Annotated in this window: 57 protein-coding genes, 1 tRNA gene and 1 pseudogene; 13 read left to right on the forward strand and 46 right to left on the reverse strand. The window is 38.0% G+C overall.

The genetic code is table 11. The annotated features are described in order from the left end of the window. The 10 genes from HOD97_08345 to HOD97_08390 all read right to left on the reverse strand — a co-directional run. Positions 1-92, reverse strand: a 92-nt coding sequence (locus tag HOD97_08345) for an IS1595 family transposase (GenBank protein ID MBT4281606.1), incomplete at its 3' end; no start/stop codon positions are given. Positions 93-252: 160 nt separating this feature from the next. Continuing rightward, positions 253-897: an endonuclease III gene (gene nth / locus HOD97_08350; protein MBT4281607.1), complete on the reverse strand. Its 645-nt coding sequence runs from the start codon at positions 895-897 to the stop codon at positions 253-255. After that, a complete protein-coding gene (locus HOD97_08355) occupies positions 890-1,207 on the reverse strand; it encodes a hypothetical protein (GenBank protein ID MBT4281608.1) in 318 nt (105 codons plus the stop codon). Before HOD97_08355 ends, nth begins: the two co-directional genes overlap by 8 nt. Positions 1,208-1,335: 128 nt before the next feature. Then, entirely contained in the window at positions 1,336-2,265 is a 930-nt protein-coding gene (locus HOD97_08360) for a hypothetical protein (protein ID MBT4281609.1), read from the reverse strand. Between the two features lie 58 nt (positions 2,266-2,323). Then, complete coding sequence (locus HOD97_08365; GenBank protein MBT4281610.1) at positions 2,324-2,980, reverse strand: hypothetical protein; 657 nt, start codon at positions 2,978-2,980, stop codon at positions 2,324-2,326. 6 nt (positions 2,981-2,986) lie between these two features. Further along, positions 2,987-3,520, reverse strand: coding sequence for a CBS domain-containing protein (locus HOD97_08370; GenBank protein ID MBT4281611.1), 534 nt, complete (start codon positions 3,518-3,520; stop codon positions 2,987-2,989). Between the two features lie 12 nt (positions 3,521-3,532). Then, a complete protein-coding gene (locus HOD97_08375) occupies positions 3,533-5,320 on the reverse strand; it encodes a hypothetical protein (GenBank protein MBT4281612.1) in 1,788 nt (595 codons plus the stop codon). A gap of 73 nt (positions 5,321-5,393) precedes the next feature. Beyond that, entirely contained in the window at positions 5,394-6,965 is a 1,572-nt protein-coding gene (locus tag HOD97_08380) for a S8 family serine peptidase (protein ID MBT4281613.1), read from the reverse strand. Positions 6,966-7,065: 100 nt separating this feature from the next. Continuing rightward, positions 7,066-8,337: a citrate (Si)-synthase gene (locus HOD97_08385; protein ID MBT4281614.1), complete on the reverse strand. Its 1,272-nt coding sequence runs from the start codon at positions 8,335-8,337 to the stop codon at positions 7,066-7,068. A gap of 45 nt (positions 8,338-8,382) precedes the next feature. After that, the gene (locus HOD97_08390) at positions 8,383-9,057 is read right to left on the reverse strand and encodes an HAD-IB family phosphatase (GenBank protein MBT4281615.1); all 675 of its coding nucleotides are present in this window, start codon (positions 9,055-9,057) and stop codon (positions 8,383-8,385) included. 110 nt (positions 9,058-9,167) lie between these two features. Here HOD97_08390 and HOD97_08395 point away from each other — a divergent pair, with 110 nt between their 5' ends. After that, positions 9,168-11,099: a sulfatase-like hydrolase/transferase gene (locus HOD97_08395; protein MBT4281616.1), complete on the forward strand. Its 1,932-nt coding sequence runs from the start codon at positions 9,168-9,170 to the stop codon at positions 11,097-11,099. Between the two features lie 8 nt (positions 11,100-11,107). Here HOD97_08395 and HOD97_08400 read toward each other — a convergent pair whose 3' ends face one another. The 8 genes from HOD97_08400 to xth form a co-directional block, all read right to left on the reverse strand. Further along, positions 11,108-12,103: a glycosyltransferase family 9 protein gene (locus HOD97_08400; protein ID MBT4281617.1), complete on the reverse strand. Its 996-nt coding sequence runs from the start codon at positions 12,101-12,103 to the stop codon at positions 11,108-11,110. After that, positions 12,100-13,200, reverse strand: coding sequence for a hypothetical protein (locus HOD97_08405; protein MBT4281618.1), 1,101 nt, complete (start codon positions 13,198-13,200; stop codon positions 12,100-12,102). Before HOD97_08405 ends, HOD97_08400 begins: the two co-directional genes overlap by 4 nt. Continuing rightward, positions 13,201-14,403 (reverse strand): glycosyltransferase family 4 protein, encoded by a 1,203-nt coding sequence (locus tag HOD97_08410; protein ID MBT4281619.1) that lies wholly within the window; start codon positions 14,401-14,403, stop codon positions 13,201-13,203. Positions 14,404-14,433: 30 nt separating this feature from the next. After that, the gene (locus HOD97_08415) at positions 14,434-16,278 is read right to left on the reverse strand and encodes an ABC transporter ATP-binding protein (protein ID MBT4281620.1); all 1,845 of its coding nucleotides are present in this window, start codon (positions 16,276-16,278) and stop codon (positions 14,434-14,436) included. Positions 16,279-16,375: 97 nt separating this feature from the next. After that, complete coding sequence (locus HOD97_08420; GenBank protein ID MBT4281621.1) at positions 16,376-16,792, reverse strand: GNAT family N-acetyltransferase; 417 nt, start codon at positions 16,790-16,792, stop codon at positions 16,376-16,378. Between the two features lie 7 nt (positions 16,793-16,799). Further along, on the reverse strand, positions 16,800-18,044 hold the full coding sequence (locus HOD97_08425) for an alginate export family protein (protein MBT4281622.1): 1,245 nt from the start codon (positions 18,042-18,044) through the stop codon (positions 16,800-16,802). After that, positions 18,016-18,789 (reverse strand): AMP nucleosidase, encoded by a 774-nt coding sequence (locus HOD97_08430; GenBank protein MBT4281623.1) that lies wholly within the window; start codon positions 18,787-18,789, stop codon positions 18,016-18,018. The genes HOD97_08425 and HOD97_08430 overlap by 29 nt, the downstream gene beginning before the upstream one ends. After that, on the reverse strand, positions 18,786-19,550 hold the full coding sequence (xth, locus tag HOD97_08435) for an exodeoxyribonuclease III (protein ID MBT4281624.1): 765 nt from the start codon (positions 19,548-19,550) through the stop codon (positions 18,786-18,788). The genes HOD97_08430 and xth overlap by 4 nt, the downstream gene beginning before the upstream one ends. A 141-nt stretch (positions 19,551-19,691) precedes the next feature. Here xth and grxD point away from each other — a divergent pair, with 141 nt between their 5' ends. Both grxD and HOD97_08445 read left to right on the forward strand, forming a co-directional pair. Beyond that, positions 19,692-20,003, forward strand: a complete 312-nt coding sequence (gene grxD / locus HOD97_08440; GenBank protein MBT4281625.1) for a Grx4 family monothiol glutaredoxin — start codon at positions 19,692-19,694, stop codon at positions 20,001-20,003. 57 nt (positions 20,004-20,060) lie between these two features. Then, a tRNA-Glu gene (locus HOD97_08445) sits at positions 20,061-20,132 on the forward strand. A gap of 147 nt (positions 20,133-20,279) precedes the next feature. Here the strand turns inward: HOD97_08445 and HOD97_08450 are convergent. From HOD97_08450 to HOD97_08475, 6 genes are all read right to left on the reverse strand, one after another. After that, positions 20,280-21,428 carry a hypothetical protein gene (locus HOD97_08450; protein ID MBT4281626.1) on the reverse strand — a complete coding sequence of 383 codons (1,149 nt, stop codon included), beginning with the start codon at positions 21,426-21,428 and terminating at the stop codon, positions 20,280-20,282. 168 nt (positions 21,429-21,596) lie between these two features. Then, positions 21,597-23,927 (reverse strand): TonB-dependent receptor, encoded by a 2,331-nt coding sequence (locus HOD97_08455; protein ID MBT4281627.1) that lies wholly within the window; start codon positions 23,925-23,927, stop codon positions 21,597-21,599. Further along, positions 23,914-24,183 (reverse strand): peroxiredoxin, encoded by a 270-nt coding sequence (locus HOD97_08460; protein MBT4281628.1) that lies wholly within the window; start codon positions 24,181-24,183, stop codon positions 23,914-23,916. Before HOD97_08460 ends, HOD97_08455 begins: the two co-directional genes overlap by 14 nt. A 42-nt stretch (positions 24,184-24,225) precedes the next feature. Continuing rightward, the gene (locus HOD97_08465) at positions 24,226-24,387 is read right to left on the reverse strand and encodes a redoxin domain-containing protein (GenBank protein MBT4281629.1); all 162 of its coding nucleotides are present in this window, start codon (positions 24,385-24,387) and stop codon (positions 24,226-24,228) included. A 56-nt stretch (positions 24,388-24,443) separates the two neighbouring features. After that, the gene (thiI, locus tag HOD97_08470) at positions 24,444-25,649 is read right to left on the reverse strand and encodes a tRNA 4-thiouridine(8) synthase ThiI (GenBank protein MBT4281630.1); all 1,206 of its coding nucleotides are present in this window, start codon (positions 25,647-25,649) and stop codon (positions 24,444-24,446) included. 9 nt (positions 25,650-25,658) lie between these two features. Further along, positions 25,659-27,872, reverse strand: a complete 2,214-nt coding sequence (locus HOD97_08475) for a carbohydrate binding family 9 domain-containing protein (GenBank protein MBT4281631.1) — start codon at positions 27,870-27,872, stop codon at positions 25,659-25,661. A 185-nt stretch (positions 27,873-28,057) separates the two neighbouring features. On the opposite strand from HOD97_08475, the gene HOD97_08480 reads away from it, so the two are divergent. The 7 genes and pseudogenes from HOD97_08480 (at position 28,058) to HOD97_08510 (ending at position 33,318) form a co-directional block, all read left to right on the forward strand. Beyond that, entirely contained in the window at positions 28,058-29,521 is a 1,464-nt protein-coding gene (locus HOD97_08480) for a hypothetical protein (GenBank protein MBT4281632.1), read from the forward strand. A gap of 27 nt (positions 29,522-29,548) precedes the next feature. Further along, positions 29,549-29,767 (forward strand): annotated as a pseudogene (locus HOD97_08485) (TlpA family protein disulfide reductase). Further along, positions 29,768-30,142 (forward strand): T9SS type A sorting domain-containing protein, encoded by a 375-nt coding sequence (locus HOD97_08490; protein MBT4281633.1) that lies wholly within the window; start codon positions 29,768-29,770, stop codon positions 30,140-30,142. A gap of 38 nt (positions 30,143-30,180) precedes the next feature. Then, positions 30,181-30,966 carry a redoxin domain-containing protein gene (locus HOD97_08495; GenBank protein MBT4281634.1) on the forward strand — a complete coding sequence of 262 codons (786 nt, stop codon included), beginning with the start codon at positions 30,181-30,183 and terminating at the stop codon, positions 30,964-30,966. Between the two features lie 11 nt (positions 30,967-30,977). Then, positions 30,978-32,003: a DUF3179 domain-containing protein gene (locus HOD97_08500; protein ID MBT4281635.1), complete on the forward strand. Its 1,026-nt coding sequence runs from the start codon at positions 30,978-30,980 to the stop codon at positions 32,001-32,003. After that, positions 32,000-32,932: a hypothetical protein gene (locus tag HOD97_08505; protein MBT4281636.1), complete on the forward strand. Its 933-nt coding sequence runs from the start codon at positions 32,000-32,002 to the stop codon at positions 32,930-32,932. The genes HOD97_08500 and HOD97_08505 overlap by 4 nt, the downstream gene beginning before the upstream one ends. A gap of 14 nt (positions 32,933-32,946) precedes the next feature. Continuing rightward, a complete protein-coding gene (locus HOD97_08510; GenBank protein MBT4281637.1) occupies positions 32,947-33,318 on the forward strand; it encodes a hypothetical protein in 372 nt (123 codons plus the stop codon). Positions 33,319-33,324: 6 nt separating this feature from the next. Here the strand turns inward: HOD97_08510 and HOD97_08515 are convergent, their stop codons facing one another. From HOD97_08515 to HOD97_08610, 20 genes are all read right to left on the reverse strand, one after another. Next, positions 33,325-34,047, reverse strand: coding sequence for an NAD(P)H-hydrate epimerase (locus HOD97_08515; GenBank protein ID MBT4281638.1), 723 nt, complete (start codon positions 34,045-34,047; stop codon positions 33,325-33,327). A gap of 1 nt (position 34,048) precedes the next feature. Further along, a complete protein-coding gene (locus HOD97_08520; protein ID MBT4281639.1) occupies positions 34,049-34,450 on the reverse strand; it encodes a thioredoxin fold domain-containing protein in 402 nt (133 codons plus the stop codon). A 73-nt stretch (positions 34,451-34,523) separates the two neighbouring features. Beyond that, positions 34,524-35,624, reverse strand: a complete 1,101-nt coding sequence (locus HOD97_08525) for an NAD(P)/FAD-dependent oxidoreductase (protein MBT4281640.1) — start codon at positions 35,622-35,624, stop codon at positions 34,524-34,526. Positions 35,625-35,948: 324 nt separating this feature from the next. Further along, on the reverse strand, positions 35,949-37,571 hold the full coding sequence (locus HOD97_08530; GenBank protein ID MBT4281641.1) for an NAD-dependent malic enzyme: 1,623 nt from the start codon (positions 37,569-37,571) through the stop codon (positions 35,949-35,951). 23 nt (positions 37,572-37,594) lie between these two features. Beyond that, a complete protein-coding gene (locus HOD97_08535; GenBank protein ID MBT4281642.1) occupies positions 37,595-38,122 on the reverse strand; it encodes a redoxin domain-containing protein in 528 nt (175 codons plus the stop codon). 28 nt (positions 38,123-38,150) lie between these two features. Continuing rightward, the gene (locus tag HOD97_08540) at positions 38,151-38,942 is read right to left on the reverse strand and encodes a sterol desaturase family protein (protein MBT4281643.1); all 792 of its coding nucleotides are present in this window, start codon (positions 38,940-38,942) and stop codon (positions 38,151-38,153) included. A gap of 3 nt (positions 38,943-38,945) precedes the next feature. Beyond that, the gene (locus tag HOD97_08545; protein MBT4281644.1) at positions 38,946-40,475 is read right to left on the reverse strand and encodes an FMN-binding glutamate synthase family protein; all 1,530 of its coding nucleotides are present in this window, start codon (positions 40,473-40,475) and stop codon (positions 38,946-38,948) included. Positions 40,476-40,568: 93 nt separating this feature from the next. Beyond that, entirely contained in the window at positions 40,569-42,698 is a 2,130-nt protein-coding gene (lpdA, locus tag HOD97_08550) for a dihydrolipoyl dehydrogenase (protein MBT4281645.1), read from the reverse strand. An 83-nt stretch (positions 42,699-42,781) separates the two neighbouring features. Continuing rightward, the gene (locus HOD97_08555) at positions 42,782-43,480 is read right to left on the reverse strand and encodes a DUF3047 domain-containing protein (GenBank protein ID MBT4281646.1); all 699 of its coding nucleotides are present in this window, start codon (positions 43,478-43,480) and stop codon (positions 42,782-42,784) included. 75 nt (positions 43,481-43,555) lie between these two features. Continuing rightward, positions 43,556-43,972, reverse strand: a complete 417-nt coding sequence (locus tag HOD97_08560) for a DoxX family protein (GenBank protein MBT4281647.1) — start codon at positions 43,970-43,972, stop codon at positions 43,556-43,558. Between the two features lie 15 nt (positions 43,973-43,987). Then, complete coding sequence (locus tag HOD97_08565) at positions 43,988-44,584, reverse strand: TetR/AcrR family transcriptional regulator (GenBank protein MBT4281648.1); 597 nt, start codon at positions 44,582-44,584, stop codon at positions 43,988-43,990. A gap of 92 nt (positions 44,585-44,676) precedes the next feature. Beyond that, positions 44,677-44,976 (reverse strand): hypothetical protein, encoded by a 300-nt coding sequence (locus HOD97_08570; GenBank protein MBT4281649.1) that lies wholly within the window; start codon positions 44,974-44,976, stop codon positions 44,677-44,679. A 54-nt stretch (positions 44,977-45,030) separates the two neighbouring features. Beyond that, a complete protein-coding gene (locus HOD97_08575) occupies positions 45,031-45,708 on the reverse strand; it encodes a Crp/Fnr family transcriptional regulator (protein MBT4281650.1) in 678 nt (225 codons plus the stop codon). Next, on the reverse strand, positions 45,701-46,558 hold the full coding sequence (locus HOD97_08580; GenBank protein MBT4281651.1) for a pirin family protein: 858 nt from the start codon (positions 46,556-46,558) through the stop codon (positions 45,701-45,703). Before HOD97_08580 ends, HOD97_08575 begins: the two co-directional genes overlap by 8 nt. 2 nt (positions 46,559-46,560) lie before the next feature. Then, entirely contained in the window at positions 46,561-47,034 is a 474-nt protein-coding gene (msrB, locus tag HOD97_08585) for a peptide-methionine (R)-S-oxide reductase MsrB (protein MBT4281652.1), read from the reverse strand. After that, the gene (locus HOD97_08590) at positions 47,034-50,603 is read right to left on the reverse strand and encodes a T9SS type A sorting domain-containing protein (GenBank protein ID MBT4281653.1); all 3,570 of its coding nucleotides are present in this window, start codon (positions 50,601-50,603) and stop codon (positions 47,034-47,036) included. The genes msrB and HOD97_08590 overlap by 1 nt, the downstream gene beginning before the upstream one ends. After that, positions 50,590-51,177: a hypothetical protein gene (locus HOD97_08595; protein MBT4281654.1), complete on the reverse strand. Its 588-nt coding sequence runs from the start codon at positions 51,175-51,177 to the stop codon at positions 50,590-50,592. The genes HOD97_08590 and HOD97_08595 overlap by 14 nt, the downstream gene beginning before the upstream one ends. A gap of 11 nt (positions 51,178-51,188) precedes the next feature. After that, the gene (locus HOD97_08600; GenBank protein MBT4281655.1) at positions 51,189-52,313 is read right to left on the reverse strand and encodes a hypothetical protein; all 1,125 of its coding nucleotides are present in this window, start codon (positions 52,311-52,313) and stop codon (positions 51,189-51,191) included. Between the two features lie 65 nt (positions 52,314-52,378). Further along, positions 52,379-52,891: a hypothetical protein gene (locus HOD97_08605; GenBank protein MBT4281656.1), complete on the reverse strand. Its 513-nt coding sequence runs from the start codon at positions 52,889-52,891 to the stop codon at positions 52,379-52,381. Further along, entirely contained in the window at positions 52,892-53,773 is an 882-nt protein-coding gene (locus HOD97_08610) for a nucleotidyltransferase (GenBank protein ID MBT4281657.1), read from the reverse strand. A gap of 107 nt (positions 53,774-53,880) precedes the next feature. On the opposite strand from HOD97_08610, the gene HOD97_08615 reads away from it, so the two are divergent. Next, a complete protein-coding gene (locus HOD97_08615) occupies positions 53,881-54,270 on the forward strand; it encodes a hypothetical protein (protein MBT4281658.1) in 390 nt (129 codons plus the stop codon). A gap of 15 nt (positions 54,271-54,285) precedes the next feature. Beyond that, the gene (locus HOD97_08620; protein ID MBT4281659.1) at positions 54,286-55,581 is read left to right on the forward strand and encodes a hypothetical protein; all 1,296 of its coding nucleotides are present in this window, start codon (positions 54,286-54,288) and stop codon (positions 55,579-55,581) included. 55 nt (positions 55,582-55,636) lie between these two features. Here the strand turns inward: HOD97_08620 and arsM are convergent, their stop codons facing one another. Both arsM and HOD97_08630 read right to left on the reverse strand, forming a co-directional pair. Beyond that, complete coding sequence (gene arsM / locus HOD97_08625) at positions 55,637-56,422, reverse strand: arsenite methyltransferase (protein ID MBT4281660.1); 786 nt, start codon at positions 56,420-56,422, stop codon at positions 55,637-55,639. 30 nt (positions 56,423-56,452) lie between these two features. Next, complete coding sequence (locus tag HOD97_08630) at positions 56,453-56,770, reverse strand: winged helix-turn-helix transcriptional regulator (GenBank protein MBT4281661.1); 318 nt, start codon at positions 56,768-56,770, stop codon at positions 56,453-56,455. A 295-nt stretch (positions 56,771-57,065) separates the two neighbouring features. On the opposite strand from HOD97_08630, the gene HOD97_08635 reads away from it, so the two are divergent. Beyond that, a partial coding sequence (locus HOD97_08635; protein MBT4281662.1) for a transposase occupies positions 57,066-57,206 on the forward strand: 141 nt, incomplete at its 3' end.

Genomic DNA, 57,206 nt, shown 5'->3' on the forward strand with positions numbered 1-57,206 from the left:
GCGTCAAGATCCAAAGAAAACAGCTTAACCAATTGTCTAAATTTCTTCTCGGAAATATGGGAACGCCTAACATACTTGTTTCTCATTGTCATATAAGAACTTACAGCCTTTTATCTTATGCATTCTAGTCATGACCCATAAAATTAAATTAAATCTTGGGGTTCTCACTTCTTTAACCTCTAATTTGCTACCTAGAAGTTAAGAATAAATAAAATAATGTGTTTATTTGAAATTGAGAATAATTCTAGGTAATTATGCAGAAGAAGGACACAGATCATTCAAAACACACCCTCCACATTGTGGCCTTCGTGCAATACAAACCGCCCGACCGTGATCAATTACCATGTGAGTTAGTTTTATCCAGTCATGCTGATCAAATAAACCCATCAGTTCAAATTCAATCTTTTTGGCATCTTTGGTATTGGCCAATCCTAGCAGATTCATAATTCGCACCATATGCGTATCTATGACCATTGATGGAATCTTATAAATTACACCTAGAACACAATTTGCAGTCTTTCTTCCTACGCCGGGGAGTTTTACCAACTCTTCCATCGTTTCGGGGATTTCTCCGTTGTACTCTTCTACAATTTTCAGATTCGCCCCTTGAATGCTCTTAGCTTTCTGATTATGGTATCCGCAGGAATGAATATCTTTAGCGAGCTCGGTGATATCTGAATAGGCAAAATCGTTAGGGCTTTTATATTTACGAAATAATTCTGGTGTTACTTGATTTACGCGATGATCAGTACACTGAGCGGATAATATAGTTGCAACCAGCAATTCATGTGGGCTCGAATAATTGAGCGAGCACTTGGAATCCGGATAAGAATTATATAGCCGTTCGACAACTACCTGTGCCCTTTGTTTCCGCGCTTTTTTATTTTCCTTAGGCAAGGATCTGATCCAAAATTGTTGGAAGGTTTTTGATCAGGGTAGAACGCAAAATAACTCGATTGAATCCACGCGACTTCCAATTTTCCATTTCTTCTTTGGTGTGAGAGTCAGCATATCCAATAACATAAACGTCATCACAAAGTTTAAGTAAATCTTGGCTTATTGTGGTGCTGATGACCAATACTTTGGTATCTTGATTTAATTGATCCGGTTTTTCCAGGAATTCTACCTCGTGGCCAGCCGCAATTAGTTTATCGGATACCTTTACGCCGAGTTCAAATTCTTTTATGGTTAATGCAATATGTGCCATTTAGGTTCAGACTTTTTTAACGCAAAGACGCTAAGTCGCAAAGATTAAAAATGTATATAATATTTTCTTCTTTCATCTTTTCCCCTATTGATCTTTACATTTTACTCATCGGACATTGCGGTTAATACCTAGGATGCAATTAAGTGTTCAATTCGTTTTTGAACTAAAGGTAAATGTTTTTTTTGAATCCGTTTCGCTAAAACTCTTAATGCTTCCAAAAACGGGATTTTTTCTAATCTTTTTTCGTTTTCTATCAATTTTTCCGCAATAGGAATAAAATATGTATTTCCATCATCAAAAAATTCTACCAAATCAGGTGAAGCCTTATTGTCTAATACAGCCAATGGTTTAACGCCACAAGCATTATCAAGCCAATAGGATATTTCTCGATGGTAATTTTTAGTTCTAACATATTCCGATGTCCAAATTCTGAACACACTTGTAAAGTCCAACCAACGTGCCGGGTTGAATTCTGAAATCACATAATTAATACTATCCCTTGGATGCAAATCGATTCCTTCGTGCATTTCCAATGAGGGTACTTTTTTCATTTCATTTAACAAGCACCTAACAAATGGCCATGATCCTTTTGGATCATTCTGGAATGCAAATGCTCGCAAAATATGATACGTAATGGAACCAAATTCCGGAATATTGGTTAATGCATATTCCGCTAAACTTTCCAATACTGCGGGGCTTTTATCCGAAGCTAAATGAATTTTTGCTGCCTCCAAATCAATGGCTTCAATATCACCAATTTCAAAAAGATTCCAAAGGTCGGATATAAATGCAGTTTCTCCAAACCCTTCCGAACTGGCTTGATTTAAGATCCGCTCATCATCATCTCTTTTTGCCATCCCTGTTATTGTCGTGACCGCAGAATTCAATAATATCTCCGATGGATGGTCAACATCGTCACCTATGATATTTTTTAAGACATTTGTTGTAATAACCGGATGGTGTTTAGCGGAACCATCGTGCACGATTTGAACAGATATTTTAAGGAAATAAGCAAGAAAATCTCTTAAAGATTTCCCACCCATTAATGCATCGTTCACCGAAATTTTAGACAAAGATTGAATTTATTGATTTAGTTGAAAAAGGATGATGGGATATTTATTCAGAATTCCCCAGTTGGAAATACACCAACATTGATAAGCCGGTCATTCTTGAAAATTCAGATGGGATTCCCGCATCTGACACGTGCGGAGTATCTCCGTAGCGGCCGATGTTTTCATCGCTGTCCCACGCCCAACCAGGATTAAGGACACTCGATATAGGCATTGAATTAAAATCATGATAGTAACCAATTTCAAAACCCATTTTATCTTTTATCTGGGATCCGAATAAAACGCCTATTCGCGTGGAAGTATTGCCCGTAATACCTTCCGGAATGTACATACCGCGAAAGCCCCACCATCTATATCTATTTTCTCCAGCCTTTATAAATTTATAATAAGTAAAATCCATATTATAATTGGGGTTTAAGCTCCAAGAAAGATTAATTACATCCCATTTATTATCTTTCAAATACAAGAGCCTGCTGTAATCTATCCCGGTTCCATAAACCGGAAGTCCAACTCGGATTCCAACATCGCTCACTTCTGAAATTCCTTTACGATACCACATGTATGGAAAAACATTTTCAAGAGAAAGTGTATAACCATATCTCGACTCACCCTTTTTAAGACGTTTGGGGCTAATGGTCGGATGTGTTGCGCATCCGGCGAATAATGCAAAGGCAATCAAAAGAATGACGCCGTTTATTTTCATAAGATGCTAGCCGCCTTCAGGTCTATCAAATGAACCTTGTGGATTTGGCGGCAGGTTTAGTACTTCCTGACTAAAAAAGGTTGAAATATAACTAACGATGTCCACCAATGATATCACGCCAACTGCGGTATCTGAATCATCTGTAATAGGAACATGCCTAAACCCTCCCACATACATTTTATTTAAAGCAAATGCGATTGGGTCTTCTAAGCGTAAACTTTCCGGATTTTCTGTCATATAATTTCTCAAAGTTTCATTATTTAGATCGATTCCTTTGCCTGTTATTTTTAATAAAATATCGCGCTCTGTTATAATCCCCGCCAAACGACTATCACGGTTAATCAAAACACATCCCATGGACTTTAGTTGCAACTCTTGGATCATAGATTCTAGAGAGTCATCCACATTAAGTAAAATAGGTTTGGATAAATTTAAAGAAGAAATTGGATCATTAATTGAAACGGCTTCTGAAAGATCACGTTCCTCTTCGGCTTCCAATTCATCCATTCTGTCTAATTCGTCATCAAATTCTCTTTGCATAGCTACATCCTTTTACTTTAGGTAAATCATTTTTCGACTTTGCACCACAGGATGAAAGTCTTTCATTTTTGCTATAATAGTCAAGAAATATACACCGCTAGAATGATCATGTGCATCCCAAACGAAAGAATATTGCCCGGGGCTTAATGCCTCTGATTGAACAAATTCTTGTATCTTCCTTCCACCTGCATCCGTAACAAACAAATCTATAACTGCATGCTCAATCAAATCAATAGACACGGATGTATTTGCATTAAATGGGTTCGGATAATTCTGGAACATTGCAAATACTTCTGGAATGATCTGCTGTCCTAAAGATGGTTTGCGAAAATCATTCGGTTCTCCAAAAGTAGAAAAGTTTACATCCTGCCAATTCCCTCCATCCGGAATGCGACATTCCATTAATGGTTTATTGAAGAAGATAGGGCGAGATTCTCCATAAGTTTGCCAATTCCCATATTCATCCTGCAGTTTGAGATGTAACCACCCGCCACTTCCATAATTGGATTCGATGGTAAAAATAGAATCCAAATAAGTTTGCTCTAAGTGAAGATCTTCTCTCAGAGTCCAAAGGAGTTCATCATCAATAAAGACACCATAAATTCTTAATTGATCGCTTTTTCCCGCAATTTCGACTTTTAAAGAATTGCTATTAGGGTCGTACAATATCTCGTTCAACCAGTAGTCATTACTATGAATAACAGTCTGGGGGTAAATAAGCTGATTTACATAATCCGTTTGACCATAATGACCGTTCAAATAATGGGTTATAGTTCCCTCGTTTTTTATAATCGGGAAATGCGCAATAGATTGTTGATCTAATATTACTTCAATTTGATTCCAATTTTCAGGAAGGCTAAAATTTAAAGAAGAATCTTCAGCAACATTTTGTAATTCTATTTTAATGTCTTCTAATTCATTTTTAAACACCAATGTTGATGTCGGTATATCAACTAAAGTATAAAGTTCAATATCTGCATGGATATCTTGACGGCCGTGTTTCACGACAATAATTCGAGAAGATGATTCAATGAGTTCAAGGTCCCTATCCAAGAGAAGCATAGCATTAGGGATAACTAATTCAACCATATCCTGCAATTCCTTTTCTCCTGTTTTTTTGTATTCCACCGGAGTCATAAGTAGAGCATTACGAAATATCGGTTCATACTCTTCCCATCTTTTATTCCATAGATTATTGAGTGCATTTATTTTTTCTTCTGAACCCAATGTTTCCATATTTGGTAATAATTTCGTCCTGACCAATCCAAACCATTGGTTTAATTTTTCTGTACCACTCAGTTTTGAAGAAATAACTGAAAATTCTGAAGTGTTTTCAGTTGGAAATTCATTTTTAAAAAATTCGATCATAATTTGATTAGATATCAATGAAACATCATTCAATTCACCAGAAACTGGTTTGGAAAGGTTCTCGTAATTACCAACTTTTTGAAATGATAAAGACTGGGCAAAAGGTTCCATTCCCAAATCACTTTTAATGGATTTCCCGGTATCAAGAACAAACTCTATATGATAAAATGCTGTTTGACCTTCGATCAAGTTTACATCCAAATATCTAGTTCTTCCTGGATCAATTTCAGATAAACGTTGATAAGATTTTCGACGATCAATAGATCTGTAGATATGTATTCCTTTGGCAGAAATATCATCAGTTTTAGACCAAACTAATAATACTGATCCGACTCCACTATAGGCATCCAGCCGCACGGATTGCTCTCCATTTGCGACTCCAATAGAGACATTGATAGTGAATAATAAGCTGATTAGTTTAGTTCGAAACATAGGATTTTCCCAGGCAAGGAACAATTTGGAGTAATTCTAAAGGTAAGGCAAGCCTTTTCCTCGTGAAATTTGTTTATTTTAAATACGTAATTTTCCGCGTTGTTGAATTAATCCTATCTGAAACAGTCACAAAATAAACTCCCGCCGGCTGGGATTTAGGTGCCCAGGTAAATGAATTATCCCCTTTAAATAAGTCTCCGTCAAACAATACTTCCACTACTTTTCCCTCAATATCAAAAATAGTTACTGACAGATTCCCGGGCGTAAGTAATGAAATGGAAAAACTGATTCCGCTGTTAAATGGGTTCGGAAACCCTTCGGAAAGACTATACGCTACAGGGAATATTTCAGCATCAACAGATTCAAAACTAGAATAGTTAATGGCATCCCAAACATTGATGATTCCATACCCATAATTATTATCTGGTGAACTGTGCTGAGATGCCGTCTGGATCAATGCTTCTCTCACCATCATGGGATTCCAGGTTGGATGAGCACTCAAAATCAAAGCCGCTGATCCTCCAACCAATGGTGCGGCAAGAGACGTTCCGCTAGCAGCTGTGTATCCCTTCCCAGCAGGACTTGCGCAAGCAGTAGCCACACCGCGAGCACATACCTCAGGTTTAATCCGTCCATCATAGGTTGGACCATGAGAACTAAAACTGGCAATTGTACCATTTGATGAAACCGCCCCGACACTGATAACCGAATCTGCATCAGCAGGTGCAATTATATAATTCCAAGTGTTATTCCCTTCATTCCCAGCAGCAGTAACACAAACCATCCCAAGTGCTACTGCAATATCTACAGCAATTGTCGTAACAGCAGAATCCCCATTCATATCTTCGTAGGTGTACCAGTCAAGATAACCAAGCGAAGTGGAAACAATATCCGCCCCGTTTGTTTCTCCCCACTCTAGACCGGCAACATAATTATCCTCTTCAATTTGGATTTCCTCATCTACCTTCTCTGTTTTTGCTAACAGAAATTCCGAATCGAATGCGGGGCCAATTAAATAACCCGGGGCGTACCCGGCCATCGCAGATAAAACCATTGTCCCATGATTATGTTGATAGATTGTGTCTTCGTGAACCGTTTCGTTTGCTGTGATTTCATCATCGTTTACGAAATCCCATTCATCTATCAAATTCAGTGAATCAAATACTGCGTGGTCAAGGCTAAATCCCGTATCCATAACAAGAATGCGTACGCCTTCTCCAGTAAATCCAGCGTCATGTGCTAAGTCGCACCCAATCTGTTCCATTTGTGCCTGAGCATTTCCATAATCCAATGTTTGTATACTCCGATTACCGGCTATGTTTTGATTAGGTTGAGGATTTACTTTCTGTCGTCGAAAAGAAGGAACCGATTTTATTTTTTTAACAAAGGGAAATTTCAGAATTGTATCTATCTGTGCATCTGTTCCCAAGATTGAGACTGCATTCAACCAGCGACTTACCTTTTCAATCTGCGCACCAGTAGTTTTTATATTTTGCAGATAACCTTTGCTCACCGGAATGTCGTATTCTGTCACCACATTCTCGCCCAATACCTTTTTCCGTCGGACAATTGTTTTTTGATCAAGACTTTCTGCAATTCTTTGAAGATCTAACTGAGATTGGATTTGCTTATCCTTAAAAAACACCCAAATCTTCTTAGCTTCAGAATGTGAGCTTTCACCCAGCAACAAAGATATTGTACAGATAAGTAACAGATAGAATCGCACAATTACGTTTAAAATGTAATCAGGTATTTTCTTGAATCCAGTCTGTTGTGACAGACTTTGGACGTGTAATGGGGACGCCCAGCGCACGATTAATAACCATTTGTGCAATCATTCCCATCGCACGAGAGATGCTGAATAATACAGTATAAAATTTGAACTCGGTGAGTCCATAGTAATATAACAACGACCCTGATGCAGCATCCACATTTGGCCAAGGATTTTTTGCCTTTCCCTGTTCCAGCAATACACCCGGCACCACATCAAATAATAGATTTACGATTGAAAAAATATCGTCATTATGAATGTGTTCTTTCCCAAAATTGATAAACGCAACAAATCTTGGATCTGCACATCTGAGAACAGCATGACCATATCCTGGTACAACTCGCCCGCTTTTTAACCATTCCCAGCAGTACTCCGCTAATTCCTTTTGATTCGGAACCTTGTTGAAATGATCTCTGACACTTAAAACAAATTTAAGACATTCCTGATTTGCCAATCCATGAAGCGGTCCGGCAAGTCCATTTAATCCGGACACCACTGAATAAAAAGGGTCCGATAAGGCAGAAGCAACCGTATGCGCTGCAAATGCGCTCACATTACCACCTTCATGGTCACAATGCACCATGAGGTAGAGCTGCATAAGTTTTCTGAAATCGCCATCTGGATCATCTATTCCTGTCATGACAGCAAAATTTGAAGCCCAATCCAAATTAGGATCGGGATCAATTCTAGCACCTTTATTAAAATGCATTCGGTAAATGCCCGCAGCTAAGGTAGGCAATTTGGCAATCAGCGAAATTCCATCTTCTAAAATTGGCTCCCAATATTCTGATTTTTTTATTCCTGCATTATATTGCTTTTTGAATTCACTCCCATCCTGCATAACTAGAATTCCGGTTGTCAGCATTGTCATTGGATGGGAATCCAAAGGCATTTCTCTCAATACTTTCCACACATATTCCGGGACATGATGATTCGCCTTAATCTGGGAGGACAAATCTTTCAATTCAGATTCATCAGGGAGTGCGCCAGTCAAGAGAAGATAAAATACTTCTTCGGGAAGAATATCAATGATATCCAACAAAGGGTGACCGCGAATAATGAGTCCTTCATCCGCCGATACATTTGATGTATCGCATATAAATCCGCGAATTCCTCTCATACCACCAAATGCTTGAGAAACAGTCACTTCACTTATTATGGATGACCCCTTTTCGGCGATCAGTGTTTTAGCTCTTTCCTGAAGTGCAGGAATTTGTGCTTTTAATTTATTCTGTAAGAGTCCCATGTATACCTTGAATTTAATGCCATTTTTATTGACTAAAAAATAGTCTCATTCACACATTTCCAAACTATTTATTACCTCATCAAATGAAATTACTGTTAAATCCGCATGTGGCAATACGGCATTTCGTTTAACATTCCCAGTATAAGCAAAAAACAAATTTGCTTGTCCGGATATTTTCATTTCCGCATCTGAATATCCATCGCCCACAACAAGGATATTGCCGTTTAGTTTAAGAGATGCCAGCAATTTTGATTTTCCATTATGTTTTGAGAGTAGGTTATTTTTGTTGGTACCTGTCACCCAGCCGGCTTGGTCAAATATAAATTCGTTACCAAAGATATGATTTTTTATAAAAGGCATTTTTTCTAATACTTGCTCTATTACTGTTTTAAATCCTCCCGAAATAATAAAAATCTTTTCCTTGTGGTGGTTAAAAAATTCAAAATGTTTGATAATGGAGTCATCGATTCTTTCTCTTAATGATGATATAAGTTGATTGACATGCGATTTATTTGCCTTCAATAATTGAATTCGCTTAGTTAATGATTCATCAAACGGCATTTCTCCGGACATTCCTGACGCTGTAATTGATTCTATTTCAGAAATGATTTGAGCTTTTTTAGTAGATTGCGATAATGAAATACGTGCAAGCTCATCCATGGTTTCACCGCGAATAATTGTATTATCAAAATCTAGAATCAAGAACTGAGCTTTCATCATTCTATGAAATTAGCATATTAAGAGTACATCAAAACTATTAAGTTTATTAGAATTTGAAGTTGTAGAATAATCCAGTACCCTTAATTTCCAACTTCGAATCCCAATTATTTATGAAAAAATTAACATCATTTTACTGGCTTAACTACATCGCCCTACTGGTTTATCTGACGTTTCTTTATTCTATTTTAGCAGAGGAATCTTTCCGTGTTTACGAAATACTGATGGTCGCAAATACTCCTCTATTTTTATTATTATTTATTAAATGGATTGCACGTGCCATTGGAAAGTTGCTTGGGAAAAATGATTTCGAGTTACGCTTTCTTATCATTTTTGGAATTATTTTCACTTTTGCTTGGTGCAATGTAGAATTCAAGATTCTATTGGTTTACCGAGATCACATAAACCTTATGCTAACGGCCCTTCTTTTTGAACAGGGGATTATGACAGATATTGGGCTTTCTTCGAAAGATTTTTTATGGCTAATCATTCAGCTAAGCGGAATGATTATTTTTGAATGGATGGCGCTTCAAATTTCCACAACCATTTATCAATATAGCAAAAAAGAAAAATGGAACTTCTTGAATAAATCAATACCTATTTTGTTTTCTTTATTGATTATTTCCACCATTTCTGAAAAAATATTGTACTCCTACCTGTATTTCACGGATCGAGAATCAACTATAAAAATGTATTCTAATATTCCCGCCTATACGCCTTTCAGAATGAAAAACGTATGGAGGAAACTGGTCGATGAGGAGCTTAAACCCGACCTCGCAACAATTGCGGAGGAACAAGGTACTTGGACGGGTGAAGCTGATTTTCTTGAAGCGCATACTACGATTATGAATAATGCGGATCCTATCACATCCGGAAAGAATGATGTAGATATTTTGTTCCTAGTCTTTGAAAGCCTTCGTGGAGACATGCTGGATCCAGATATTATGCCAAACCTCTATAAGTATTCAAAAGAATGGGTAACAACCCAACATCATTTTAGTAATTCTAACTGTACTGCTTCAGGAAAATTTGGAATCCTCACCGGACTTTCACCATTTTTTTGGTATCCTTCCATGAAATATAAATTGACTCCTGCTACTTTGAATGTGCTCAAAAAATTAAAATATGAAATATCAGTATATACATCTTCACCCCTCAATTATTCTGATATGGACACGTATGTTTTTACCGATATCATTGATCAAAAGTTCAATTTTATGCGTCAAGGTGCCGGCCTCCACCATCCATTGATAAAACGCAGTTCATTGAACAAACGAGACGAAATGATGGTTGAAAAATATCTCGAAGATTTAGATTCGAGAGATGTTGTTGGATCTCATTTTGATTATCTGTTCTTTTACACCACACACTTCAATTATTATTTCCCGGAAAAATTCGCCAAGTTTAAACCGTATATTGATCGCCATTATCAAATATATGAAGAGGGTCTTCATAAAGAGGCACATTTAGTTTTTAACCGTTACAAAAATAGTGCATACTATGCTGATTTTTTAATTGGCCAAATTGTAGATCAACTAAAAATAACCGGTCGATTTGAAAATACTATTATAGTTGTCACTGGCGATCATGGAGAAGAATTTTATGAATACGGTCGATTTTCCCATTCATATTCATTCAAAAATGTACAGTCCACAACTCCCTTTGTTATGCATTTACCCGGAGGCGTAGTGACAAATTATACCGTTTCAGGTCATGCGGATATCATGCCAACTATCTTTGACTATTTGGATTTATCTATTGACCCACTGAAATTCACAAATGGGAAATCTTTGCTAAATTATAACCCTCAGAATAATTTTACTGTAGTGCAGATGTGTCAAATAGAAAATCGTCCAAAAATATTCATGATTGCTAATGATTCATCAAAATTAGAATTCAGAGCAAATGAAAACGGCCTGACGGCTGTACTGCTCGAAACAATCGAAGATGAACCATATCCATCAAATCATTCAGAGCAAAATTCTAAATCAATTTTAGAATTACTAGAAAAAGCGAGTATAAACCGTTCTCATTTTTCAAAATAAATCTGAATTTAGATTGAAATATTCAACAATGCTTTATTGACTTCTTGAGCCGTAATTAAATCAATGCAAAGCAATGGTTCATCTTGATTAATACATGAGTTTTTCTTACATGGGCTACAATGAACCTGTTTATTAATAACCATTGCTTTTGGTCCAATTGGTCGAGTTTGGGTTTGATCTCCGGCACCAAAAATAGAAACGGTTGGGATTCCAAGATTTGCAGAAATATGCCCTAAACCACTATCCGTAGCAATGGCACCCACACATTGAGAAATGATTGCAATGGTTTTTCTTAAAGAAAATTTACCACATAAAGAAAAAACGTTATTCTGAGATTTTTCAACCAAGATGTCAGCATTGGGTTTGTCTGATTCACTTCCAAAAATCACGGCTGGGCGATTTATTGTATTGAGAATATCTACTGTAAGTGCGTCTGGCAAGCTTCTCGATTTCGCAATGCTAAATGGAAAAATTGCAATTGGATTTAGAATGCCCATTGTTTTTAATATATTCTTACCAAAATTAATTTCTTCTTCAGTTAAAGAAATTCCTGATAATTGGTTTATAGAAGCTGCTTGATCATCTTTATTTGACTGAATGAGATCGATATATTTTTTTGAACGGTGAATTGGTTTTGTTGACGTATTAATAACTTTGGTTAGAAATAAAGATCTCCCGGTGGAATGGAATCCGGAAATTTCCTCCGCACCAGATTTCCATGCGATGAAAGCACAACGAAACGAGTCTGAAAGTAAATAAAAGTGACTGAATTGGTGCTGTTTTAATTGATTCCCAACTGAGACTGTTTTCTGAATACCGGATAAATCCTCAGCTTCATATTGAATAATTTCCTTCACATTAGGGTGATTTTCGAATACAGGAGCTACCCAAGATTTGCAAACAACCGAAACTTTTTGACCATGAAACTGTGCACATTGAGATACAAACGGCAAAGCCATAACTGCATCGCCCAACCAGTTTGGGGCATACACTGCTATATTCACAGGCTTTCTCCAGTTTGCATTTTTTCTTCAATGGCATCAATCAGCCGAATGCTTGCCTGTCCGTCGGCTTTGTACAAAAATGTTTTAATCCCGGATTTTCTTTGATCCGATAATTTTTCTGGGTTTTTTAGTTCGCTCAATACAACCGGAATTACCAATTTGGGATCTTTTACTTTTTTAGCAAATCCTATCTCACTCGCTCTTTGCAGATCTAATCTATTATTTATTTTTTTTGGAAAAAGGCGATGCCTCAATTTTAAGGAATAAAAATCGGTTTGCACAATTGGACGATCCAATACCAGAAATTCGAATAATACAGATGAAATATCAGAAATCAGTAAATCGGAAAATTCCAACCACGGTAGAATATTGTATTCTTCGGGAGGAACAACAAAGATGTTATTGTGATTCTTAGCTAAAGCAAGTGCCGCCTGCCCTTGATATTGATATTTTTTTTGCCGCCAACTGAAATCATGCAGCTTAATAACTACATTAACTTGTTTTGCTAAATCCGAAATAAACGGAAGAAATTTTTCCTGTGAAGAAGGATAAAAACTGGGCGCATACAAAACTGTTTTTCGGTTACGTTCTAATGACGATTTTTCCCATTGCTTGCTCATATCACTGTATGATTGATTGGTAAGCCCATCTAATTTGGTAAACCCTGTGAGTATTTGGTTCTTTTCTCCGGCATTTTCCAAGTCACGAAAGCGATTCTCAGATTCAACAGAGCGTAGGTCGATTCTTTCATCTGTATCCCAATAATACGTGTTCTTTAGCCCAATACCATGATAAACCAAAACAGCAATTGTATGGTCGGCTACAATTTGATTTAAGCGTCCAATATTCCCCACAACAACAATGTCAAATTTTGCATTTTTTAAAGCTTCCAGGCGATCTTGCTCTGTTTCAGCGTGAATATAATTAATTCCAAGTCGCTTTATTTCTGTCTGAAACAATTCCATTTCTGATTCATCAACCGACTTTGAGATAGAGGCAGAAATAGAATAGGATTCGCGCTTCTGCATTGCTTCAATGATCGGAATAAATTGAGGCAGATAGTACAAATGATGACTTTCAAATAGAACGGACTTCATTTAAAAACCATCCATTAACATTTTGAAATTTTGTTCAAAACGATCCGTTAAATGTTTGATATAAAACCCATCGCATAGGATTTTCTGTCCTGCCTCAGACATCCGTTCTAATTTTTCAACATCATCGTAAGTGCCAAGTATTCCCTTTGCAATTGATTCTACATCGAAAGGATTGACCGTAATTCCAGCGCCGGAATTATTAATAACCTCCGCGGGTCCTCCATGGTCAGAAACAATGGCTGGGGTACCTGAACGGAATGCTTCCAGAGTTACCAGCCCGAACGGCTCACAGAACGGTATAAATGCGCAGAGTCGCACTGAACCTAAAAGTTCCTGTTTTTCTAATTCTGATACAAAACCATGAAATTCAGTATATGATTCCAATCCTTTATGTTTCAAATAATTTTGGATTTCCGGAGAATTCCCCTCTCCCAAAAAGTGAAATTGTATATCTTTTCGCCCTGCTTGATTTACGATTTTATCCACCGCCCCTAGCATTCCGAAGACATTTTTACTTGGTACAAAATTTGAAAGAAACACAATTCCTTTTCTATTTGAAAAATACGTCGGTTTTTTATCTGATTCTGGAATCCCAGGATAGCAAACTTTAGAATCTTTTCCAAAAGCTCGTTTCACATTTTCCTGTGTGAATTGACTATTTGCCAAAATTGAAGAAATGGATTTTACCGCAGTTGCATCCTGTTTACGGCGCCACCTAGATTTCAAAACTCGCTGGTGTCGGACTCGTTTTCTGATTCGCTGAGCAAAAGCCTCTTGATTGGGAAGTGAACCGATTGAGTCATTTTGTACATTTTTTACAGAAATTTCGTCCGTAATGGAAAAATAGGTTAATCGATGCGGCTCATGACAATACCAAATTATTGGAATATCTTTTTTTAAACGATTGACTGCATTTGTAGCCCACCAATGCGCGGGAGTATTATGGGCGCACACAATATCTGCTCCTTCAAGATGTGGTGCAAGTTTTCGTCCCATGAATCCAATCGAATATCTTGCTTCTGTTTTGAGATCAATAAAACGGACTTTATTCAAATCAATTTCAGACCATAAATCCGGATTACTTTCTAAAGAAATAACACTTACTTCATACCCTCTAGAAGAAAGTTCAGAACTTAACCAAATGACTACATTTTCTGCGCCTCCCTTTGATGTGAGACGCGGATGAACCATTGCTATTTTCATTGAAACGCCAAAGGAAAAAAGAGATTTACTTCAATCAGCGGTATTTACAAATTGAAGATTATAAAGGCGATTGTACATTCCATCTTGTTCCAATAAATCACGGTGCGTACCTGTTTCAATAATTTGCCCCTTTTCTAAAACCAAAATTTTTGACGCATTTTGTACAGTTGATAATCGATGAGCAATTACCAGAACGGTTCTATCCTGCATCAAATGATCGATTGCGTCCTGAACCAGTTTTTCTGATTCTGTATCAAGAGCTGATGTAGCTTCGTCAAGAATTAGGATGGGTGGATTTTTGAGTAACGCCCTTCCAATCGCCAATCTTTGCCTTTGCCCTCCGGAAAGTTTTACGCCTCGCTCGCCAATTATCGTATTAAAACCATCGGACATTTCTTCAATGAATTCCAAAGCATTAGCAGCTACAGCTGCATCTTTAATGGCGTTTTCTTGAACAGAGTCCAGTCCATATGCGATATTATTTTTGATGGTATCGTTGAATAAAATTGTTTCCTGAGTTACGATACCCATTAAAGCACGCAAAGAATTTCCGGATACCTTCCTAATATCCACTCCATCTATTTCTATGCTACCTTTATTCACGTCGTAAAACCGTGGAATCAAATCAGCAATCGTAGTTTTACCGGCACCGCTAGGACCAACCAATGCCACAACTTCACCTTTATTTAAAGAAAAACTGATATCTTCAAGAATTCTGTCCTCCTCTGTTTCATAGTGAAAATGAACATTCCTGAATTCAACCCTGTCCTGAAACTTGTCTAATTCTTTTGCGTCTTTTATATCTACAACATCCGGGACAGAATCTAAAATAGTGAATACGCGCTCACCGGCGGCAGCTCCCATTTGGATCATGATATTTACATTGGAAAGTTGACGAATAGGCACCAGCATTGAGAACATGATTAAAATGAAGCGAATGAAATCCTCGGAACTGAGTCCTTTTTGTAGAATGACTTCAGAGCCGCCAATCCACAACAGGGTTACACCAATGATTACGCCAATCATTTCAGTAGTGGGATTCGCCAAAAATTGTAACCGAGCTCTACGTAAAAGCAGTTTGAAATATTTATTTGTTTCTCTAAAAAAGCGCCTGATTTCAATAGATTCCATTACAAAGGCTTTGACGATTCGAATGGATGATAGGGTTTCTGAAAGTAGATCCATTATTCGGGCAATTTTTTCCTGAGTACGTTCTGTTTTACGACGAATACTTCGACCAATCCAGAGAATTGCAATTCCGGCTAAAGGAATAACGATTATTGAAATAAGAGACAGTTTCCAACTTATGATAAATAGCAATGTTGCAAATGTTAAAATGTTAATAGGCTCCACCAATAACTTTTGAAAACTGGCTGTGAGTGAATCCTGTACCACTTGGACATCATTTATCACTATGGACGTAATTTCACCAGACCTTCGTTTATTGAAATAACTTAGAGACAAAGTATGAATATGCTGATAAAGACGATTTCTCAATTCTGTCACCATTCGCAACTGAACGGTTGCCAATAGAATGTTTTTTATGTATAGAAATATATTTTTCCCGACGAATATGACCAAAATAGTTAAGCACAATACCTTTAGAGACTCCAAAGGAGAATCCCTCAATATCAGTAGGTTTGTTAAATATTTGAGTTTTTCATTCGCAGAAAGATTTTCTGCAGTTTCCCATAAAGCTTGTTGTTTTGCAAGTTCTGTAAAGTCCGATAAAATATTGTGTATCAAGGTTGCAGTAAGCCAGACTGAAACACTGTTTAGAATCACAAAAGCTAAAGCCGCTAATGAGGACAGCAATACGGTCGGCCAATAAGGCAGTACCAGACTAAACAAACGCTTGTAGATGGATTGTTTCATTATTTCTATGAGGGAATGGAATTAATTGCCCAAAGTATTGTAAATATACCCGTATTATTGGCTAAAGAAAAAGGAACAGTTCATTTTTATGAAGATGTTAAAGTACCATTTTTTGATGAACTATGTCCGCTTCTATAAACGTATCACCTTTTGAAGAAAAACCCAATTTTTCATAAAAACCAATTACCTCTTTCTGGGCATGAAGATAAACAGTCGGTTCAGGAAGAACATAGCTCAAAACAGATTCTACCAGCGCTTCACCAATTCCGTTTCCACGATATTCTTCCAGCACAGCGAATCGTTCCAATTTAATTCCTTTTTCCGTTCGGCGCCATCGAGCGGTCCCCACAGGAATCCCATCAAACCGAGCAAGAATATGGGAGCAGTCATCTTCAAACTCGTCCAATTCAATGTCCTTTGAGACCTTTTGTTCTTCAACAAAAACTTTTACTCTGATATTCAGCGCAACGGTCATATCGGAATCGTTTTCAATGAGAGTAATGTGAAGATGCATTTTAATCCTATAGAACAGCAGAAATTGAAAAATATGCGAATTCGTCTGTTCCGGTTTTCCATGAACCATTTTTATGGGTATATCTAGAATATCCTTGGCTAAAAGATAACCGCGGTCCGGCATTTATAGTAAAGACTATATCAATCTCCGAGCCAAACTCTACACTTCCATTTCCTGACTGAAAATCATGAGTATGAATCGCGAGGCGGTATGTGTCAAATATCGGAACTTGGAACCGTAAACTTGTTTCATTTAATCCCATTTCACCGTTTGTGGGAAACATTTTATGGTAATCCATGTAACCGTGCCATTTATGTCCTGCACCATATGGATTTGCAAATCCTTCCCCAATATCTTCTGTTGCAGAATTATCACCTGAATAATTTTCCAAACCAATCGTTATTTGAGAATTAAACAACATTGGAATGTCGAAAATGAAATTCAGGACCGACATGTTTCCCTCGATCGAGTTGAATCCTGGTGCAAATCCGGATTGGATTGCTCCCTCAAATTCTAGAGCGAATCCCACAACTAATAAATTAAGATTACCAGTGAGACGCCCTCCGTAGGTATTCCTTTGAATTGCATCGGCGGTATTTCCAATATTTAATTCGCGAAAACCATACAATTCCAAACCGGAAATTGAATTCATTCTGGTAAATGGATTTTTAGATGTCACATAAAATCCATCAATAATTGTATCATCACCATCAGATGAAAAATTTGCATAATTTTCCTCTAGGTAAACTCTAAAAACTTTTGTGACTGCTAATTGACCAAATTCATACTCTGCAAGAAATCCTTCAAAAAAACGCCCGTGCAAGCTCCACTGATTTCGACTGAATAACCGTTCATTCCCCAGTGGCAGATCAAATCTTCCTATCCGCATCCGCCCATTATTTTTTATCCGATATTGGATGTACGCCTGAGAAAATGCAATCGTATTCTGATCTTGCCCCGTTTTTCCAGATGCATTCTCAGGTGCACCAAGAATTCGAACATCCTGAAATTGCACTGCACCGGAAAGCGATCCTTGTGACATCCTAAGGATGAGCCGAGATCGGAAGTGAGTTAATGAAGATTGCCCGTGCGTGCTGGCCGTGTCGTTGGGTGCTGAAACAGTATCCCGCTCAACCCGAGCCCGAAATTCTGCTTTCCATTCCATTTCGGATCCGATTAATACAATCGAAGAAAATAATACACTCAATAAAATTCGCATGACTCTAATAGGTAAAATGTTTGATTTGCTCACCTTCGCTACCAATATGCGTCATAGCTTCAATCCCGATATCTAACTGCAATTCTACAAATTTTTGCGTTACATTTGAGTCAGATTCTGATGTTTTAATTCCCTCTGGTGTCATTGGAGTGTCGGATACTAGTAGCAATGCTCCCCGATCAATTCCATTTGCAAATCCCACAATAAAAATAGTAGCCGTTTCCATATCAATCCCGATTACACGGACTTTTCGAAGATAGTCCTTAAAACCTTCATCATATTCCCAAACCCTTCGGTTGGTCGTATAAACGACCCCAGTTCGGTAATCTAATTTTTGGTCATGTAATTTATCGGAAACATATTTGTGAATCTTGAATGACGGAAGCGCTGGAACTTCCTTTGGGAAATAATCATCGCCGGTTCCTTCACCTCGAATGGCTGCACTTGGCAAAATAAAATGGCCAATTTCTGTTGATTGCTTCAGCCCCCCACATTTCCCTAAAAATAATACGCCTTTTGGATTGACGGCGGACAACAAATCCATTATGGTTGCCGCATTGGCACTTCCAATTCCAAAATTGATGATGCTAAGACCGTCGAGATTCGTTGCTGAGGTCATCGGACCTCCGACTCCATTAACATCCACATTAAAGCGATGTGCAAATTTATCTACATAATTTTGAAAATTGGTGAGCAATATCCAATTTCCAAACCCGTCAGCAGAAGTTCCCGTGTATCGCTTAATCCAATCGTTTACTATTTCTGATTTTGTTTTCATTTTTTTATTTCCAATGAAATAGGACAATGGTCTGACCCCATAACATCATCATGAATATCGGCATCTTGAATCCTATCTGCAAAACCTTCATTTATAAAAAAATAATCAATGCGCCAGCCCACGTTTCTAGCCCGTACGCCAAATCTATAACTCCACCACGAATATCTTTCACCTTCATCATGGAATTCTCGAAATGTATCTATCCATCCGTGGGCAGCGTATGTATCTAATCTTTCACGTTCAATGGGCATAAATCCAGAAGTTTTTATATTTGCTTTAGGTCTTGCAAGATCAATTTCGTGATGCGCAGTATTCCAATCGCCGGTTACAATCACATTCATCCCGGATTCAACTTGTTCATTTATAATAGGGAGTAATTCATCGTAAAAATCTAGCTTATATTGAAGACGTTCCTCATTTTTTTGCCCATTCGGGAAATAAATGTTGTATAAAAGAAAGTCAGGGTGTTCTGTTAGTAACACTCGACCTTCAACATCAAATCGATCGATTCCTAATCCATTCTGGACATAAAGCGGTTCTTCTTTGCAATAAGTTGCAACGCTACTGTATCCTTTTTTTTCAGCAGAATGCCAATAGGTGTGGTATCCGTGACCTTCTAATAATTCTTTAGGAAGTTGCTCTTTATGAGCTTTGGTCTCTTGTAAACAAAGAATGTCCGGCTGAACGGTATCGAGCCAATCAAGAAATCCCTTTTTATGTACTGCTCGGACTCCGTTCACATTCCAAGATATAATTTTCATGTAATATTTATATGTATTTAGATTTATGAAAGAAAGAATTTAAACCCATTAGCCCATGTGGGAAAGACCCAGAGATATGATGGAATTTTATGTTGAATGTGTAAATTAACCGATTCATTATTTACTTAAAGGAGCATTCTCATGGATTTAACGACTCAAATTAAAACAGATATCGAGACCAACCCAATCATACTGTACATGAAGGGAACACCGGAAATGCCTATGTGCGGGTTTTCAAATTCTTCTGTTCAAATTCTCACCCATTACGGGGTGAATTATAAAGCAGTAAATATCTTAGAAGATCCGGATATTCGTGTAAAACTTTCAGAACAATCCGGGTGGCCAACCATTCCTCAGTTGTTTGTAAAAGGGGAACTAATAGGTGGCGCTGATATCATGATTGAACTGCATGAAAAAGGGGATTTATTGGATATTTTGGATTTATCAAAATAACCTATGGAAATCCTTTGAAGATTCCCGCTGGCGGAAATAATTTCGCCGGCGATATTTGGCCCGTTCGTCTAGTGGTTAGGACTCCAGGTTTTCATCCTGGCAACAGGAGTTCGATTCTCCTACGGGCTACGAAAAAGCCATTAGCAGAAAGCTGATGGCTTTTTGTTTATACACCCTTTATCTGTCGCTGCGAGGATTCGCTAATCGGCGGAGGTGCGGCAATCCCCTTAATATGGAAACCCATTAAAAGGGATTAAAATATTTAGTTCACCTTAGCTACCGGTTTCTTATAAATCCTCCGGCGCTTTCCCGCACTAAGTTTTCATCCCTTACAATATTCACCAAAAACGATTTGGACGTCGTGGATGAAAAGAGTCCGTAGCCGTCGATGATGTTGCTGGTTGGTAGCACAAACTGATTTTGGGCAACCGGATCACCGGCATAATAATCATGGTAGGCTTGGTCGGTTGCTTCAAGCGTGATGATGTGGATTCCGTAATAATTGAAAATCAGCCAATTCATTGACACAGGCGACATTCCAACCTGCCACATGGAAGGGTTGATTCTGTAAGGATCATTATTTTTATCTCTTAAATATCGTTCTTTCCAGATTTTATACACAATGGTTGTGTCATAAATCAGATTACTGAAGGTGGAATCACGCATACCATTTCGATTGAAATCCATGAATGTATCTGAATTGTCATCAAAAGATCCATTTCCATTCAAATCATCAAATGGTTCAAGACCGCGTTTATCGGCTTCTAATGCAAAAGTTAACACCTTTACTGTGGTTCCCTCTTCTGCCATGTAATCGAGAAGAAAAAGAGGGAATGAGGCAAAACTTTCCGTATAACATCCACCATTTTTATAAACAGCTTCAGAAATAGAATCCATATCAATCGCTTCAAATATTTCCTCAAACGAATTTGCAGAAACAAGTGTGGCTAAATCCAAATTTTCTGTGATGACTGAATGTACAGGTAACCTTTCTCCATCGCAATTATACGTCTCATTGGGTGGGCTGGAAAAGTTCATCTGTATCGGAACTGTTGTTTCTGCTGTAATAGTTAGCTCGCGGTAGGAAGCATTTAGAACATATGTTTCACCGGACTCAAACACGACGGTTGAATCAGTCAAATACCGACCTTGTCTCCCAGTAACAGGATTGAGCTGAAATGTTTCATTTCCATTTTTTTTAGATATAGAAACGGTCGCACCGGAAACATAAAGATCATCAGGATTTGTCTCTTCTTCAATTCCTGATGACAAAGAAACATAACAGGTATCTCCCAAAGCTCCCATTGGAAAACCGGCTGACAGATTTGCGTAAACTACCAATTTCTGGTTGTAAAGAATATTTTCATCGGCAAATTCACAGCCGAAGAATGTCACAAAAATCAGGATCATTAGCGGACGATTCATAATCTTCCCTGCAATGCAGCCTGTCGCGAAGGGTGCGAATCAGCACGAAAAAGGCTTATATTAGAAATCTTGGTATGAAATTCTTTTTCTCGAAATAGTGATGTGTAACATATTAACATCATATTTTTCCTTTGTTTCCTTCGCGATCTTTCCGGCTGGCCAATCATCCTAAAACCTAATTGAAAATCCCACCGACGGAATGAGTGGAAAAATGGAAATATCTGTTCGTTGTACGATTCCCTCATCAGGTTCATCTACATTGGGTTCACCATAATCCGGATATCCATTCCCATTGGTATCGTGCTTCTCTATATCCCAATCGCCGTCATCATCCACTCCATTGTAGGTGCTACCCAAATGATACACATAGCGAAAAATATTATTCCGATCGTAGCTATTTATAATCTGAATAAAAATATCCATATCAAATTTTTTGAACGAAAAATGACGGATTGCGCCTAAGTCCAGCCGGTGATAAGCAGGATATCTTCCTGTATTGCGTCCACCGGGGATCGTTCTAAAATTGGCGTGATTACTGCTTACCGAAAAATCTAAATCCTCAATAAAATAGCCGAGAATTGGCGTAAAAGCCTGCCCAGATTGATAACTCCATTGCAAATTCAACTCCCATTTATCTGTGAATTGGTAATTACCAATGACGCTTATTGCATGGCGACGATCCCAGTTTGTGAAATATTCTTTTCCATCCAATATTTTTCTGGATATGCCGAGGGTATATGAAATCCAGCCATTTAATTTTCCGAAGGTTTTCTGAGCAAATACTTCCAATCCATATGCAAACCCATCAGCAGTTTGAAAATTGTCCGATATTTTTTCATCCGATAGAGTTTCTTCCGTAGATGATCGAGATTCAACAAAAGTCAGCATATTCTCTAAATGTTTATAATATACCTCAATTTGGGTTTTATACACTCTTCCAATGTATTCCTCATATCCCAGAACAACCTGTTGAGATTTTCCGGGTTGAACAGATTCGTCCACTGCAACCCAAAAATCGAGAATAGTTGGATTAAAATCATCCTGAATAGTTTGAATAAATTGATGATAATTCCCAATAGCAAAATTGATATAACGGTCTTCGGTAACGAGGTATTTCATTCCCAGCCTTACATCCGGGAAATATCTGTCAGAATGAGCATCATACACATTCAATCGCAAGCCGGGTTCTACGATAAATTTCTCCGATAAAACCCATTTCCACTTATTATATATTGCAGACTCCACGGGTTTTTTGTTAATGACAAAAAGCGATGTATCTGCAAATGAATTATCATACGAAAACCCAAGTTGTTTAATCTGTGCTCCAAATTTCCAAGTAAGTCCATTGTTTTGGAACCATGTGAAATTTGCCGAAACTGTTACATCATTGATGACATTATCTTCAATCAGTCCCGAATCTCCGCCGAGGTTGAAATATGTCCGAAACTGGCTGGAAGCGATCAGAAAATTCCCGATCAAAAGATCGCTGAATAGACGGCGGTAAGACATGCTGTAGGTCTTATTTCCCCATTCAGCGTCTAAACCAAGATCATCAAAAACAAGGTCATCAAGTCCACGGTAAAAGCTAAAGCTCAGCCGATCTTTTGGTGTTAGATCGGAAAAAACGTGACTCTGCAGATCATAGAAATAATACGGCGGAACATTTAAACTGGTATTTTTTAAAATTTGATCAAAATAAGTTCGCCGACCGGAAAGCAGCCAGGCGCCTTTGTAAAACGGCCCTTCAATGGTAGTTTGAGCTGACAATAATGAAATGGATGTGCTGGCATCCACTTTATTGCGATTTCCTTCCCTGCTCGTTACATTTAAAACTGCCGAAAGTCTGCCGCCATATTCTGCATTGTATCCACCCTTAATAAGTTCAGCATCCTTTACAGCATCTACAATAAAATTTGAAAATACTCCACCTAAATGCGATGGGTTATACACAGTAATTCCGTCAAGTAAAATCAGATTTTGATCTGTATTTCCGCCACGAATAATAAGTCCTGTACTAAATTCAGATTGCGTGAGCACTCCGGGAAGAGATTGAATCGTTCGAAAAATATCAGGTTCTAATATGGACGGCAAGGATCGAATCTGTTTGGTAGAAAGGTTTACACGACCCGGTTGGATATTAAATTTTCTGGTGATTTTTTCAGCGGATACATCTACAACATCAGATTCTATAACCATGGATGATAATGCGATATCTGCGGTATAATTGTTGGATGCTGAAAAATTATATTGATTCTCGTACGATTGATATCCGAGATACGAGATAGCAAGCGTTAACGAATCACCGGTAATATTATTGATGACATAATATCCATTCTTATCCGTAGCCATTCCTTTTCCGGTTTCTCGAATGAACACATTGGCACCAATCAGCGCTTCGCCTGTTTCTTTATCCGTAATAAATCCGTGTATTCTACCTCCTTGTGCTAATAAAACTGACAAAAAGTAAAAGGAAAAAATCAGGGATTTATTTATCATCATTCTCAAAATATTTCAGGATTTCGGCCGCATGTGTATTCACATTCACTTTATCATATATCTTCTCGATTCGGCCTTCTTTGTCAATCACATAAGTATTACGGTTTGCAAAAAGAAAATTTCCGGATTGGTAAAGTTTGGCTACTTTTTTCTTTCTATCTGATAAAAATGTAAATGGCAAATTATGCTTTTTCTTAAACTTTAAAAGCTTTTCAGGTTTATCGTAGCTAATGCCAAGCACAACTATTTCTTTTTCAATATATGTATCAAATACGTCGCGGAACCCGCACGCTTGTTTGGTTCATCCGGGTGTTTCCGCCTTCGGGAAAAAATAAACGACAACACGCTTCCCCAAGTAATCAGATAAAGTGTGTTCTTTCCCGTGTTCGTCCTTTAATGTAAAGTCAGGTGCGGGCAATCCAACCTGGACATCGCCACTTCTGGCAGTGAGCCATGCAATCATGATTAGTCCTATTGTTAGAGCTTTAGAAATATTCTGCATCATAAAATGAAAGAAAGTTAAGCAGGTTTTGGTTCCAATCGAGGTTTAGATTCATCGGGTGACAGAATAAATTTTTCCGTCAAATTCACCGCATCTTTCACCAACTTTCCCACATCCAAATTAGATTCATTTTTTTCAATATCTATTAATCGCGCTTTTGTTGCAGGATGTTTTGGTACAAATAATGAACAGCAATCCTGATCCGGCTGAATAGAAATTTCAAATGTTCCCATTTGCTTGGTCTGATCAACAATTTCACGCTTATCAAAACCAATTAATGGGCGCAAAACCGGTAAAGAAGATACGATTTCTACCACGTGCATATTTTCCAACGTTTGCGAAGCTACTTGACCTAATACTTCACCTGTAACCATTGCTTTGGCTTTTTCCAATTTGGAAAGTGTCTCCGCTATTCGGATCATAAATCTTCTGTATAATAGAATCCGATATTTTTCGTCCGTATCCGTTCTGATTATTTTCTGGATTTCCGCAAGCGGTACGGAGTATAATATAATCCTTGGCTGATATTGTTGAAGAACGCTGATTATTTCTTTTACTTTATCGATAGATGCAGAATTTGTATAAGGCATCGAATGAAAATGAACCAACGATATCTTACCGCCTCGCTTCATGGTATAATACGCTGCCAAAGGAGAATCAATTCCACCGGATATCATGCACATTACTTTTCCGCTGACACCAACCGGAAGACCGCCTGGCCCTGAAATTCTATCCGCGTACAGAAAAGCATTTTTATGAAATAAATCAATATAACACGTTGCATCAGGATGGTTCAGTTTAACCTTTTTCCCTAATTTCTCAACAACAAGCGCTCCTGCAAATTCATTTAGTTTTTGGGTAGATAATAACGCATCCGGACCGGACCGACGGGCAGTTATACGAAACGTAGAAAAGGATAATTCACTTAATAATAAAACAGCCGTCTCTGATATGACTTCCTCATTTTGGGTGCATCGCACAGCTGGTGCGAAATACGCTAAGCCAAAAACTTTTTGAATAGCGGAAGAAAATTTGTAAAAATCGTTCTGAGCATCTGTAGATAATTTTCCAACTAATCTGCCCTGAATCGTTTTAATTGAACTGAATGTGCCGGAAGGAACGACAGCCTTAATATTTTGTTTTAACTTTTTTTCAAAATAGGAACGATTGCCACCTTTCAGCCCTATTTCGTCATAATGAAAGAGTACATATTCCGGTTTCATGTCAATAATTTACACATCAAACAGGTACTGTAATTTCATAAAAATCTGCCGAGAACTTTCATTGGTTTGTTCAAAATTACCGGTGACATCAAATCCGTGATCGGAACCGAGATAAAAAATAGTGAATGGACTTGGCTGGTAGCTAAGCAGTGGCTGAATCTGAAGAACTTCACTAAAATCACTGTACTGGGTGAAAATCCGGAAAGAGAATGCGCGATTGAACTGATAATTGACTCTTATTCTACTTTGATATCCTGAATAATAGGTCGAATCTCTATCAATAGATTTCATTTCTGTATAACTAACCATAGGCTGAACTACCAATTTTTTGGTGAATTTAATTTGACTCCAAATATAGAAAAATTGACCGGTTCCTCTAATAGGGGGATCGAGATAACGAACCATACTTTCGCTAATGCCGGCACCTAGCCCCATCATCATTTTTTCACTAAACTGAGAATTGATATTTACATCCACATCCCATAAATCTGTCATATTGGTAGACTTAAACCGCTCAAACAAGGAATAATCAAAATCAATTTGGATTTGTGTTTGCAGGGGTAATGTGACATTTGTCCAAATGCTGATTTCCTTTTGCTTCACTTCATCAGAAAAATTTTGAATCAAGCTGCCACGCGTTCCAATACTATACTCAGATATTATGTCACCATTTGGCCAAAACTGAAACCTACTTACCAATTTAAATTCTTTATAATTATTTTGGGTAATAAATCCATTTTCTGCTCTAAAAGTTGGTGTTTTATGCTCATATGAACCTTCCAAGTGCCACAGTTTTGTTGAGCGGGAGATTTCAATTTCTACTGCATTCCCATTGAACATTTCACCATCAAATTCAATAGTGTTTCCGTCCCCAAACAAATCAATAGATTGCATTAGCGAATCATTCGGTTCTTCTGTACTACTTAAAAGACCTTGCATTTCTAAAGAATAAATTTTGTTAAATCTGTATCGAAAATCAATCCCCGCTACACTTCCGGAACCACCATGTTCCATTCGCCGATCGGTTAACATAATTCCATAAAAACCCGTTTTACCCAATGAATGTTTTGCTCGAAATATATTGGATAGACTTTTGCCGCCAATAGCTGAATAACTTTGTTCTTCTGCAGGAATTGTAAAGGGTGAATCCTCATCAATAGCAGAAAGAAAAGCGAATGTAGTTTTCCCGATCGTTGTAATCAATCTACCGGCGACCACGGGGTTGTTAATTGATCGCGTGTAAACCGCATTAACATACGTCTTGAATAATTCAGCCCCTTCGTTGAAAAAGGGACGTTTCTCAGGAAAATAAAGCGCATACGTTGTATTCACATCTATCTGTTCTGCATCCGCTTCCACCTGACTGAAATCCGGGTTTAAAGTAAATTCTGCAGATAAATCTGAACTGAAAGAATATCGAAATCCTAGAGATGGTTCACCTTCAAAGGAACCGGATTGAAGTTGATCTTGATCATCCAGAGAAGATGATTGAGACCCGACCATGGCGGGTAACAATTCTAAAATTTGTTTTATTTGAATGCCCTTAATCCCCTTCAAAAAACCGAGCTGGCATAAAAAACACGGATCATTTCTGTCTAATCCACCCCATAGAATTTGATTTTTTTTCTCACGTGGTACACTCCTGTAAAACCCAATCCTCCATTCCTGCATTTCTTTTTTTGGAAATGATAGACTTGAGAAGGGAATCGCCATTTCCACCTGAAATCCTTTGTCAGTAATCTTTCCCTGAGATTCATAAACAATATCAAACCCCGGATCATCATTTTGCCCTGACCTTTTTAGATCCATTTGAATCCCGAACGGATTTGAGCCAATCATAATTCCTGTGCTGGATTCACCAAAAGGGTCAAGTATCACCGCAACAAAATCGTCACTCCAAACCTCATCCCTGTTCTGGTATGAAGCGCGTACATTTTCCGGGTTGTCGTAAGCGAGGAAGGCTACGTATAAATTAACTTCATCATATGTCATTCGAACTTCTGTTTCTACCGATGGAATGATATTGTCACCGGGCTCAAATTCCAAAAAGTGGTTCGTTGCGGCAGCCGACAGCCAAGCCGGCTCCGAAAGATCACCATCTATAATGATCGTGCTTGATGCGTGTGAAATCGTCAAGGATGGCAATATTCTATCCTCAGCAAATCCTGTGGATATGAAAATTGTCAAAATGATGAATAATGGTCTTGTTGTATGTGCTTTCATAAATACTCTTGCGATCCTTTAAACATGTAAGGTGATAATAGTTTCCAAGTTTGACATCAATTAATCAAAAAAGTTGTCAGAAAATAATCAATTTCTAAAATGCAGGAAAGTCTTCCAGGTGACAGGAAAAATTATTTTAATTTGATAATTTGAATAAAGGAAATAGAGAAAAAATGGATGAACCAATGAAAAAAATGAAATTACAATTCAATGAATCTTTAATAATCCGAAAAAGAATAATACCGACTTTAATAATTTTTATAGGGATATTTTTTACGGCAATAAGCGGGAAAAATCTTAGCCTTCTTTCGGAAGATGGAATAAATAATGTTGAACTTTTGGATGTTTATATTTACGAAGATTATGCTTTTATCCCGGGAGGACTTGGTGGATTAAACATTGTTGATATTTCAGATCGCTCAAACCCGCAGGTCGTTGGAGAATATACAGCCAACAACTGTGACTGGGGTCGGTTGTACTCCTGGTCGGTTTTTGGAAATTATACTTTTGGCGCAGGACGCGATTGTGGAATTCATGTTTTAGATATTTCTCAAATATCTAACCCTCAGCTGGTAGAAAACTTTGAAAGAGAATCAGAATCAATGCCGGTGCGCTATGAGCATACATCTACTCATTCAATTGGTACAGTAAATTATTTATTTGCAGCCGGACATCAGGCGGGAGTTGATGTATTTACAATCAACAGCGATGAACAAAGTAGTACCGTTTTGAATTATATCTCAACCATTGCTAGTTCAAACGCTTGGGCAACACAACCGTTTGGCAATATCCTATTTATTGCTGACGGAGCAACCGGAATACGTAGCGTTGATATATCAAATCCTTCTAACCCGATCCCGGTTAACATGATATCTGCCAGTGGAAGCGTTAAGGATTTGACCATTTCTGAGAATCGCCTTTTCGCCGCTGTGGGTGCATCCGGTGTGGATATGTTTAACATTTCGAACCCGGCAACTCCCTTATTTTTGTCTAACTATAATACCAGCGGTTATGCTTCACGAGTGGCGGCGAATGATTCACTTGTAGCCGTGTCAGATTGGGATGATGTTGAAATCCTAGGATTCACCGAAGGGGAATTAATTTTGAAAGGAATTAAAAATACCGGTGGAAGATCGATGGCAATTGATATGGTTGGAAATGATATTTTTTCTGCTGAATGGATTGAATTCCAAACCATGCGATATGGAAATGTTGAAGGACCAGATCTTGATATATCGAATCGAAAAATTGAATTTCCCAGAGTACCCTTTGGAGAGAATGAAACTATATCCGTTCAGCTTACAAACAGTGGAAGGGCGACCTTAAATATTACAGGAATAAGCAGCGATAACGTTGACATTTCAATCCCATTTAATTCTGCAGAAATCCTTCCTAATGCATCATTAACCCTTCCCATTACTTATACACCAAATATAGGAAATAGTTGGACAGGTTATATAACCATAAGCTCAAATGATTCCGATGAAAATAATGAAAAAATACGCATAATCGGGAATCATCCAAGTGGACCGATGGTGGGAGATCCGGCGCCGAATTTTAATCTTCCAATAGTTAACGGCGTGGGAATGATGGAACTCTCAGACCTTGGTGAAAATCCGGCGGTCATTGCCTTTTTTTCTGCTTGGTGACCAGTTTGCGCTCCGGAGTTTTCGGACATCGAAGTTTCAATTTGGCAGGAATATAAAAATCAAGGTCTGCAAGTAGTAGGTATCTCAAATGAACCACTTCAAACGATTGAAAATTTTATCGCAGATCAGGGAATCACTTTTCCGGTTCTGCGCGATGTTGCCGGGGTTTACAGTGCCTACAATATCCCAGGAGGGCAATCACCTTTCCCACGTGATTTTATCATAGATCAAAATGGGATATTAAGAATGACAAAGACAGAATATGATCCGGGTACCATGATTAATATCATAGAACAATTATTATCGCCGGAAGTCACAACTGATGAGGAAACACTGTCAAAAAAGTTTCAGTTACATCCAAACTACCCAAATCCATTCAATTCTGCCACTACACTCCAATTTCAATTGGAGACTGCGAGTTTTATCAGGCTCGATATTGTTGACCTCCTTGGTAGTGTGGTGGCAACACTTGCTGAAAATGAATATCTAAAAGACGGCAGTTTCAATTTCAGATGGGACGCATTAAACCAGAATGGAGAAGCACTTCCATCAGGCGTGTATATCGCTAGACTTCGTTCGGGGGAAAATATACAAATCCAAAAAATGATTCTTTTGAAATGAACAAAAATATCCCAATCCGCTTTCTAATGAGTATCGTTATGTTATCAATTTTCCTAAAGGGACAATCTTATGAAGTTGGCAATCAACTAACTCCTGAACATCTGGCTTCAGATTTGACTATTTGCGCAAATGATTCCGGTTTGATTTCCTTGGATTTATACAACGGTGCTGCAAATGGTGAAGATTACCACGTTATTTGGCTGAATTTCTTTGCGTCTTGGTGTTCTACCTGTCTTGCTGAAATTCCTTACGCTACCCAGATATATAATCAATATAAAGATCAAGGTTTGGTAGTCCTGTCCTTTGGTAGGCAATGGGACAATCCTTACAGCTGTTTAGATTGGGCTGAATTGGGAGCAGAATACAATATACTAGATGACGACTCCACCCAGGTCTGGTCATGGTTTGGTTTGGGAACTGTACCGCAATCCGTTATTCTAGATCACAATATGATTGTTAGATATAATAGTTATGGGTTTAATGAATCGGAGACTGTTTCTGTTATTGAATCATTTCTGGCAGAAATGCCATCAGTAAATGTGAATGATGAAATCGTACCGGTAAGTTTTAAAGTCACGCCACCTTATCCAAACCCGTTTAATGCAAAAATATCCTGGACAGTTTTGTTAGGTAAAGAATTATACCTCGAAACGATTGTATTTGATATCACCGGGAAAGAAGTCCAAAAAATAACGAATGAACATTATTCAGAAGGATCATACTTTTTTTCCTGGGATGCAAGTGTGGTTCCATCAGGCGTTTATCTTCTGAAATTGATAACACCATTCCACAATCAAACCCATAAAATGATTCTATTAAAATAAAGGAAAACTATATGAAAATTTTAACAGCAATATTTTTAGTCTTGTACCTTGGAGGCTGCAAAGACGAGAATTCACCTAATCCGCTATCCGGTGATTGGACGATTGACACAAATTATCTAAGACAAGGGTGCTTTTCAGGAAAAGACTGTATCCCTAGTTTAGAGCATCCCGGTAAATCAATTATCGGTGACAATAATCTTTCCTTTCTTGATGATAACGATCTAGTTGTTGGAATCTGGGACGGTAATGATTATATCGCATACCCCCATTCAATTTTAGACTGGCATGAAATAGTCAATGAAAATGGATATAGCATTTCATACTGCCCTCTCACGGGAAGTGCATTGCATATTAACACAGATAGTGAATTCGGCGTATCCGGGTTGTTGTATAACAGCAATTTGATTATGTACGACCGGAATTCAGAAAGCCATTGGCCGCAAATGCTGCTTCAATCAGCTGAGGGATCTCGACAAGGCGACGAACTGACACTCAATTCCATGATAGAAACAACATGGGCTACGTGGAAAAAATTATTCCCGGAAACGAAAATATTGAATTCTGCGACCGGTTATTCCCGGGATTACAATTCTTATCCCTATGGTAGCTACAAAACTTGTAATTCTGCTAGCTGTGGTGATTATATTTATTTTCCTGTATCTGTAGTAGATAATAGACTACCAGCAAAAACGCGAGTCTTGTCAATTATTTCCAACACAACTAAAAAATCCTACCCCATTCAAAACTTTATCCAGCCTACAATTATAAATGAAACTATCGACGGGGTTCAGTTTGCTGTCATTCTTTCTGCCGATGAAAAAATTGGTGTTGCATTCAAGACCGAGTTGAATCTTTCAATCGAAACCTGGGACATTGGAACCGGTACCATTTTGCTTGCCGATGCGAATGGCAACCAATGGAATATTCTTGGTCGCTTGATCAACGGAAATATGAATGACCTCGTTCCAGCAAAGTCATTCATATCATATTGGTTTTCTCAGGCGGCTTTTTATCCTGAAACAGAAATTCATTCATGACAAAAATCATTGGTATTACAATAATCAGTTTTGTTTTAATCCAATCATTAAATGGACAAGTATGCTGTTCTTTAGTGGGTGCCATAGATCATGGCGGCGGAACATCTTCAACACAATGGGACACTCAATGGCCATCTCTTTTCGATAATCGCCAAGTCTTCAAATGGGTAACAGGATTAAATGCCACTCATACCGATGATGATGGCTTAAAGGTCCGGTACGGAACTGCTTTAAACATTTATGTGCAACTATCCCATTATATCGGGCAAAAAAATGTGGGGTATATTCAAGCCGAAGGAAGCTGGATATTATTGGAAGAATCTTTATCATTTGCAAAAACCAGTAGCCGTGTCCAACAATTAGGATTAAGGCTTGGAATCCGGCACCTGCTACCGGGAAAGTGGGGGTATGTTTTTGGAGAAATCACTCTTCCAAAAATGCCTGATTTTTCTAACCAAGATTTTGCCTTCGCAAGTGGTGCGGTCCCAATCGCATTGGGGGGTTGGACAAATAGATTTCAAACCCCATGGTTCTATGTTTACCCGACACTTTTCCCTGATGTTTCCGTTTCGGTTTCCTTTTCGAAAAACCAGAAGAAACAAATTGATGTTTTCACGGATGATGCCCTAAGCGCACATGGATCAACTTCCATTCTTTTATCACAATTTTTATTACTATCACCTTTTTCAACATTTCTATATCAAAAACTACTAGCGCCTCTTTCTCCGTGGGAAACCGAACGACAGTCTCGTTGGCTAAGCGCGTTAAACGCCGGCTTAGATATTACCCCTAACCACCATAAATGGAATTGGTTGCACTTGCGCTTTTCTTGGCCCGTTTACCGTTGGTCTTCAAGTAGGAATTTCCCTGATGGGACCGAACCTGTACCTAGAATTTCCATTTCTATCAATAGAAGTGGAAATCTTTAGACTTCGGAATCAAAATGAAAAAGAAATATATCTTCATATCCTTTTTACTAGTCACAGCTTGTGAACCGACCTTTGAGGAAAACCTTAATCCTTCTATTATTGGGTTTTGGATTTTGCAAGCCCAAAATTCTTTAGAGAACAATTTAGATTATTATCCTCTCACTTGGGATATTCAGGATGAAAATTCCCTCATTGAAAAAGGTTGCACAGAAACCCAATGCTGGCAATACCAACTTCGCTGGGAGTTGGCTCAAGACACTTTAAATATATTTCGTTTTGATTATCTGATTAAATCCGGAGTGGTCATTCTTGGAAATGATGTGTTACAAATATCATGGAACGACTTAAATAAATCAATATTTTTAAGAACAGACAATTTTGAATAAGCGAAATCAAGGAATTCGAATATAATTGCTACTCTTAAACGGGTCGGAGTAGGGAATACCCATTTTCTCATATAGCATTGGTGGGACAGAAATATCACCGAGATACAAATCTCCTAATATTTCTCTATTTTTAGAGTCATTCATACCTTTCTTTGGTAACGCCAGTGTCAGAGTTGCAGTTGCATGAACAACAAATGATGGTTCATTTTTTTCATTAAATCGAAATCCTGTTGGTGCATCCAATGAAATGATAATTTTGGATGAGTAATTACTCAGAATACTAACAGCATTTTGTATTGACCCCCGTAATGGTCCACTTATTCCATATCCAATCATTGCATCAACAATAATATCCGAATTAGAAAATGCTTCTTCCAATTTTAAAGATGATGGTTTAATCATTTGTTTTACCGGCAATTCATTCAAAATATTCCATTGTTTTTTTGGAATCGCTTTCAGTTTTGATTTATCAGAAAAAAGTAAGATTGTTACATCAACGCCACGATTGGCTAAATGACGAGCAGCCACCATTCCACCACCACCATTATTCCCCGCTCCGCACAATAGGGTAATTTTAGGATGAAGGATTGTTGAGTTTCTGAGATAATCCTGACTCAATTGCGAAAGTGCATTTCCTGCATTCTCCATCATTTGTGTTAAAGAGATGTTGTAGTGACCCGCCATCAGTCGGTCCACTTCCCGCATTTGATCAACAGTGATTAGCGGCACATCATTCATCTATAGTGTTGAGCACCTTTCTAAATTGTTTGGCTGTTTGAAATCCTGCTTGCTGATATGTAATCTTTCCATTCTCATTAAATACCAAAATCGTTGGGAGCGCTTTCACGCCATAAGCATGAGCCAAAGCAAGACCTTCTTTTGTCTCTATATCTACCTTTAAGGCAATATAATTTTCCAAAGCCATTTTAATTGAACTATTTGCAAACGTTTCACGATCCATTTTCCTGCAATTATGGCACCAGTCTGCATGAAATTTTACTATGACCGCCTTCCCTTGAGATTTCCCTTCGATGAAAGCTTCTTCTAGTCTAATCTTCGAGAAAACATCTTTTTCATCTGCCATTAATAATGCTGTTGTTAATCCTAATAGAAGTATTAGTGTATTTTTCATAATGAATTCCTTTCATAATTTCTTACGAAAAATTACGAGGATTTCAAACAAACGGTTGTCAGGAAGAAGACTTTTAATAAGAAACGAAGGATGCCCTCAACGCTTTCCGTCTTCTAGAATCAACCGTATCTACAGCTCTCACAGCATATTCTTGCGCAGTATAAACTTGTTTCATGATCGGTTCATCTTCCCGCTTTGTCATATCACCCACAGCAAATAATCCATGTACAGATGTCTCTCCCTTATGATTGATCCATACATGACGTTTTTCTTCTGGTTGATCCTCATCCATTAATCGGGCTCCAACTTGCCGTGCGAGATCATTATATACACGATGGAGCCCCAAAGATACTAAAGCAAATTTCACAACTATATTTTCAAGAGATTCAAATTCAAAACCGTGTAGTTGCTTTGCACCTTCACTGACTAAGCCGGTAATTGGACCTGAAATAATATCTATGTTATATTTCTTGAGAATTTTCATTCGATCATCAGAAATAGTAGATGTTTCCCCATTTGCTAAAATATGTACTTTATTTCCATATCGTTCATAAAGCATCATAGCCAATTCTGCCGCCATATTTGAATGACCAATCACTGCAACAGATTCCTCGGTCGTTAAATGGCCTTCACATCGAATACAGTATAGCGCCTGTTCCCTATTCGCAAATGGGTATAGCCACTTCGGGGTTTCTTCCCAGTCACCTTTTTTATTTTGTTTCAAAATATGAGGTTGTTCATCCATAACACCCGTGGATAAAATAACAGCCTTCCCCTCAGATAATTTATCGTCTAATTGGATAGAAAAACCTATTTCAGTTTTTTCCAATTGGGAAACTTCGCCCTCCATTATTGTCACATTAGGGAATCCCCTTTCAATCCGTTGAACGGTATTCTGAATCAGCATACGATTATTGATATGATAATGCTCATTTTCAAGAAGTGTAATCGCTTCATCCTGCTTGTTCTTTTTCAATGTTTTAATGACTTGGGTTTTGATGATATCTTCATGAAATCCTACAATATTATCCAAGTTCATCACCCATTGTGACCGGCTGCGTTTTCTAGATTTTTTTGATCCTAAAACCCAAAGAGTTTTCATCCCATTCTGGGCGGCACGAAGTGCAGAAGCGGATCCGCCAATTCCTCCTCCAATAATTATACTATCAAACATTAGTCATTCCTTTTCTAGATTGGTCCAATTCAAAACATTAAAATCCCCTGCCTTTTCTACAGACTTTACAATGTCAGATTGTGACAATTTAGAAGCGTAGTAATTCACAGTGAAAGTTCTAGTCTTCTGATTAAATGAATGTTTCTGTATTCCTATCAGCCCATCCAGGGCTTTGCCGATATTGATCGGTCATCCCATTCATAGTATCCCACCACGGATATCCATCCCACCAACTGCGAATGTAGCTATTTGAATTTCATTATTTATTGTACAAGATATAAATACCAGTGGTACTATCAAAAATGCTACTAAATAATTATTCATCTAAATATAATCCTGATACTCTGCTTTATACATCATTTCTCGAATAAAATCTATTTTATTTTCATCCGTTTCAAATTCGGCAATGGTAGTTGCTATTTCTAAAGATAAATCACGGATTTGAGTTAAGGGCGGAAAAACTCTTCCATGATCCAAATCGTTTGGAGATAAAGATTTCGAAATAATTTCCGATGCTATCAGAAACATTTCATCTGTGACTCTATCTGCTTTTGAGGCGACTACACCCAAGCCCACACCGGGGAAAACATAAGCATTATTTCCTTGCCCGGGGACATGTGTTTCTCCATTGATTTCCACAGGATCAAAGGGACTCCCGCTCGCAAATACGCACTTTCCATTTGTCCATTGATAAGCTTGCTCAGCCGTGCATTCTGATTTCGAAGTTGGGTTTGAAAGTGCAAAAATTACGGGATTATCATGAATATCCGCCAATGTACGAATCGCATTTTTTGTAAAGGCCTGCGCTTGACCCGAAACACCGATTAATGCCGTTGGTTTTACAGCGCGAATTATTTCTGTTAGGTCAGAAAGATGTTCAAAAGGATGAGCAAATGGTTTTTTATCTTCAGAAACGTTTTCCCGTCCGTTTACAACCAATCCGCGGCTATCAATAAACCAGCATCGCTCTCTTGCTTGTTCGATTGGAATACCATTCTTAGAAAGTGCTTTGGAATATAATTCACCGATTCCAATTCCAGCGGATCCTGCTCCGTAAAATAGTAATTTTTCGTCTTTTAATTTTCGACCGGTTAATTTTTCACTTCCCAAAAGCCCTGCAACACCAATCGCAGCTGTGCCTTGAATATCATCATTCATCATGCGAAAATTATTCTGATATTTACATAAAAGTCTCGAAGCGTTCCTATTCGCAAAATCTTCAAATTGTATTAAAGTATCCGGAAAAACAGTTTTAACTGCATCCATAAATTCATCTAGGAAATCATCATATTTTCTCCCACAAATTCGGTTTTGTTTTACACCCAAATAATTAGGATCATTTAATAAATCTGAATTATTCGTTCCCACATCTAACATAATCGGTAAAGTCTTCGATGGATCAATCCCAGCGCACGCTGTATAAAGAGACAGTTTTCCAATAGGAATCCCCATACCATTCGCCCCTTGATCTCCCAAACCCAGAATTCGTTCGCCATCAGTAACAACAATAACATCCACTTCCTTATTCTGCCAATTTAGTAAGACGTTTTTAATGTTGTTGTGATCTCGATAAGAAATATATAATCCTCTTGGTCGGCGAAATAAATATCCGAATTTTTGACAAGCCTCCCCTACCGTCGGCGTATAAATAACTGGCATCATTGTTTCAATTTCATCAATGACAATCCTATAAAATAATGTTTCATTTCTATCATGCAACCCCATCAAATAAAGATATTTTTCAATGTCATTTGATTTGGAATTAAAATTCATCAGAATACGGTTTTTCTGTTCTTCGATGGTCGTGACTCGAGGTGGCAATAAACCGTGTAACCCAAAAGTGTCTCTTTCTTTTTGGGTAAAGGCAGTCCCTTTATTCAAAAGCGGCTCATGAAGTATATGCGACCCACCATGAAGTTCGCTAATCATTTTCTTAAATTCGGTCATAATTTGTATCTAGAATTTAATGTTTATTTATAATTCAAAAATGTCCAAATTTGTTCAATACTTAGATGATCCCCAATATTTATCCCATAATAGGCGGTTTGAATAACCCCTTTTTCATCTATAAGGAAATCGGCGGGAATCATGGCCAAATCTCCTTCCATTTTTGCCGGTAAAAACCCTTTCAGCATTCCTATCATTGCAGTTGGTATTCCTTTCAAATACCCCAACCAAGATGATTCTACCCCAAATTGCTGATACAATTTTCTGTCCGGATCAGGAATAATGGGAAAGGGCAATTCATCTTTTGCAACATAGTCCAAAATGCTTTCTTTCGGAGATTCAAACACGGCTAAAATTAGAAATCCTTGCTCTTGTAATTTATCATAAACTTGACCCAATTTATGAATCCGTAAATTGCATGCGGGACAAGATGCATATCGAAAAAAAGATAGCATCCATTTTTGATATATATATTTCTCTGTGGAATGCTCAATTCCGAAAATGTCTTTGGTGAAAAATTTTGGGACTTCTTCTCCTTGTTTTAAACGCATGCCTTTTTACTATTTAGAATAGGAATGATCATAATTTTATCTTAATAAATGGGATTATTAAAAGTGTAGATAAATCAGTGTTTTGTGAATTTTGAAATTTTCTCAATCCGATTGTCATGTTTTGATGTCCTTGACTCGGTTGAGCCAAATAGGTGCCAAAGATGCGATCCCACACCGACAGATTGAATCCATAATTTGTGTTGAGTTCTTCCGAAATTACAGAATGATGCACGCGATGCATATCCGGCGTAACCACCAAAATTCGAAGCACTTTATCAATCGATTTCGGCATTTGAATATTGCTATGATTGAACATGGCCAATCCATTTAAAATTATCTCAAAAATTAAAATAGCCATCGCAGAAACCCCAAGTAAAACGACGAAAACACATTTTAATAGAAAAGATATCAATATTTCAATGGGATGAAATCGTGCGCCGGTTGTCACATCCATATCTTGATCAATATGGTGGATTTGATGTAATCGCCATAGGAATGGGACATTATGAAAAATAAGATGTTGACTATAAATAATGAAATCTAAGATGATAATTGAAAAAATTAACGCCCACTCATAAGACAATGAAACCATGTTAAATAATCCCCAATGATTTTGGTTTACAAAAAGGGCAACACTCGCAGTTGAAAATGGAACAAGCACAACAATAAATAGACTGTTTATCGTCATTAAAACAAAGTTCGTAGGCCAGCGTTTTTTTCTGTTAAATCGAAGATCTCGTTTTGGCTTTAGCACTTCCCAAATACACATTGATGTCAGCATAATTAAAAATATACTAAGCCGAATAATCAATTCATTCATGAGTCATGCTATTAATGACTCGGTTTGTGTATACGGATAAATTTCTTCATAGGTCATAACCTTAGCCATGCTGATCCGTCTAAAAATATGACTTCGGTTTAATTCTTTTGAAGATTTCAATCCGGATGCGGCCATGAGTTCTGCAAAACTATGAAGTGTTTCATGGTGAAAATTGGCAACACGTTTTGATTTATCCTCAACATCCAAACCTTTCGTTAAGGATTTATCTTGAGTCGCCACACCCACAGGACAGGTATTGCGGTTGCATTCCAAAGCTTGGATACAACCCAACGCCATCATCATTCCCCGGGCACTATTAATCATATCCGCACCCAATGCAATCGTTTTTGCAATATGAAATCCGGAAATAATTTTCCCCGATGCAATCAGTCTCATTTCATCTCTTAATTCAAATCCCACCAAGGTATCATGGACAAATGCCAAAGCATCTCGCAACGGCATTCCCAAAGAGTTAGAAAATTCAACCGGCGCAGCTCCCGTTCCCCCTTCACCGCCATCAACGGTAATAAAATCCGGCATTATTCCAGTTGATAACATGGCTTTACATAATCCACTAAATTCTTCTTTTCTTCCTACACACAATTTAAAACCTATCGGCTTTCCACCAGATAATTCTCTTAACTTTTGAATGAAATGCATTAAGCCTTCCGCATCACTAAAGGCCGAATGTCCTGGTGGCGAGTGAACATCTTTATAGGGTTCAACGTGGCGAATATTCGCAATTTCTGCTGTATTTTTTATGGCTGGTAAAATACCGCCATGACCAGGTTTTGCACCTTGAGATAATTTGATTTCGATCATTTTCACTTGGTCAAGACTTGCATTTTCTTTAAATGTAATTGGGCAGAATTCACCTTCCGGCGTTCGAGATCCAAAATAACCGGTTCCGATTTGCCAAATTAAATCGCCACCAAATTTCTTATGATAAGGACTGATTCCACCTTCGCCTGTATTGTGAGCAAAATCATCTATTTTTGCACCCTTATTCAATGCCATGATTGCGGTCTTGCTCAACGCCCCGTAACTCATGGCCGAAATATTCATCAAACCGGCAGGATATGGATTTTTGCAAGCAGGACCACCAACCATCACTCGCGGATGAGCATCCACTTCCTTTGGATTTTTCGCATACATGGAAAAATCCATCCATTCATATCCTTCGCTATAAACATCCATCTGTGTGCCAAATGGAACCGTGTCATTGACTTTTTTGGCTCGACGATAAACCAAAGATCGATAAATTCGATTAATGGGTCTGCCTTCCGTATCAGTCTCCACAAAATACTGCATAATTTCAGGACGGATTTTTTCCAATAAATAACGCCCATGACCAATCACTGGGAAATTTCTTCTAATCGCTTGATGCGTTTGCATCATATCTAAAATACCAAGAAAAGTGATTGGGACAACTACAATTAAACCCCATATAATGGGTTGCCAAAATTGATAAATAATGCCAATTACACCTAATAGCAAAATGGCAACGAATACAAATTTATTTCTAACACTCATTTCTTATTCCTTCAATTTAACAGAATGATTGGATTGGCAAGTTGGAAAATAATACTTTTTCCTTAATCCTGTTATCTTGCTATTTATATTTTTCTACCTTCTCCACGTATGAAATTTTTCTACCCAATTCAGCAATCCTTCCGGTGCGTGGGCTTTTTTCCAATTTCCTGCAAGATATTTATTGGCTTCACCCATAGTCGGGTAAGCATGAATAGTGCCCAGAATTTTATTCAATCCTAATCCATGTTTCATGGCAAGGACAAATTCCGTCAAAAGGTCTCCGGCGTGTGAACCTACAATTGTGGCACCCAAAATTGTATCTTTACCTTTTGGCGTAATGACTTTGACGAATCCACTGTCCTCTCCATCAGCAATGGCTCTGTCCAAATCGTCTAATCCATACCGAGTAACTTCAAAATCAATTCCTTCTTCAAGGGCTTCCTGCTCGTTGATACCCACGCGAGCCACTTCCGGATCAGTAAATGTTGTCCATGGAATGACTCTGTAATCTGTTTTGAATTTTTTGAGTGGACTGAATAGACTATTCACCGCAGCATACCATGCTTGATGAGCAGCAAAATGCGTAAATTGATGGGGACCTGTTACATCGCCCACCGCATAAATATTCGGATAATTTGTTCGCAAGAAATCATCCGCTTCGATGGTGCCATTTTTTCGGATTTCCACGCCCAATTCTTCTAATCCAAAACCGGTTACATTCGCTTTCCGTCCAAATGCCATAATAATTTCATCGCACTCAATATTGAGTTTATCCGGCTTGCAGTTACAGGTTACTACTTTTGACCCATGTTCATTTTTGAATCCTTCCACCATATGTCCCGTTCGGACCGTAATGCCTTCCGCTTCAAATTTGGCACGAACTGCATCGCTCACTTCTTTATCTTCTTTCAAAAGCAAACGGTTCATTCCTTCGAGAATGGTTACTTGTGAACCAAATCGGGCAAAAGTCTGCGCCAGCTCACAACCGATAGGGCCACCGCCAACAACGACCAATCGTTTGGGCAATTCCCGGATGTTCCACAGTGTATCGCTGGTAAGTGGTTGAACATCTTCAATGCCCAGAATGGGCGGAACCAAGGGTCGAGCACCTGTAGCAACGACAATATTTTTCGTAGTCAAAATTTCACCATTCACTTCCACACGATAAGGGTCAATTATTTTTGCTTCTCCTTCGTAAACATTCACACCCAAATCCGAATAGCGTTCCACAGAATCATGGGGCTCAATTTTTTTAATTACACTGTGAACTCGATCCATGACTTTGGAAAAGTCATATTTTATTTCCGCTGAATCAAACCCCCAATCTTTGGCTCGCTCTGCATAATGAAGCATTTTTGCTGATCGTATTATGGCTTTACTGGGAACGCACCCCGTATTTAGACAATCGCCACCCATTTTATGCTTTTCGATTAAGGCAACTTTTGCCTTCACAGCAGATGCAATATAGGCGGAAACCAATCCGCCAGAGCCACCGCCAATGACCACCATATTATAATCGTAATTTTTTGGCTTTTTGGATTTTATCATATTTTTCCTTCTTTTTAAATGTTCCACAATCTTTTTTGAAATAAGTGGGAATACCCCCAAAAGTGCAAAAGCCAAAATCATATTCAATGATAAAATATCGCCGGCTGATTCTAATTTGCTGATTTGCGTCCCTGCATTCACAAAGACCGCGGTCCCCGGCAGCATCCCGACTTGACTCACGAATGCGTAAGTCACGGCACCGATATAGGTTTTGGCAAATGCGGCATTCACCAGAAAAAATGGGAAAACCGGACTCAATCGAGACATAAATAAAAATACAGCGCCATCCTTTTCCACACCATGATTTACCTTTTTCATGATGGGCTTTAATTTTTCCTGAAATGCGTTACGAAATAAATATCGACAATTCATCATTGCCATCGTTGCGCCGATAGTGCTGGAAACAGACACAAGAATGACTCCTGGAATTAATCCAAAGATGGCTCCACCAGCTATTGTCATTATGGTTGCACCTGGTAAAGATAGCATGGCCATAATGATGTAAACCCCGGAATAAATAGAAATGGTTTTTATTTTATTCGCTAAATAATAATTATTTAAGGTGGACTGCTGTAATTTTAAATATTCAAAATTTAGATACTGTCCTAAATCGTAAACAAAGTAAAGAACCACAATGGTAGCGATGGCTAATAATAGTAATATCTTTTTAATCATATTTCGTTTCCATTTTGCCACGAAGGCTCGAAGACGCAAAGGTAAATAATTTTTTAATTCTTGGAGCCTTCGTGTCTTTGTGGCTACTCCCTTTTCCCTTTTAATTCAATAAAATCTATCCAAGCCGTTGTGGATTCGCCCGTATTATCAGAATCACTCATAATGGCAAGACTGGCTTTTTTAGGTGGCTCTTCACCAAACGCTTTTCGATAATCTTCTAAAATATTTACATCTTCAACCATCCATTTTCCTACATTCGTTTTTCCTTTTTGCATCAGTATCATTTGCGCTTTTTCCGTATAAGAATTGGGAATGATTTCTTCTGCATGGTTTTTATTTGACCAAATATAATTCAGACTGCTATGGGGCGGATATTCTCCATAAAGTAATTTCGCCGATTCGTATAGTGCAGATTCCAAAAACCCCACCGTTTCAGGATCATATTCAAACATAACGTAAATCCGAATTGGATAATCATCACCGGATTTTTCCTTCGCATTCCCTTTTGAATATATATTAGATACTTTCCACTTCCACCGTAGCAATGGCGATTCATTCACGTCAAAAGATTTTTCCCAAATCAAGCCGGAAGCAGAATTATCTGATTCTGCTTTCAAATATGAACCGTGGGGATTTCTCTTATCAATGGAATATTGCGTGTGTTTATCGATCTTTTTAAAATTAAGTGGTTCCCAGCTCTCCATTGATTTAAATGGTTCCAATAAAATGGATTGGCTATAAGCAAACATAATTGGTAAAAATAATAAATTATGAATTTTCATATATTTCAAATCGTGATGGGGAAACTGGCGTTCATATTTCCCCACCTTATCTGATACACTTCTATAAAAATCGCCTTATGAGTTGGCTTCATTAAGGCTGTTCCCCTTGAACGCAAAGAATAATGCTATAGCAGCTACGAGAGTTTGGAATTCAGCACCACCCATATTATTTGTACCGTCACCCCAACCTGATGTAAAACTCCAGCCGTTTTGTAAATGAACCATGCCAATAGCACCCATCATAACGGCAGCAATAATGAGGCCGGCAACGCGTGTGGCCCATTCCGGTCCGATACCGCCATATAATATTAACAGACCCGCTACAACTTCCATCATTGCCAGCATATATATCATCGGTAATGGCATTCCCATCATTTTTGCCATCATTTCTGCCATAGGGAATTTCCCCATTCCATGAAACACAAATGTTCCGGCAAGAGACAGTCTGACTAACCAATGTCCTAAACCAGAGAACTTATTTAGAGTATCCATAGATACCTCCTTTGTTTATTGTTGAGTAAGTTGAATGAAGAAGTTTTCGATTGCGATATCTTTAACTTCTTCCAGTTTATAGGGATCATATTTCTTTGCTTCAAACACTTCCTGTTCGATTAGAAACATGAGAACGCTTAAGTGAAGTAATCTAATTTGAATGGATGGATTAAAATCTGGGTTAAAACCCCAATGCTTTTTCCCGTATTCAATTCTGTCTTCTGTAATTTTCCAAAACCCGCCCATAACATTCTTATATTTTTGCTTTGCCAGTGGATGCCCCTGCATGCTGATTTGTAGTAATAGTCTGAGATAAGGAATTCTTTTTTCATTTATTACTATCATACTGGATAAATAATCGTTAATAAAATCACGAAATTCTTGAACTGTTGTGATTTCGCTTTCGTCAATAATAGGATGTGAATTTTCAATATAGGATTCAATTATTTTGGTTAATAATTCATCTTTTGTCTTAAAATATTTAAATAATGCACCTTCCGAAATCCCAGCTTCTTTGGCAATCTCAGCCGTTCGAATAGCGTCCAGCGATTTTTTACCCAGTAGTTTACTGGTGCAGTTAAGTATCTGATTTATGCGGTCTTCTTTCTTCATTCGTTGTGATGCCATGGATGAATATAGTAAGTACTCACTTTACAAACTATCGGGAATATGACAATTTTTCAAATCGTTCGAAATTAGCGGTATTACATTATTTTATTTCGCGAATGAAGTCCGGATAAAGAATTAAGTTTTTCAATGAAATACTGTTTATCTATTTTCCCCGTTCGCCATAATGAATCATCAATGAATACAGATGGTGTTATTATGCCCCCAAAGTGTTTTGACATGTTTTCACCTAAATCCAAATTTAAAACATGAAAATCTATGTCATTATATTTCTGTTTCAGGATTTTGAAATCATCTTCCATTTCTACACAAAGTGGACATGAATTTCGTACAACCAAATAAATACTTGTTAGAGATGAATCGTTCAATTTCATCATGTTGAAAAATAAAAGAAATATATAGAATTTTATTGTCAGGTTTCTGACAATAAATCAATTAAGCCAGTCGGTTTCCTTCACCTGTAAAAAGCGCCGTGTATATTTAATGGTACCTTGATCAGCAAGTTCATTTAGAACCATATTTACTGTTTGTCGCGCAGTAGCAGTAAGATCAGCGATTTCTTGATGTTTGAGAAAAGGTCTTACTATCCAGCCATCAACCATTTGTTTCCCAAAGTTTTTTACATATCGCTTGAGAAATGATTCAATTCGTTCTTGAGCGTTTTTGAACACTAGATCTTCAACGTGAGATTGAATCGTCTGTAGTCGAAACCCGATGAATTTTGTAATACTCATATTTAAAGCAGGATTATCTTTCATCATTTCTTGAAACATGTTTTTACTGATTGTACAAATCACTGCATCTTCCATCACCTCGGCAATATTCTCATGCTTCTCCTGCCCAAGAATAGATCCTTCGCCAAAAATTTCTCCCGGACCGATGAGCTGCATTGTGGTTGTGCGTCCATCTTCAGCGATTCGGGAAATTTTTACTTTCCCTTCCTTTAGAATATAAATGGTGTCACTTCTCTCATCCGGGAAATAAATAATTTCTTTCTTCTTGTTCGTTTTCATTTTACTCTTACGACCCATTTCTTCCATAGATTTTTGAGCCATTTCGGAAAAAAGATTGAAATTTTCCAAATACCAGAGTTTTGTTTTTTCAGCCATTGTCTATCTCTGCCACAGGTTTGTCGAGAATCCCATTCTTGTAATCTTCAAATGCCTTGAGTATTTCTTCTTTGGTGTTCATTACAAACGGGCCGCCACGGGCAATGGGCTCATTCAGCTGTTTACCGGCAATCAGTAAAAAAGACGTTTCTACAACTCGAGAAGAAACCTGTATTTTTTCACCTGCACTTAAAACGCCAAGTGTGTTTCTTTTTACAACTGTATCTCCCACAACTGCTTCGCCCTCATACACATAAATAAAACTCTGAAAAGATTTTGGCAAATTGTGTTCAAACATAGATTTATTTCCAAGATTCACGTCCAGGTAATGAATTTCAATGTTCGTCTCAGCAATGGCGGAAACATCAGAAAAATTACCGGAAATGACTCGAACTTGAAGGTCATCCTTTTCATAGACTGGAATATTTTCCGATGGAATGTCCTGATAGCGTGGTTCGGTCATCTTTAATTTCTTTGGCAAATTGACCCACAATTGATATCCCCACATGAGTCCGTTTTCCTGTTCCGGCATTTCGCTGTGAATAATTCCGCGCCCGGCTGTCATCCATTGCACCGATCCGGTAGTGAGCAGTCCTTCATTTCCACTCGAATCACGATGCCGCATCCGACCCTGCTTCATGTAAGTTACGGTCTCGAATCCACGGTGAGGATGATGCGGAAATCCGCCGATATACGCATCCGGATTATCATTGCGAAATTCATCGAAGAGCAGAAACGGATCGAGATAATTTAGTTCTGGTGAGCCAAGAATCCTTTTGAGTTGAACACCGGCACCATCTGTTGTTCTGATACCATTCACAAGCAGCGCAATCTCCCTGGTATTACTCATTATTATTCTTTTTGAAAATCCAATGAAACCGAATTTACACAATACCGTTTCCCTGTTGGATTAGGGCCGTCATCAAACACGTGCCCCAAATGCGAATTACATTTTGCGCAAAGGATTTCAATTCGCTTACTTAAAATGCTGTTATCTTCTTTATAGGCGATTTTAGATTTATCAAGCGCTTCATAAAAACTCGGCCAACCGCTCCCGGAATCGTACTTCGTATCCGAACTAAATAGTTCTTCGTCACAGGCAGCACAAACATATGTACCCTTTTCTTTATGTTTGTAAAATTCCCCGGTAAAGGCCTGCTCGGTCTCTTTTTCACGAAGAATTCTGTATTCATCCGGTGTGAGACAATTTTGCCATTCGGATTCGGTTTTTGTTACTTTTTCTGTCACAGTGGTGCCATCCTCTCCGGATTGGGCCAACGCCCAAACCATTAGAAAAATGAATAAACCAATGAAGTGTAATCGCATCATTTCAATAAAATCATTCTCCGAATTTTACGCACATCACCTGACATTAGTTCAGCAAAATATACACCGCTGGACTGGTTGTGACCGTCCCAGGAAATTTCATGAAATCCGGTTTCTATTTCTCCATCCATCAGAGTTTCCACCATCCGTCCCGTGATATCGTAAATGCGTATAGATGTGGTATGCAACATCTCTACGGGAATATCAAACCGAATGGTGGCAATTGGATTAAATGGATTGGGGAAAACTGGATGAAGCGCAAATTCTTTTGGAATTGAAAGAATTTCTAATGATTCTGTCCCTTCGCTGATGATGGATCCATCTTGATCATAAAATGCATAAACCAATATCGGATTTGTTTCATTTTTCTGGCGAAATGACGTTTTAAAATTTATGTCCGGTAACTCTATGTTATCCAGCCCTGCAAACTCAAAAAGAAATTTTCCCGTTGATTTATTGTGCTGAGTTAATGTGATTTGGGATGGCGATGATGATTCGAAACTGTGTTCTAATTCCAATATCATTGGATTGTATTCCAAATAGACTTGTCCCGTTGAACTTTTTTTCGGTGGGATGACGGAAAAACTATGATTGAATTTTCTCAATTCAATTTTTTTTCCATTTGTTGTTCTTAGAGGGCGGGAAAGAGAATTCAGTTGATTTTTCCAATACCACATTTGAACAAATGCCATTCCATCGTCCAAACCAAACTCAGCATCGGTTTGAATAATGTAATGCGGAAGCGTTCCGGTAACAGGACCGAGCTCAGAATCATAATCCTTTTGGTACCAGGAACTCACTAACTCAGATAAATCGGTGGCATCAATATCGTCATCCATGTCAAAATCTCCCAATGCCGGTGTGTAATATGTGTATATCACCTGAGGATCATGAATTGCATTTGCAGAATCTTTCAGATTATCCCATGTTATTGTAATGGTATCCAAGCTGGCGAATGGGGGGAAAAGAGTGAGTTTCATCACGGATATGGTTGTATCAACGGAAAACTTTAAACTATCGGTAAATTTGGTTGCAACTTGAAGATCGAAAGATTTTAGCGGCTCTGATATTGAAAATTCAATTTCTTGAGCAAAAATTAATGGAATAGTTTCTTGATCATCAAGACTGGCTTCTGTAATAGACGGTGGCAATTTGTCATTTAATTGAAATGTCGGCGTGGTTTCTGTGGGAAACATCGCATTACCGGATTCATCAAAGATGGTATTTTCATTCATAGGAAAAGCTCGAATAGTTTCAACACCGGATGGGGGGAAATCAAAATCTAGATGTAGCCGAACAATAAGTTCGCCGCCGCTTAATGCTGTGTTCCATTCAGAAGTAACGCTACCGATTGATACCGCATTAGCATTCCCACCGTTATTGAAAAACTCAAGTTCAAAATCAGAATCATCCAACCCGCCTGATCCAGAATTCGTGCTGTAAGATCCCTCAGAAAATTTCACTTCAATTTGATTATCCCAAATTAGGTTGGATGATGATCGAATGATCGGTGGGAAAAAATCCTTTAGCGTTACTTCTCCTGAACTCATTGCCATCTGCATCGCATTGCCATTAAGGTCGTACACCGAAGCATCTGTTGCTGGTCTAATTTCAATTTGTTCTACTCCGCTTGATAGATCGGTTGTTGTAAAGTGTACAAGAATATCTGTCTCTCCGCCAACTAATCCAGATTCATCCATGCGAGTTAATTGGGTAATCGAAGCAGAAGATGCGTTTCCTCCATTTTGATCAACATCAATAGCAAAGTCAGCTGGTAAAACCGATCCGGTTCCATCTGCGTTCGTGTAAATACCTTCACTAATTGTCACAGTCACTGCAGAGTCCAGAGATAATTCTGCATTTATAAACGTTGGCACCCATTTATCATTCAGTTGTATAGGCCCTGTCGTTTCTATTGAAACAAGTGGGTTCCCTATTGAGTTGAAAATAGAATTATTACTCACTGATTTAATTTCAATTGATTCCGTCCCACTCGCCGGAGGATTGGACAATGTAAAATAAACTAATAAAGAATCTTCTCCGCCTGCCAGCACGCTTCCGTTCGTTTTAGTTATAGATGTCAATACAGTTCCTGTTGCGTTTCCAGCATTTTGCGTAAACACAACCTGCAAATCTGAAACTTCCATCGGAGTATTTGCAGAACTATTTCCGTACACTCCTTCACTCATAAACAGTTTTACATAAACGTTATCTCCGCTTAGTTGTGTTTGATCAGCTATTATCCGCGGAAAGGGGAAAAGTGTCAGCTGATCGCTGGTAGATGCTATAGACATTGCATTCCCATTTGCATCAAAAATAGCATCATTATTTTCCGGACGAATAATAATTGTTTCCACTCCGCTTGGGCTGCCGGTTACATTAAGATATATCCACAAACTGTCCTCGCCGCCTGTCAGGGAATTCCCACCGGGTTTGGTGACCAACTGTATATCTACCCCACTGGCTGTTCCTCCATTCGCATTAAAGTCAACTGAAAAATCCGAGACCAGCAAGGCGCCGCTGCCATCGTTATTGGTAAAAATTCCTTCGGAAATTGATAAAGCAGCATAGGAATTGTCAGTAGCTAGTATGGATTGAGAGGAATTCATTAATGGAGGAAGTTGTTCATTTAAAAAAATTGTACCCGTCGAGGATGTATTACCCATGGCTACACCGCCGCCATCAAATACCGAATTTGCATTGGCTGGTTTAATTTCAATTGTTTCTACTCCCGACGCCGCGCCACCAACGTTTAGAGCCAAACGAATCATTGATTCACCACCTTCCAATGGGCTTCCATCTTGTTTGCTGATTCCTTGTATAGCTACCTCTGTTGCTAATCCTCCATTCTGCTGGAATTCAATAGTAAAATCATCAACCTGAATCGCAAAGGGGGCACCATTCCAAGGTTCGTTATTATCATACACGCCTTCATTAGTTGTAATATCAATCCAATTATTAGTTGGATCTAAATTACTGGAAACAATAAATGGAGGAGCAGAATAATCAATGGATAGCTGAAAATTTCCTGTCGTATTGTACCCGTCAATAACAATGAAATATGTTGTTGTATCTGCTCCATCAAGTGGATATAATTGGTATTCAAAAATCATTCCTCTGTATTCGGGGGTTCCTTCAATTGAAGTTCCTATTGTTGAAGCCATACTTTCCGTACAAGATTGGGTATCTTCGCTATAACAATCATATCCTGCGCCTGCACCTTGATCACCTGTAGGATATCTGCAAGTTGGAGGTCCTATCGTATCTACACCGCATGTGTCATTAAACTCGAAAACGCCCATTTGAATATCAAAATCAGTAAAAGCATGACAGACAGAAAAGTCGATTAGAATTGTATCGACTACGTTTAAAGTAAAAATAAAATCTTCTGAATTTGCCTGACCCCATTCGGTTACATCTATCGAATCTCCGGCACCTAATGTAGAACCTTGATAATTAAATGGAATTTGATCGATGACAACATCTCCGCATCCAACAGGACCACCTTGTCCAAATAAAAAGGCAATCCAAATTATGAATGAAAATATTCCTCGTTTAATCCACCACATGGATCAACCCTTCACCCATATCATTCAATAAAATTTGTATATTATCTGGTTTCCTCAGTTCTGTTGAATCTGCAAACTGGAGGATGGACGTACCCTTTTCATCAGCTCTGAAAACAATTTCAGCGATTGAGCCGGTACCGCTAACAAATGTGTTTTCATCCGGAAGATAAAATACATAAATATCCAATGTTCCTTGATTATCTTCGGTGATAATTAAAGGACTTAGAGAATCAGAAGTATTGGACGAAAAATAATCTCCGAACAAAACGGTATCAATGGTGAGACTTCCCCAATGATATTCAATTCCAATATAAGCTCCCGCAAGGCTGTCGATTTTGAGGGCATACACATCAATTGTATCTTTCTGTCCTTTTGAGATTGCAATGGAATCCGGCCAGAAAAATAATGCCGGAGGTGAGTAACCCATAGAGTCCGGATCAGCCTCATTGTCAAAAGAGTACGCCGGCTCTTCGCAAGATAAATTAAATAGCAAAGATGAAACGAGAATTATGCTTAGAATCAAAAGTCCGACTCTAAAATGAATATTATGAGTTTGATCCGATGCTTGGATCATAGGTTTTCCCTTTAGTCTAATGAAAATGACAGATTTAGCAACGGTTTTTGAGTCACCGGATTGTAAGAAAAATGTACGTCTGTTCTTTTAGGTTGCACTGAATATATCGTTTCCGGACCAACATAATATGCATGGGCGATGTTTATCAGCCAAATAATACGACCAGCATCATAATAATTTTTCATCCAATTATTATGATGTTTTAGCGTAGAAACATAATCCAATACCTGTTCTTTATAACCGGGAATATCCTCCGGTCTTTCTGCGCCCAAATACAATGCATAAAACTGTTCTGCATTTTTTTGTGCTGTTTGAAAAGATTGATGATGGTAATACGCCATTGCCGAGAAAACAACCTCTGTTGTGAAAAATGAAAAGGCTGACCATTTCTTTTTTGAATAAAATTGTCCGACGCCCGGAATGGCAGATGATAATAATGCCGCTCTTATTTTTCCGTTTGTTATCAGATATTCTACAAGACCAACGCCCGGTACGGGACCATGAATAACAATAGGTTGGTTGATGCTTCGTGAATTCGCAGCAGTAGTTACACGAGGGCCCATCAGCATTGTTGTCTGCATTTCTGAGGGTAACAGCGAAACATGACGCGGTGTAGGGGGCTTTTGGAGTGTCTTCGTAAGCGACTTCCCTATATTTTCCCCGGCAGATTCCAAAAGACTAATGAGACTATCAATACCTCCGGTCGTTGAAATGTGGACGCTGTCGATTCTAATTCTTAATTCCATAGAGAACACATCGATATCCAAAGAAATAGTCGAATTAGAATTAGTCACTTGACCTGAGATCAAATAATTGACATTTAGACGATTACCGATTTCCAATGCGCAATTCAAGGATTGGCATGACTGGTAATCATCTTCAGATTTCCCATAAAACACAGAAAAATTTTCAGTCGATTTTTTTGAATGAACCATCGCTTCAGAGGAATCAGAAAGAGACACTCTAAATTTTTCAGTCAAAGACGTTGAAAAACTTGGAGGAAAGTTGTTAGGCTCAAAATTGAGGACTGCTATTTTTACTGGCGTGGCAGACAAAATACACACATAAAAAATAACAGAAATAATACAGCTTTTGGCAATTTGAATTGGATTGATTGGATGAACCTCGGATTTCATTTCAGCTGAATTTACACATTCAGCCGGAAAGGTAAAGTAAAAAGGAAACTACCCTTTCAAAAATCTTAAAATTTCTTAAATGGGTTATCTTGACGCCATTGGTTCAAAAACCGGTCTGTTTCAAAAACTATAACCTGTTCAATCGAATGTTTTAACTGGTCCGGTGCGGCAGATCCTATGGATTGATTTTCATAGATTTTATTCACCTGAAATCCTTTTTGAAAATCGGTATAATTGAATTGATCAATAACCTGATCTACCGTAGCAGAAAAATCATAAACTGACAATTCCACCAAAAACTGGCTTATACTGTCCCCTTTGACTACCGCTTCCTCGACGTAAACTTGTAACCGCGGGTAAGCTTCCTTTTGGGAAACCTTTACATGATACTGAATCAGTTTTGATTCGACGTAAGTTTTTATTTCGGCTTTCGAAATCACATGTTCAAGTCCTATGGCAGATGCTTCAATATGATATCGATTCAGTCCTTTTAGATTTCCTTCAACCCAAGGTTGTTGCGCATACAAACATCCTACAATGATGTAAAAGAGGTAAAAACAATTTCTATGAGTTATCATTTAAAACAATTGGGAAGGGTACTCCCCATTTTCAACCATTTTTGCTATTTCTGAAACAACATACGGTTTATCCTCTTTATAGGTCACGCCAAACCATTGGGAATCGCTCCGTAGAACAAATAATAATTCGCTGCCTTTTTGAATCAGATCATTGATGACAGTGGGAATAAGAAATTCACTTTTGAGTTCTGCTCCTTCATTTATCAGGAATTCTCTAAACATCTCTTTCAAATACTCGAACAATACTGGAGTGAATCCCCACATATTCATAGATACCGGTTCATTTCCGTTCAATGAAAGATTACGGTTAGAGGTAATTCCTTCATCCGAATTTTTGAGGTCGCTTGTTTCGATTACAGTCGAAAGCATGTTTCCCTCAACCGAGCATAACCCACGGGTTACACCGCCAAAGACAGACAAAGTTTTATCCAATCGATACGCAACCATACTGAAGTTCGTGTTGTCATTTTTATAATAGTCAACAAGCTTTTGGTAGGCTTCCTTTCCATAAAAGTCATCCGCATTGATGGCTGCAAAAGGTTCATTAATCAAATTGGACGCCGACAATATAGCATGTCCGGTTCCCCAAGGTTTTTCCCGGCCTTTAGGGCAGGTAAACCCATCAGCTAAATCATGCAAATCCTGAAAAGCAAATTCAACTTGAATTTGTCCAGCATATTTATCGGTAATCTGTCTCTTGAATTGGATTTCAAAATCTTTTCGAATAATGAACACCGCTTTTGTAAATCCTGCTTGGATTGCATCGTAAACAGAATAATCAATAATCGTTTCATTGTTGGGACCTATGGCATCCAACTGTTTGAGTCCACCGTATCGCGACCCCATTCCTGCTGCCATAACTAAAAGTGTAATATCTTTCATTTAACTCCTATTTAATAAAAAGTTGAATCATTTCTAAATTTTATTTCGGGCGTTGAAATTACACATTCAAACCTTATCTTCATTCATTAAATTAGGCAGGAAAAAATATGAAAAAAATAATTCCAGTACTTCTAATTCTTTTCGCAACACCAGTTTTTTTCCAATCTTCAGTATTGGAAGAAACAGGTTACATTTTGGCCCAACAAGTGGCATTTACCGGATTGAGCGTTTTGGCAAATAAAGAAAATATGTATGGGCATCTTATCGTTGGATGTTTCGATTTGTTTTTTTCGTATGCAGGAATGCAAAATGGATTTCATAAAGAACTGAAGTCTCAGCAAATCGGATACTATTTACTCTCTGCAGGTTTTGCTGCGAAGGCGGCGTACACCATGCATTACGGAAAAGAACATTCAGACAAAACTCGGTTTTGGGCTAACTTTTTGGCATATAATATTTTGGTCTATTCAGGATATTTCCTTGATTCATTGGAGTGAATAGTTTCGGAATAAATGAAAACACCGGGAATGGGAATGGACTACGCAAAAAAGTTTGCTGATTTCAGCCGGAATACGCTGTTTAAAAGTATGGATAACACCCAACAGGAGTTTATCCGATTGATGGGTGAAATGTACGGGCTGACATATCAGGAATTGAGACAAATTACCGAAATAACCATTGATTTCAATATGTGGGGATCATCAACTATTGAAGAACGATGGAAATATTACGAAGTCATCCATCAACCAAAAAATGGCAATGCAAAAAAAGCTATATTGCAGGATATAAAAAACGAATGGCTCACTCTAAAATCGAAGCCATCGATTTATGAACCAGAAACCCCAAAAGTTAAAAGTATTGCCCGAAAAGTAAACGAGAATTCAGGCGAAAATGAAGTGTTTGGGATGTGTCCCGTGGCCTCCGAAAAAACTGTCTGTTGTAACTTACGGACGATTGATGCCGTTCAAGGTTGCGGACTCGGGTGCAGTTACTGTAGTATTCAAACATTTTATGAAGACGGCGCTATAGGAATTGAAATAAATCTGGCAGATAAACTCGGAAAAATTGAATTGGACCCGAGTCAAAATTACCATATTGGATCTGGCCAATCGTCCGATTCACTGGCGATGGGAAATAAAAACGGGATATTGGATGCACAGTTAGATTTTGCAAGAAATAATCCAAATATTATTCTCGAGTTCAAAACAAAAACTAAAAATATTGATCATTTTTTATCAGTTGATCTACCACCGAATGTTTTTGTTTGCTGGTCTCTGAATCCCCAAACCATCATCGATCATGAAGAACATTTTACTACATCACTTCAACAGCGTATTGATGCGGCCCATCGGTTAGCGGAAAGGGGCGTTATTATTGGATTTCATTTCCATCCGATTATTTACTACGATTCATTTGAAAAGGATTATACAGCGATTGTACAAACCATTTTATCTAAATTTTCATCGCATGAAATAGGAATGATTTCTTTTGGAACGTTAACATTTATCAAACCTGCCGTCAAAAGTCTCCGAACTCTCGGTATCTCCAGCAAAGTATTGCAAATCCCCATGGAAGATGCTGCTGGTAAATTTTCCTATTCAATGGATATTAAAGAAAAATTATTTGGGACGGTTTGGAATGCATTTTCCTCTTGGCATAATAAGGTCTTTTTCTATTTTTGTATGGAAGACAAACAGCTCTGGGAATCTGTTATGGGGAAATGTTATAATTCAAATGATGAATTTGAGGATGCGTTGTTTTCTAGTGTGTCGGGTAAAATGACTTCCCGTATCCCTGATCTCTCGTAAAATAAAAAACCCCACATTTCTGTAGGGCTTTTATACTCCGCAAGAATCTTCGTCCTTAGTTCTTTGAGGCGACAACAGTAATACTGTAAATCCCTAAGCCACTTTTATTATATTTTTCCAATTGAATGTCATCTAGAAATGATTTTAGTAAAGCATCAGGTAAAACAATTTCCCTGGATTTTTTTATTTCAATATTAATGAAACCGGCTTTCTTTATTTTATTTAGATAATCATTTTTTTGGAGTGCGCCTGAAACACAACCTGCATACAATTCCGCTGATTTTTTTAATCCACCGGGTATTTCACCTTCAATTACAATATCTGAAACACAAAAATGTGCACCGGGCTTCAATATTCTATAGATTTCACTAAAGGCTTTTTCTTTATCCGGGACAAGGTTTAGAACACAATTACTCACAACCACATTACACATTTTATCATCCAGTGGCAAATCCTCGATATCCCCCTGGATGAATTCAATATTTTTAAATCCTAATTTTGTTTTATTCAGATTTGCTTTTTCAACCATTTCCTGTGTCATATCAATACCAATAACATGCCCACTATTTCCAGTAATTTGTCTTGCGACAAAAACATCATTCCCTGCACCAGAACCCAAATCTACAACGGTATCACCCTCTTTTATGTTTGCAAATTCAGTTGGGATACCGCAACCAAGTTTGAGATCCGCCTCTTCCATATACCCTTCCATTTGGGTATAATCAAGACTAAATGCTGAATAATCCATTTCCGCTGCAGGACTACAACAGGATGGTTTCTGTGTAACAATTTCAGCATATTTTTCTTGTACAATATTTTTTATTTCATTATTTATTTTCATTATTTGTTTTCCTTTATTCAATCAGGTTATTTAACAACAATTGAATGTTGAAAAAAGTTTTATATAAGCATTTTTTGTTTTTTTGACTACATCTTCATTAAGGCAATAACATGTACGCGGACCTTCAATCTCCCCCTTTATCAATTTAACCCTTTTTAACTCTTTCAGGTGCTGGCTGACCGTTGATTGTGATAGTGGAATGCGGTCAACAATCTCTCTTGTAATACAGGTATTGAGTTCGTTTAGGATGCGGAGGATAGTAATTCGCGCAGGATGTGATAACGCTTTGGCTATATCGGCTAATTCGTTGTCAGATGGATTAAAGGTCTCTGTTTTTGCAAGTGACATTATTACTCCCTATTCTTATATCGTGAATATACGATGATAGAACGTAAAACTGCAAATATTATAATCTAGTGATAGAGTAAATCGTTGCAAAAGAAAAAAGGGATTATAAAAAATAAAAACCCCGCAACTGCGAGGCTTTTTGCTCCCCTTGCGTTACGCAGTCAATTACAAAAAACAGAGAATTTGTAGAGAGAATTGATCCTTTTCCTTCATCAATTGGTAACTGGACCTAGTATAAAAAAGTGTACATTGAGTTAAGCAACTTTTTAATTTAGATAAGTTAAAAGGGATCAATATGGAAAATAAACGAATACGAAAGACGTATGATAGAGATTTTAAAGTATCAGTCATGAAGTTGATATTAGAAAAGCATCAAAGTGTATCCAAGGTGTCCAGAGATCTGGGCGTAAGTCAGAATACATTGCATTTATGGAAA

It is taken from the genome of Candidatus Neomarinimicrobiota bacterium (genome assembly GCA_018651745.1).
Taxonomy (GTDB): domain Bacteria; phylum Fidelibacterota; class Marinisomatia; order Marinisomatales; family TCS55; genus JAAZYX01.

What these genes read in the sequence shown, in the direction of transcription:
- HOD97_08505 (MBT4281636.1), top strand. Translation starts at nt 32,000, where the DNA reads ATGACAAAAATCATTGGTATTACAATAATCAGTTTTGTTTTAATCCAA.
- HOD97_08390 (MBT4281615.1), bottom strand. Translation starts at nt 9,057, where the DNA reads ATGATGAAAGCTCAGTTCTTGATTCTAGATTTTGATAATACAATTATT.
- HOD97_08510 (MBT4281637.1), top strand. Translation starts at nt 32,947, where the DNA reads ATGAAAAAGAAATATATCTTCATATCCTTTTTACTAGTCACAGCTTGT.
- HOD97_08375 (MBT4281612.1), bottom strand. Translation starts at nt 5,320, where the DNA reads ATGTTTCGAACTAAACTAATCAGCTTATTATTCACTATCAATGTCTCT.
- HOD97_08410 (MBT4281619.1), bottom strand. Translation starts at nt 14,403, where the DNA reads ATGAAAATAGCAATGGTTCATCCGCGTCTCACATCAAAGGGAGGCGCA.
- xth (MBT4281624.1), bottom strand. Translation starts at nt 19,550, where the DNA reads ATGAAAATTATATCTTGGAATGTGAACGGAGTCCGAGCAGTACATAAA.
- HOD97_08355 (MBT4281608.1), bottom strand. Translation starts at nt 1,207, where the DNA reads ATGGCACATATTGCATTAACCATAAAAGAATTTGAACTCGGCGTAAAG.
- HOD97_08605 (MBT4281656.1), bottom strand. Translation starts at nt 52,891, where the DNA reads ATGATAACTCATAGAAATTGTTTTTACCTCTTTTACATCATTGTAGGA.
- HOD97_08610 (MBT4281657.1), bottom strand. Translation starts at nt 53,773, where the DNA reads ATGAAAGATATTACACTTTTAGTTATGGCAGCAGGAATGGGGTCGCGA.
- HOD97_08540 (MBT4281643.1), bottom strand. Translation starts at nt 38,942, where the DNA reads ATGAATGAATTGATTATTCGGCTTAGTATATTTTTAATTATGCTGACA.
- HOD97_08395 (MBT4281616.1), top strand. Translation starts at nt 9,168, where the DNA reads ATGAAAAAATTAACATCATTTTACTGGCTTAACTACATCGCCCTACTG.
- HOD97_08545 (MBT4281644.1), bottom strand. Translation starts at nt 40,475, where the DNA reads ATGAGTGTTAGAAATAAATTTGTATTCGTTGCCATTTTGCTATTAGGT.
- HOD97_08450 (MBT4281626.1), bottom strand. Translation starts at nt 21,428, where the DNA reads ATGAATCGTCCGCTAATGATCCTGATTTTTGTGACATTCTTCGGCTGT.
- HOD97_08370 (MBT4281611.1), bottom strand. Translation starts at nt 3,520, where the DNA reads ATGCAAAGAGAATTTGATGACGAATTAGACAGAATGGATGAATTGGAA.
- HOD97_08500 (MBT4281635.1), top strand. Translation starts at nt 30,978, where the DNA reads ATGAAAATTTTAACAGCAATATTTTTAGTCTTGTACCTTGGAGGCTGC.
- HOD97_08570 (MBT4281649.1), bottom strand. Translation starts at nt 44,976, where the DNA reads ATGATGAAATTGAACGATTCATCTCTAACAAGTATTTATTTGGTTGTA.
- grxD (MBT4281625.1), top strand. Translation starts at nt 19,692, where the DNA reads ATGGATTTAACGACTCAAATTAAAACAGATATCGAGACCAACCCAATC.
- HOD97_08420 (MBT4281621.1), bottom strand. Translation starts at nt 16,792, where the DNA reads ATGCATCTTCACATTACTCTCATTGAAAACGATTCCGATATGACCGTT.
- HOD97_08385 (MBT4281614.1), bottom strand. Translation starts at nt 8,337, where the DNA reads ATGGGACTCTTACAGAATAAATTAAAAGCACAAATTCCTGCACTTCAG.
- HOD97_08520 (MBT4281639.1), bottom strand. Translation starts at nt 34,450, where the DNA reads ATGAAAAATACACTAATACTTCTATTAGGATTAACAACAGCATTATTA.
- HOD97_08600 (MBT4281655.1), bottom strand. Translation starts at nt 52,313, where the DNA reads ATGAAATCCGAGGTTCATCCAATCAATCCAATTCAAATTGCCAAAAGC.
- thiI (MBT4281630.1), bottom strand. Translation starts at nt 25,649, where the DNA reads ATGAAACCGGAATATGTACTCTTTCATTATGACGAAATAGGGCTGAAA.
- HOD97_08495 (MBT4281634.1), top strand. Translation starts at nt 30,181, where the DNA reads ATGTTATCAATTTTCCTAAAGGGACAATCTTATGAAGTTGGCAATCAA.
- HOD97_08475 (MBT4281631.1), bottom strand. Translation starts at nt 27,872, where the DNA reads ATGAAAGCACATACAACAAGACCATTATTCATCATTTTGACAATTTTC.
- HOD97_08580 (MBT4281651.1), bottom strand. Translation starts at nt 46,558, where the DNA reads ATGAGTAATACCAGGGAGATTGCGCTGCTTGTGAATGGTATCAGAACA.
- HOD97_08535 (MBT4281642.1), bottom strand. Translation starts at nt 38,122, where the DNA reads ATGCGTTTAAAACAAGGAGAAGAAGTCCCAAAATTTTTCACCAAAGAC.
- HOD97_08560 (MBT4281647.1), bottom strand. Translation starts at nt 43,972, where the DNA reads ATGGATACTCTAAATAAGTTCTCTGGTTTAGGACATTGGTTAGTCAGA.
- HOD97_08480 (MBT4281632.1), top strand. Translation starts at nt 28,058, where the DNA reads ATGAAAAAAATGAAATTACAATTCAATGAATCTTTAATAATCCGAAAA.
- HOD97_08590 (MBT4281653.1), bottom strand. Translation starts at nt 50,603, where the DNA reads ATGTGGTGGATTAAACGAGGAATATTTTCATTCATAATTTGGATTGCC.
- HOD97_08465 (MBT4281629.1), bottom strand. Translation starts at nt 24,387, where the DNA reads ATGATTGCATGGCTCACTGCCAGAAGTGGCGATGTCCAGGTTGGATTG.
- HOD97_08405 (MBT4281618.1), bottom strand. Translation starts at nt 13,200, where the DNA reads ATGAAGTCCGTTCTATTTGAAAGTCATCATTTGTACTATCTGCCTCAA.
- HOD97_08575 (MBT4281650.1), bottom strand. Translation starts at nt 45,708, where the DNA reads ATGGCTGAAAAAACAAAACTCTGGTATTTGGAAAATTTCAATCTTTTT.
- HOD97_08365 (MBT4281610.1), bottom strand. Translation starts at nt 2,980, where the DNA reads ATGAAAATAAACGGCGTCATTCTTTTGATTGCCTTTGCATTATTCGCC.
- arsM (MBT4281660.1), bottom strand. Translation starts at nt 56,422, where the DNA reads ATGAAAATAAATAATGAAATAAAAAATATTGTACAAGAAAAATATGCT.
- HOD97_08630 (MBT4281661.1), bottom strand. Translation starts at nt 56,770, where the DNA reads ATGTCACTTGCAAAAACAGAGACCTTTAATCCATCTGACAACGAATTA.
- lpdA (MBT4281645.1), bottom strand. Translation starts at nt 42,698, where the DNA reads ATGATTAAAAAGATATTACTATTATTAGCCATCGCTACCATTGTGGTT.
- HOD97_08490 (MBT4281633.1), top strand. Translation starts at nt 29,768, where the DNA reads ATGACAAAGACAGAATATGATCCGGGTACCATGATTAATATCATAGAA.
- HOD97_08555 (MBT4281646.1), bottom strand. Translation starts at nt 43,480, where the DNA reads ATGAAAATTCATAATTTATTATTTTTACCAATTATGTTTGCTTATAGC.
- msrB (MBT4281652.1), bottom strand. Translation starts at nt 47,034, where the DNA reads ATGCGATTACACTTCATTGGTTTATTCATTTTTCTAATGGTTTGGGCG.
- HOD97_08415 (MBT4281620.1), bottom strand. Translation starts at nt 16,278, where the DNA reads ATGAAACAATCCATCTACAAGCGTTTGTTTAGTCTGGTACTGCCTTAT.
- HOD97_08455 (MBT4281627.1), bottom strand. Translation starts at nt 23,927, where the DNA reads ATGATGATAAATAAATCCCTGATTTTTTCCTTTTACTTTTTGTCAGTT.
- HOD97_08525 (MBT4281640.1), bottom strand. Translation starts at nt 35,624, where the DNA reads ATGTTTGATAGTATAATTATTGGAGGAGGAATTGGCGGATCCGCTTCT.
- HOD97_08565 (MBT4281648.1), bottom strand. Translation starts at nt 44,584, where the DNA reads ATGAAGAAAGAAGACCGCATAAATCAGATACTTAACTGCACCAGTAAA.
- HOD97_08430 (MBT4281623.1), bottom strand. Translation starts at nt 18,789, where the DNA reads ATGAAAACAAAATCAGAAATAGTAAACGATTGGATTAAGCGATACACG.
- HOD97_08620 (MBT4281659.1), top strand. Translation starts at nt 54,286, where the DNA reads ATGAAAACACCGGGAATGGGAATGGACTACGCAAAAAAGTTTGCTGAT.
- HOD97_08595 (MBT4281654.1), bottom strand. Translation starts at nt 51,177, where the DNA reads ATGATCCAAGCATCGGATCAAACTCATAATATTCATTTTAGAGTCGGA.
- HOD97_08615 (MBT4281658.1), top strand. Translation starts at nt 53,881, where the DNA reads ATGAAAAAAATAATTCCAGTACTTCTAATTCTTTTCGCAACACCAGTT.
- HOD97_08530 (MBT4281641.1), bottom strand. Translation starts at nt 37,571, where the DNA reads ATGACCGAATTTAAGAAAATGATTAGCGAACTTCATGGTGGGTCGCAT.